This is a genomic window from Izhakiella australiensis, from assembly GCF_002006995.1.
Lineage (GTDB): Bacteria > Pseudomonadota > Gammaproteobacteria > Enterobacterales > Enterobacteriaceae > Izhakiella > Izhakiella australiensis.
In genome coordinates, this window is record NZ_MRUL01000019.1 from 1 (window position 1) to 57,671 (window position 57,671).

Below are 57,671 nucleotides of genomic sequence, written 5' to 3' on the forward strand. Positions count from 1 at the left end.
GGGAAACCGTGTTATAAGAACTGATTGTATTTTAATCTAATTTGCACGAATTTCTGCACTCACCATCACCATACCCGCGAGTGCAGAAATTCATCCAAATCAGTGCAGAAAATTTTTCGCCGCTACATCCAGTCGCGCGTTTTGAGATCCAGCAGCCCCGTTGTTCCGGCATTGGAAGGATCCACCGCCAGCTCGCCGCTGAGCATATAGGCCATCCAGTCACTGATCATGGTGACCGTCGAGGCACGACGATAGATATCTGAACGATGGTGAGCCAGCCAGAGCAGACGTGGAATGGCGCTCAACGCCAGCGTCTGACCGGTGCTACGATAGACTTCGCTTTCGAAGGTGTAATCGTGGATCTCTTTAAGTTCGCTGACTTCCCGTGCAGCTCTGGCGTCCACGTTTGCGCAGGCCCAGACAGGCGTCCCCTCTGCATCATAGACAACAATACCTTCACGCATCGAACACGCTGAAACGGCTGCAATCGCTTCAGGTGCAATCCCGGCGTTATGCAGCGCCTGACGGATGCAATCACAGGCCAGTTGCCAATTTTTCCCCAGATCAAACTCCATTGAGCCAGGAACATCCGGTACGGCAAGATGTCGCCATTCCGCTTGTCCCACCGCAATTTGTTTGCCTTCCAGGTCGAAAATAACAGCGCGGACGCTTCCGGTTCCGGCGTCCAGAGCCATCAAATAATGTGCTGATTCAGAGGGGGTACAGAGTCGGGCCATCGTATTAGTCCTCGGCTTATTATATCTGTCAGTGCGTCAATGCGTTCTCCACGGTACAAACGGAAATTCTGTTACCCTTTGCTGCGCGCCTGCGCGGCAGATAGGCATTACTGCCCGCTGACGATGGCGGCGGCAGTGTCCTGGTCAGTAACCAGTGCGTTGATATAACCCCCTTTCATTGCCGCCGCGATGGCTTCCGCTTTATTCACGCCGCCGGCGACGCCAATCACTGTCGGGATGGTTTTCAGGGTATTGAGGTTTAATCCGATCAGTTCATCGTGGATCTTCATATCCGGAATCACCTGCCCTTCGCCATCGAAGAAATAGCCCAAAATGTCGCCCACGGCCCCTTTGCGGCCAATTATCAACTGTTCACCCTTAGTGATATAGCCTGATCGAATAATGGTGGCCTCATCTTTCTGGTTGATTGCGCCGATGCCAACGATTGCCGCATCGGCAGCCTGGGCGGCCAGCAGCACATCCTGAACGCTGTTTTCATTTTTTAATGTCCGGGCAATCTCCGCTGAAGAGGCGCGAAGCGGAGCTGGGATAATGCTGACCGGACAGGCCGCGTTGAGTTGCCCAATCCCGGTCATATAAGGTCCTACGCCACCCGACAGCGTCACCAGGCGAATTTGCTGAGCAGAAATAAACCCGCTGAGCCGTTTTAAGGTATTCATGGTCGCCTCGCCGAAGCCCGCAGCCAGAATCTGCTGCGGCTGGAGTGACTCCATCAGCATATGCGCAGCGCCGATGCCCAGGCGAACACACGCATCGGCTCCAGGGTATCCCGGAATGACCCGCACATTGTTCAGATCAAAGCGGCGACGTAATTCAGTTTCATATTCCAGACAGCCTTCAAAGCGAGAATTAATCTGTACGCGAATAATCCCGGACTGATGCCCTTTCTCCAGCAGCCGCGATACCTTAAGCCGCGTCAGCCCCAGCCTGTTGCTGATGTCGCTTTGCGTCATACCGTCGTGGTAATAGAACCACGCAATGCGTGCCACCAGCTCTTCTTCACACATCCCTTGATCGGAAACCATCGGGTCGTTAGTCGTCATCATTCTGTCTTCACTTTGAACATATCGAATTTCTGAACGCAATTGTTCATTCATCGGTGGTTAATAACTGTGATTAAATCCACATTTCAGTGGCTTTTATTTGAACACATTTTATTACTGCAATCATTTTATCATGAAACGTGATCTGTTCGTCGGTTTTATGGCTAGTTAGGTCATAAGGTTATGAACAATTCGAATCGCACAATACATTTGTTCAACCTGATTTTACCCAGGCCGAACGGAGGTGGCACGTAAATGAGTCGCGAAAACATCGCCCCCCTACTTAGCGCACAATCTGTCTGTAAGCAGTACTCTGGCGTCAACGTACTGAAAGGCATTGACTTTGTCTTGCGCAAAGGCGAAGTCCATGCGCTGCTGGGAGGGAATGGTGCCGGGAAATCCACGCTGATGAAAATCATCGCCGGTATTACCCCGGCGGATAGTGGAAGCATTGAGATTGAGGGTTCCCGCTGTACAAAACTGACGCCGATCCTGGCGCATCAGTTGGGGATCTACCTGGTACCGCAGGAGCCGCTACTCTTCCCCAGCCTGACGGTAAAAGAGAATGTCCTGTTTGGTCTGCCCAAACACCAGAGCTCGACGCAAAAAATGAGTGCGATGCTGGGCGTTCTGGGCTGTCAGTTTGATATTAACAGTCCGGCAAGTTCTCTGGATGTCGCCGATCGACAAATGGTCGAAATTATGCGCGGGCTGATGCGCGATTCGCGAATTTTGATTCTTGATGAACCCACGGCCTCACTCACACCGGCGGAAACCGATCGCTTGTTCAGTCGTCTGCGTGAGTTGTTGAGCACCGGCGTGGGGATCGTCTTTATCTCCCACAAGCTGCCAGAAATACGCCAGATTGCGGATTACATTAGCGTGATGCGGGACGGAACTATTGCGCTCTCCGGTAAAACAGCGGACCTGAGCACAGACGAGATTATCCAGGCTATCACGCCGGCTTCACGCACAAATGCGCTCAGTGCGACGCAGAAACTGTGGCTGGAACTGCCCGGCAACCGTCCGCAGCGCGATGCGGGCGCCCCGGTGTTGAGCCTCGAGAATGTGACCGGAGAAGGATTCATGAACGTCAGTTTCGAGGTGCGTGCCGGGGAAATTTTAGGTCTGGCCGGTCTGGTCGGCGCCGGGCGAACCGAACTTGCCGAAACGCTTTACGGGCTAAGACCTCTGCGGGCCGGGCGCGTGGTACTCGGCGGCAAGGATATCTCCGCGCTTTCCACACGCGAGCGTCTGCAACATGGTCTGGTGTATTTGCCGGAGGATCGGCAATCATCAGGACTGAATCTGGATGCCTCGCTGGCATGGAATGTTTGCGCATTGACCCATAACCACAGCGGTTTCTGGGTCAATCCGGCAAAAGATAGCGCCACGCTCGAACGCTACCGTCGCGCACTCAATATCAAGCTGAACGATCCCGAACAGCCAGCCCGCACGCTCTCCGGCGGTAATCAGCAAAAAATTCTGATCGCCAAATGCCTCGAAGCCTCGCCGCAGGTGCTGATTGTCGATGAGCCGACGCGCGGTGTGGACGTTTCTGCCCGTAACGATATCTATCAGCTGCTTCGCAGTATTACATCCCAGAATGTCGCGGTACTTTTCATCTCTTCCGACCTGGAGGAAATCGAACAGATGGCCGATCGCGTTTACGTCATGCACCAGGGTGAAATGGGCAGCGATGCCCTGCTGGGCGATGAGATTAATGTCGACACCATCATGCACGTCGCGTTCGGCGATCGCACGTCAGGGACTACACCACATTCCGGGGAAGCGCCATGCTGAAATTTATCCAGAATAACCGCGAAGCAACCGCACTGCTGGCCGTACTGCTGCTGTTCGTGCTGCCCGGGATGCTCGACAGCCAGTATCTCAACCTTCAAACGCTGGCGATGATCTTCAGCAGCGCTCAAATCCTCATGCTGCTGGCGCTCGGTGCGACGCTGGTCATGCTGACCCGCAACATCGACGTGTCGGTCGGTTCGATCACCGGGATGTGTGCCGTGCTTCTGGGGCTGCTGCTGAACGCGGGATACTCCTTGCCGATGGCCTGCGTGGCGACGCTGCTACTTGGACTACTGGCGGGATTTTTCAATGGCGTGCTGGTCGCCTGGCTGAAAATCCCGGCGATTGTCGCCACTCTGGGTACGCTTGGCCTGTATCGCGGCGTCATGCTGCTCTGGACGGGCGGTAAATGGATTGAGGGATTGCCGGCGCAGCTTAAGCAACTCTCTGCCCCCGTGTTCCTCGGGATCTCCGCCATCGGCTGGCTGACTCTGCTGCTGGTGCTGCTGATGGCCTGGCTGCTGGCAAAAACCGCCTTTGGCCGCTGTTTCTATGCCACCGGGGATAATTTGCAGGGCGCGCGCCAACTTGGCGTACGTACCGAAGCCATCCGCATTCTGGCCTTCTCGCTCAATGGCTGCATGGCGGCTCTGGCCGGGATCGTCTTTGCCTCGCAGATTGGCTTTATCCCTAATCAGACGGGAACCGGGCTGGAAATGAAAGCCATTGCCGCCTGCGTACTGGGTGGAATCAGCCTGCTGGGCGGGTCTGGGACAATCATTGGCGCCGTGCTCGGCGCCTATTTCCTGACTCAAATCGACAGCGTACTGGTCCTGCTGCGCATTCCGGCGTGGTGGAATGACTTTATTGCCGGTCTTGTCCTGCTGGCGGTGCTGGTTTTTGACGGCCGACTGCGCCGGGCGCTGGAACGCAATATCCGCCGGCAAAAATATGCCCGCTTCACTCCGCCGCCCCAGCCGCGTCCGTCGGCAAAAAGAGCAGCAGATACTGTGCGTACCGCCAAAAAAAATGAGGTTGCCTGATGACTCGTTTACATCGTTACGGCTGGGAACTGGCGCTCGCCGCGCTACTGGTGATTGAGATTCTGGGATTCGGCGCCCTCAATCCGCGCCTGCTGAATCTGAGCGTACTGCTGTTCAGCACCAGCGACTTTATCTGTATTGGCATTGTCGCCCTGCCTTTAACCATGGTGATCGTCAGCGGCGGGATCGATATCTCCTTCGGTTCCACGATGGGGCTGTGCGCCATCGCGCTGGGGGTGATGTTCCAGGGCGGCGTCCCGCTTGCGCTGGCCATTATCCTGACGCTCGCGCTGGGCGCGCTGTGCGGGCTGATCAACGCCGGACTGATTATCTACACGGGCGTGAACCCGCTGGTCATCACCCTGGGAACCTTATACCTGTTTGGCGGCAGCGCACTGCTGCTGTCGGGGATAGCGGGAGCGACCGGTTACGAAGGTATCGGCGGTTTCCCACAGGGTTTCATCGATTTTGCCAACCTTGATGTGCTGGGCCTGCCCGTACCACTGATCTTCTTTCTCGTCAGCGTGCTGTTTTTCTGGTTGCTGATGCATCGAACCCACGCCGGACGAAATGTCCTCCTGATTGGGCAAAGCCCCCGCGTGGCGCTGTATAGCGCTATCCCGGTGAACAGGACGCTGTACGCACTGTACGCGATGACCGGCTTTGCCTCGGCGGTCTCAGCTGTGCTGCTGGTCTCTTACTTTGGCTCTGCGCGTTCTGATCTGGGGGTCTCCTTCCTGATGCCGGCCATTACGGCCGTTGTTCTGGGCGGCGCCAATATCTACGGAGGTTCCGGGTCAATTCTCGGCACCGCTATTGCTGCGCTGTTAGTGGGCTATCTGCAGCAAGGGTTGCAGATGGCTGGCGTGCCTAATCAGGTATCCAGCGCCCTCTCCGGCGCATTACTTATTGTTGTTGTTGTCGGTCGTTCCCTCAGCCTGCATCGTCAGCAGATTAAAGACTGGATGGCGCGTCGTCGCGCCATCCGGCAGGCCTGAAGCCCATTGCCCTAAAGGAAAAGTACATGACTATTCAGAGCATTAAAAAAATTGCCGTAATCAGTACCCTTAGCCTTGCGATGTTTACCCTCAACGCTTATGCCGCAGAGCGAATTGCGTTTATCCCGAAACTGGTTGGCGTGGGATTCTTTACCAGTGGCGGTAACGGCGCCCTGGAGGCCGGCAAAGAGCTTGGCGTCGATGTCACCTATGACGGTCCAACAGAGCCCAGCGTGTCTGGTCAGGTTCAGCTCATCAATAACTTCGTTAACCAGGGATATAACGCCATTGTGGTTTCCGCCGTTTCCCCTGATGGCTTATGTCCGGCGTTAAAGCGTGCCATGCAACGCGGTGTGAAAATCCTGACCTGGGATTCTGACACCAAACCGGAATGTCGCTCGTACTATATCGACCAGGGCACGCCGGCCCAGTTAGGCGGCATGCTGGTCGATATGGCCGCCAATCAGGTCAAAAAAGAGAAAGCCAAAGTGGCCTTCTTCTATTCCAGTCCGACCGTGACCGATCAGAACCAGTGGGTGAAAAAGGCAAAAGAAAAAATCACCAAAGATCATCCGGGCTGGGAAGTCGTCACGACCCAATTTGGCTATAACGACGCCACCAAATCGCTGCAAACCGCAGAAGGCATCATTAAAGCTTATCCCGATCTCGACGCCATCATCGCGCCCGATGCCAATGCCCTTCCCGCCGCCGCTCAGGCTGCTGAAAACCTGAAAAACACCCGCGTGGCCATTGTCGGATTCAGTACGCCAAACGTAATGCGCCCTTATGTTCAACGCGGCACGGTGAAAGAGTTCGGCCTCTGGGACGTGGTCCAGCAGGGCAAAATATCGGTGTACGTCGCTGACGCGTTGCTGAAAAAAGGCGATATGAATAGCGGTGACAAGCTGGACATTCCCGGCGTGGGCAAGGTCGAGGTCTCACCGAACAGCGTACAGGGCTACAGCTACGAGGCGAAGGGCAATGGCATTGTGCTTCTGCCTGAACGCGTGGTGTTTACCAAAGAGAATATCGATAAATACAATTTCTGAGTTTTCTTCCGTCACTGTGGAGTAAAAAATGGCTGATTTAGATGACCTAAAAGATGGTAAGGATTTCCATACCGATACGCCGCAACGCAATACCCAGTACACGCTTAAAGGGTGCGGCGCACTTGACTGGGGGATGCAGTCCCGCCTGTCGCGCATTTTTAATCCCGAGACGGGAAGAACGGTCATGCTTGCGTTTGACCATGGCTATTTTCAGGGGCCGACGACGGGGCTGGAGCGTATCGATATCAATATCGCCCCCCTATTCCCGCTCGCCGATGTGCTGATGTGTACACGCGGCATCCTGCGCAGCGTGGTCCCCCCCGCCACCAACAAGCCGGTGGTCCTGCGCGCTTCTGGCGCTAATTCTATTCTCACCGAGTTAAGCAATGAGGCGGTCGCGCTCTCCATGGATGATGCCGTGCGTCTCAACAGCTGCGCGGTAGCGGCACAGGTGTATATCGGCAGCGAGTACGAACACCAGTCGATCAAAAATATCATTCAGTTGATCGATGCCGGCATCAAAGTCGGCATGCCGACAATGGCGGTGACCGGCGTGGGGAAAGATATGGTGCGCGACCAGCGCTACTTCTCACTCGCTACCCGGATCGCCGCAGAGATGGGGGCGCAGATCATCAAGACCTACTATGTTGATAAAGGTTTTGAGCGCATCGCCGCAGGTTGCCCGGTGCCGATTGTTATCGCGGGAGGCAAAAAATTACCGGAACGCGAAGCGCTTGAGATGTGCTGGCAAGCCATCGATCAGGGGGCATCCGGTGTCGATATGGGACGCAACATCTTCCAGTCCGACCATCCTGTCGCCATGATGAAGGCCGTCCATGCGGTGGTACACGCGAATGAAACCGCTGACCGCGCGTATGAACGCTATCTGAGCGAGAAAAACTAACAAGGTCATGGGCGTGCCTGGCGGGCCCATGCGTTTCAAGGAGAGCAATATGCATGTCACTCTGGTGGAAATTAACGTCCACGAAGATAAAGTCGCCGAATTTATCGAAGTATTTCGCCTCAATCACCTGGGGTCTGTGCGTGAAGAGGGGAATCTGCGTTTTGATGTATTGCAGGATCCTGAGGTTAAGAGCCGCTTTTATATTTATGAAGCCTATAAAGATGAAGCCGCCGTTGCGTTTCATAAAACAACACCCCACTACCTTGCCTGTGTTGAGAAACTGGAATCGCTGATGAGCGGCCCACGAAAAAAACGCGTCTTTAATGGATTGATGCCATAAGGATCTAAAAATGAACCGCCACTTTTCCGGATTGAATCGCGCGGAGTGCGTATCGCTGATGAAACGCTACCCGTTAAGCATCGGCATTCTTGCCGGTCAGTGGCTCAAACTCGGGGAGTACCAGCAAAATCTTCACGCGCTTGAACAACCCGTTGTTCATCTGGATCTGATGGACGGGCATTTTTGCCCTCAGTTCACCGTCGGCCCCTGGGCTATCGCGCAATTGCCACAGCAGATGATTAAGGATGTCCATCTTATGGTGGATAATCCCTGGCCCGTGGTGCAGGCCAGCGTAAAGGCAGGAGCACACTGCGTCACGCTGCAGGTGGAAAACACGCCGCATATGCACCATATGCTCCATTGGCTGGGTGAGCAAAGCGCTGAAGTCTCCGGCGGTACGATGCCGGTGTTGCGAGGGATTAGCCTGTGCCCCGCAACGCCACTGGAACACATTTTGCCGGTCATTGAATACGTTGAAATCGTACAAATTCTGGCAGTAAACCCTGGCTACGGTAGCAAGCTCAGCACGCCAGCCTTACTCCGGCGCATCGCCCAGGTTGTCGCATTACTCAATGCAGCCGGTAAGCGAAACGCCATTCTGCTGGCGGTTGACGGTTCGCTAAAGCTGGAAGAACTTCCCGGGATAATCGCCAGCGGCGTTGATCGTGTGGTATCCGGCAGCGCGCTCTTCAGCAACGATGCGCTGGCGGATAATATCTCTCGCTGGCTGGCTACAATTCATGCAGCGAAATAAGAGCAGGTCTGTTTTCTTATTTCGCTGCATGCCCATTCTTTTGAACATATCCAGAGAGTACCCTCAAAAATTCCATTGAAAAAACCGTGCTTCCCGTTGCTAACCGCTGCCAGAAAATGCCAGACACAAAAACAAAAAAGCCCGCGGCGCGGGCTTAGAGGTGTCTTACTGCTTATACGTGCAGGCTATTGCCAGACGCGAAATCATTCCCACTCAATAGTGGCAGGCGGTTTACCGCTAATATCATAAACCACACGGGAAATACCGTTGACTTCATTGATAATGCGGTTAGATACGCGCCCAAGGAACTCATAGGGCAGATGTGCCCAGTGGGCGGTCATAAAGTCAATGGTTTCCACCGCACGCAGCGACACCACCCAGTCGTATTTGCGGCCATCGCCCATCACGCCCACCGAGCGCACCGGCAGAAAGACGGTAAAGGCCTGGCTGACCTTGTTGTAGAGATCGGCTTTGCGCAGCTCTTCGATGAAAATAGCATCGGCGCGGCGCAGCAGGTCGCAGTACTCTTTTTTCACTTCGCCCAGCACGCGTACGCCGAGACCCGGACCGGGGAACGGATGACGGTAGAGCATGTCATAGGGCAAGCCCAGCTCAAGACCAATTTTGCGCACTTCATCTTTAAACAGCTCTTTCAACGGCTCAACCAGTCCAAGCTTCATCTCTTTGGGCAGACCGCCGACGTTATGGTGTGATTTAATCACGTGCGCTTTGCCCGTCGCCGAAGCGGCGGACTCGATAACGTCAGGATAAATAGTCCCCTGCGCCAGCCATTTCACATCCTTAAGCTTACCGGCTTCTTCATCGAATACTTCAACAAATACCCGACCAATGGTTTTCCGCTTAGCTTCGGGATCGTCAATACCCGCCAGCGCGCTCAGAAAGCGTGCTTCCGCCGGAACGTGGACGATGTTGAGGCCGAAGTGATCGCCAAACATTTCCAGTACCTGCTCAGCTTCGTTCAGGCGCAGCAGGCCATTATCGACAAACACGCAGGTCAGTCGCTCGCCGATGGCGCGATGCAGCAGCATCGCGGTGACGGAGGAGTCTACGCCGCCGGACAGGCCGAGGATCACCCGGTCGTCACCTATCTGCTGGCGCAGGCGCTCGACGGCGTCTTCGATAATTTTAGCGGGCGTCCACAGCGCCTCGCACTGGCAGATATCGCGCACAAAGCGCTCAAGAATGCGCTGGCCCTGGCGAGTATGGGTAACTTCCGGATGAAACTGTACGCCGTAGAAGCGTTTTTCTTCGTTGGCCATAATGGCGAACGGACAGGTTTCCGTGCTGGCAACGGTGACGAAGTCGGCGGGGATCGCGGTAACTTTGTCGCCATGGCTCATCCAGACGTCCAGCAGCGGCTTGCCGGCATCGCTGATAGCATCTTCAATATCGCGCACCAGCGCGCTTTCAGTCTGCACTTCCACCTGAGCATAGCCGAACTCACGCTCGGTTGAGCCCTCAACGTGGCCCCCCAGCTGCATGGCCATCGTCTGCATACCATAGCAAACGCCCAGCAGCGGTACACCAGCACGGAAGACATATTCCGGCGCTCGCGGGCTGTTATGTTCGGTGGTACTTTCCGGGCCGCCGGAAAGGATAATGCCATTAGGATTGAACTGGCGGATCTGCTCTTCGGTGACGTCCCAGGCCCACAGCTCGCAGTATACGCCGAGCTCACGCACGCGACGCGCCACCAGTTGGGAGTACTGAGAGCCGAAATCGAGGATGAGAATACGATGCTTATGAATATTTTCCATTGTCATTAAGGCAATTCCAGGGCATAGACAAAACTGCGCAAGAACGCCCGGCTGAGCCGGGCGTGATAATTAACGGGATCAGGATCCCATGCGGTAGTTCGGCGACTCTTTGGTGATGGTCACGTCATGAACGTGGCTTTCAGAGATGCCGGCGCCGCTGATGCGGACAAACTCCGCTTTGGTGCGCAGCTCGTCGATAGACCCGCAGCCGGTCAGCCCCATGCAGGAGCGCAGGCCGCCCATCTGCTGATGAACAATCTCCTTCAGGCGGCCTTTATAAGCAACCCGCCCTTCGATGCCTTCCGGCACCAGCTTGTCGGCGGCGTTATCGCTCTGAAAGTAGCGGTCGGAAGATCCTTTCGACATCGCCCCCAGCGATCCCATGCCGCGATAGGATTTAAACGAACGTCCTTGATAGAGTTCGATTTCGCCGGGAGACTCTTCGGTCCCCGCCAGCATTGAGCCGACCATCACCGCCGATGCGCCAGCCGCGATGGCTTTAGCGATATCACCGGAAAAGCGAATGCCGCCGTCGGCGATGACCGCAATGCCAGTGCCTTCCAGGGCAGCAACCGCGTCGGACACCGCGGTAATTTGCGGCACGCCCACGCCGGTAACGATACGGGTGGTACAGATGGAGCCAGGACCGATGCCAACTTTAACCGCACTGACGCCTGCCTCGACCAGCGCCAGCGCACCGGCGCCGGTGGCGACGTTGCCACCAATAATTTCCAGCTCAGGATACTTAGCGCGGGTTTCACGAATGCGCTGCAGCACGCCCTCGGAGTGGCCGTGCGAAGAGTCAATCAGCAGAACATCGACCCCGGCGGCCACCAGCGCATCAACGCGCTCTTCATTGCCGGCGCCAGCGCCAACCGCAGCGCCGACGCGCAGGCGTCCCTGCGCATCCTTACAGGCGTTAGGCTTACGTTCTGCTTTCTGAAAATCTTTTACCGTGATCATGCCAAGCAGGTGGAAACTGTTATCAACCACCAGCGCTTTTTCAACGCGCTTTTCGTGCATTTTCTGCAATACGACTTCGCGCGACTCACCTTCTTTTACCGTCACCAACCGCTCTTTCGGCGTCATTACCGCAGAGACTGGCTTGCTCAGGTCGGTAACGAAGCGAACGTCACGTCCGGTAATAATCCCGACCAGCTCGTTATCGGCGTTAACGACCGGATAGCCTGCGAAGCCGTTACGCTCGGTTAAGGCTTTTACATCGCTCAGAGGCGTTGTTGGCAGCACCGTTTGCGGTTCGGTGACGATACCGCTTTCATGCTTTTTCACCTTGCGGACTTCTTCCGCCTGGCGTTCAATCGACATATTTTTATGGATAAAGCCAAGGCCGCCTTCCTGCGCCAGCGCGATAGCCAGATTGGCTTCCGTCACGGTATCCATTGCAGCGGATAACATGGGAATATTAAGACGGATGTTTTTCGTCAGCTGGGTGCTGAGATCGGCAGTGCTGGGCAAAACAGTGGAATGGGCGGGAAGGAGCAGGACGTCGTCAAATGTAAGTGCTTCTTTAGCGATTCGTAGCATGGCAATATCTCAACCTGGGGGTAAATGAGAACAGATAAAATATTGCCGCTGAATTATACAGGCCGTAACCGATTGCCTCCAGCTTTTTTTATAAAAAGTCTTGATCCCCGCCAGCAGCCATGTAGTATCGATTAATTAACCCTCTGATTAACTATTTGATCTCTATCACATGTCGCAACCTCCATCAGGCACCATTTTTACCGTTAGTCGGCTGAATACCACCGTCCGCCAGCTGCTGGAACAAGAAATGGGTCAGGTGTGGCTAAGCGCCGAGATCTCAAACTTTTCCCAGCCCTCCTCCGGGCACTGGTACTTTACGCTGAAAGATGATGGCGCCCAGGTTCGCTGCGCGATGTTTCGTAACAGTAACCGCCGCGTGACCTTCCGGCCCCAGCACGGTCAGCAGGTATTGGTGCGTGCCACCATCACGCTGTATGAACCTCGCGGCGACTATCAGTTGATCATCGAAAACATGCAGCCTGCCGGCGAGGGCTTACTGCAGCAGCAGTTTGAGCAGCTCAAGCAGCGGCTCGGCGCGGAGGGGCTTTTTGAGGCCGCACATAAGAAGCCGTTGCCGGAACCTGCTCGCCGTGTGGGAGTCATCACCTCGTCGACAGGCGCCGCGCTGCACGATATTTTACGCATTCTCCACCGCCGGGATCCTTCTCTGCCCGTGGTCATTTACCCCACTCCCGTTCAGGGCGCTGAGGCGCCGGCCGCCATTGTTCGCGCCATTGAACTGGCTAATCTTCGTGGCGAGTGCGATGTGCTGATCGTGGGTCGCGGCGGCGGTTCGCTGGAAGACCTGTGGAGCTTTAACGACGAGCGGGTAGCAAGGGCCATTTTCGCCAGCCAGCTGCCCGTGGTCAGCGCGGTGGGCCACGAAACCGATATTACCATTGCTGATTTTGTCGCCGACCTGCGCGCACCAACCCCTTCAGCCGCCGCTGAGCTGGTGAGCCGTAATCAGATTGAACTGCTGCGTCAGCTGCAGTCGCAGCAGCAACGGTTAGAGATGGCGATGGATTATTATCTGGCACGCCAGAATCAGCGCTATGCCCGGCTGACGCACCGTTTACAGCAGCAGCACCCTCAGCTGCGGCTGGCGCGCCAGCAAAGCGCCCTGCTACAGCTGCAGCGTCGCCTGGCCGACGCCGTGCAACGCCGCCTGAAACGCGCCGGTCAACAGCATGAGCGCACCCTGCAGCGGCTTAACTATCAGCAGCCGCTGACACGTATTTCCCAGCTGCAACAGCGCCTGCAACAGCAGCGCTATCAGCTTAGTCAGGCCATCGGACAGCAGCTGAATAGCCGACGTCAGCGTTTCGCAAGCCTTGCAGGTCAGCTGGAGGGCGTCAGCCCGCTGGCAACCCTGGCGCGCGGCTTCAGCGTCACCACCACGGCAGACAATAAAGTGGTGAAGAAAGTGCGACAGTTAAAAACGGGCGAAACGCTGAAAACCCGCCTCGATGACGGCTGGGTTGAAAGCCAGATCACCGGGCTACATCGCGCCGGCAGCAGAAAAAAATCAGCGGGCTGAACGCGCAGCTATACTTAAAGCACACTAATGTTTATTCAAGGAAGTGTGCTATGATCCGCACGGTCGTTCCCCCCTATATTCTCAATAAAATCATCAGCAACGGCGCCAGCCATCAACAGAACTGCGCCCGTCAGACGCTGACTCATATACAAAGCCTGATGGCGGCCCCGCAAAGCAAACCTCGCGCCAGCCAGAGCGCTAAAGCCGGCAGCGCAGTGCGTGAAATTTATGACGCTTATCACAGCCAGAATTTACCCGGTGAGTTGGTGCGTAGCGATACGCAACAAGGCAGCGATGATGTCGCAGTCAAAGAGGCCTGGGAATACCTGGGCGTTACTTATGATTTCTACTGGCAGGCCTATCAGCGAAACTCGCTGGACAACCGGGGGCTATCGCTGCTGGGCAGCGTGCACTACGGCCAGGACTATCAGAATGCCTTCTGGAACGGCCAGCAGATGGTGTTTGGCGATGGCGATGGCGAAATCTTTAATCGCTTTACCATCGCCATTGACGTAGTAGCGCACGAACTGACCCACGGCGTAACCGAGTCGGAAGCCGGACTTACCTATAGCGGTCAGTCCGGCGCGCTGAATGAATCGGTTTCCGACGTTTTTGGTTCTCTGGTAAAGCAGTTTCATCTGCAGCAAACTGCCGACCAGGCGGACTGGCTAATCGGCGAGCACCTGCTGGCGAAGGGCATTAAAGGTAAAGGGTTGCGGTCAATGTCTCATCCCGGCAGCGCATATGACGATCCGCTCCTCGGCAAAGATCCTCAGCCGGACGCTATGACCGGCTATATTGAGACCCGCGATGACAATGGCGGTGTACACCTTAATTCCGGCATTGCTAACCGGGCATTTTACCTCGCCGCCAGCGCTATCGGTGGATTTGCCTGGGAAAAAGCGGGCTATGCCTGGTATGACACGATTTGCGACAGCGCGCTGCCCCAGGACGCCGACTTTAAAACCTTCGCCCGGCTCACGGTTAATCACGCTAAAAAACGCTTTGATGATAAAACGGCCAGCGCCATTGAAGCGGCGTGGCAAGAGGTAGGAGTGCTGTAATGAACGGTATGCCAGAGCTGAGCGATGACGCGGTAATCGAGCTGGCACGCGAAGGCGGCGTGGCTTTTATTCCCAAATTTGCCGAACCAAGACGCATAACCCTGGCGCAGCTTTCTGCCGATAAGCGCGCTGCGGTGTGTCAAACGCTGCAGGCGGCGCTGGCGCTAGCTAAACCCGCCTCAGAAGCCAGTGATATGGGCAGCGGCGATCGGCGCTACTTTCGCATTGAAATCAGCTGGACTACGCGCCCGCAGGGTACAAGCGTTGTCGTGCTGATCGCGGAGCAGGACGCCCCGGCAACGCTGCAATCGCTGTGGCGCGACGCGGTGCAGTAAGTGCTGACTGGCATGCCGTCCAGATTAAACCCAGCGCGCGATAAGCGATAGCTTGCTGCCAGCCCTAACCAGGCAGACTCAGGAAACGATTGCCCGCGATCGGGAAACCATGCCGTGAGTTTTACAAAAGTAATCAACCGCACCGCAGGCTTTGAGCACCTTGAGCGCTTCGCCACATTCCGGGCATAAAGGCTGGCTGCCGAAATGACGGCCGCAGGCCGGGCAGTCAAAGCCGCTGGCCGATTCGTCCAGCAGCTGCTTATCATGAGGGCATAAAGGCATCAGGATATCTCCAACGTGGATATGAATTACCCTGATTGTAGAAAAAAAACAGGGCCGGTAACCCGGCCCTGGTCAAAGTAATTAGCGCTTATTCTTCTTCAGATGCGACATCAGGCGCTTGCGCTTGCGCTGCTGGGTCGGCGTCAGAAGATTGCGCTTGCCGGCGTAGGGATTCTCCCCTTCCTTAAACTGAATTCGGATAGGCGTTCCCATAACGTTTAGCGACTTGCGGAAATAGTTCATCAGGTAGCGTTTATAGGAATCCGGCAGATCTTTCACCTGAGTGCCGTGAATAACCACGATCGGCGGGTTGTAACCACCGGCGTGGGCGTACTTTAATTTCACCCGGCGACCGCGTACCAGCGGCGGCTGATGGCCGTCCGTCGCCATATGCATAATGCGCGTCAGCAGTGAAGTACTTACGCGACGGGTTGAACAATCGTAAGCTTCGGTGACCGATTCAAACAGGTTGCCCACCCCGCTGCCGTGCAGCGCTGAGATAAAATGCACGCGAGCGAAGTCGATAAAACCAAGGCGATAATCCAGGGTCTCTTTCACTTCATCCTTCACTTCCTGCGACAGTCCGTCCCACTTGTTGACCACGATCACCAGCGAGCGCCCGGCATTGAGGATAAAGCCAAGCAGTGACAAATCCTGATCGGAGATACCGGCGCGCGCGTCAATAACCAGCATTACCACGTTGGCATCTTCGATGGCCTGCAAGGTTTTAATTACCGAGAACTTTTCCACCGTTTCGGTCACTTTGCCGCGCTTGCGCACGCCTGCGGTATCGATCAGGATATATTCGCGCTCGTCGCGCTCCATCGGAATATAAATGCTGTCGCGCGTGGTACCGGGCATATCAAATACCACCACGCGGTCTTCGCCGAGGATACGGTTAGTGAGCGTTGATTTACCCACGTTAGGACGCCCGACGATTGCCAGCTTAATCGGCAGATCCTGCGGATTAAAAGTGTCTTCCTCCTCCTCGGCTGCATCCGCGTTCTCCAACGCTTCCTGCTCCGCCCAGTAGGCCTCATTCTCTTGCTCTTCGGTCAGCGGCTGCGCCTCGACCTCTTCGCCACTCATCCAGGGCAGCAGCACCGTCTCCAGCAGGCTGGTGACCCCGCGACCGTGGGAGGCCGCAATAGGATAAATCTCGCCCAGACCCAGCGCATAAAATTCGACAACCGCCGAATCGGTGTCCACGCCGTCCGTTTTATTCGCTACCAGGAAAGTCGGCTTGTCGCGCATACGCAGATGTTTAGCGATACCTTCATCCGCCGGCATTAATCCCGCGCGGGCATCAACCATAAAGAGCACCACGTCGGCTTCTTCAATCGCCAGCAGCGACTGCGCCGCCATACGGGTTTCCACGCCCTCTTCACTGCCATCAATACCGCCGGTATCAATGCAAATAAACTCACGCCCTTCCACTTCCGCGCGGCCATATTTACGGTCGCGCGTCAGACCAGGAAAATCTGCAACCAGCGCATCACGCGTTCGCGTCAGGCGGTTAAACAGGGTGGATTTGCCGACGTTGGGACGCCCAACCAGCGCAACCACAGGTATCATAACTAAAACCTCATATAAAAATTGCCTGGCCATCCCACAAAGTCGTTCTCAGCGGACGTCTCATAGTTGACGGGGCGAACCAGCGAATGGCGACAAGAATACCACGCTGTAAGTAAAACGAAACGGCCCCTGATAAACTCAGGAGCCGTTTAAGGATAACAGCCGCTCAGGGTTTAACGTTTAAAGACGTAAACCTTGCCATCTTTTGACTGAATAACCAGCTTATCACCAGCCACCACCGGCTCGGTCTGGAAACCTGAGCTGTCGACGTTCTGCTGCGCGACGAAGCGACCGTCTTCGGTGTTCATCCAGTGCAGATAGCCTTCTGCATCGCCGACCACCAGATAACCGTCAAACAACACGGGTGAAGTCAGGTTGCGGTGCAGCAACTCACTCTGGCGCCACAGGGACACGCCACCGTCAGTGCTGAGCGCGTCAACGCGATCGTTTTGGTCAACCAGGTAAATACGATTGCCTTCAACGATAATATCGTGGATGCCGCCGATTTCACGTTTCCACATAATCTGACCTGAGCGCAGATCCAGCGCCGTCAGGTTGCCGTTGTAGGCCAGCGCATAAACCACGCCGTTAACGATCACGGGCGTCATATCGATGTCAGCAAGACGGTCAATTTCAGTGGCGCCGCTCGGCTGCGAAATACGTTGCTGCCAGATAATCTGGCCCTGGTTGAGCATCACCGCGCTGACGCGTCCGTTATCGCCGCCGACGATAGCCGCGCCAAACGCCGTTGCCGGAGCAGACTCACCGCGCAGAGAAAGCGGCGGCTCATCCAGGTTTACCGTCCATTTGATGGTGCCATTGCTGGTATCCAGTCCCTGCAGCAGGCCGTTACTGGTATGAATCAGCACAAGGCCATCGCTGACAACCGGGCGGGAAAGCACTTCGCCCCCGGCCTGGGTTTTCCAGGCTACGCTGCCATCACTGGAGTTAAGGGCGTAAACCACCCCGCGCTCGCTGCCGATATACAGAAACGATCCGGCAGCCGTAACGCCACCAGACAGCATGGCCGAATGGTTTTTCGAGAAGAAACCGGTTTTCTCGGAAAGATCAACTCGCCACTGCTCTTTGCCATCAGCGGCGCTTAATGCTTTAACCACACCGAAACGATCGGCGGCATAGATAAAATTATCCTGCCATGCCGGATGCAGATTAGAGTAGAAATCACCAATGCCGTCACCGACGGATTCACTCCACAGCTTTTCCGGGGTGAACTGATTTTCTACCTTTGGCAGCGGCGACATTTTCACCACGTCCTCTTCACCGCTGAACCATGAACATCCGCTGAGTAAGGTAACTGAAATCAGTCCCGGCAGAAGTATCTTACGCAATTCCATGAAGTCCCTCGTGTGCCCGTTAAGGCCAATTTTATACCAATCCCGCCAGGCCTTAACTCGGCAGATTATTCATTTTCATTTGCAGCATTTCTTTCAGCGCCGAGGCGCCGTTGGCTTCAGTACCTTTCAGCCAGGCTTCGCGCGCGCCCTTAACGTCGCCTTTTTCCAGCAAGACTTCGCCACGAACGTCAGCAACAATTGCAGCCCAGGCGTCGCCTTTAATCTGTTCAAGGGTTTTCAGGGCTTCGTCAGGCTGTTTCTGCTGCAGCTGAATGCGCGCCAGGCGTAGATTAAGCACTGACTGCAGTTCCGCATCGCTGGTGTCTTTAAGACCGGTTTTTAACTGCGCGGCGGCTTTATCCAGCTGGTTAAGATCGACATAGCGCTTGGCCAGCTCCAGCGAAGCCAGCGCACCATACGTATTGCTGTTATCGCCGGCGAACTTCGCAGCGGCTTCCAGCGTTTGCGGTTTGCTGTTGTCCATCGCCGAAATCACCTGCTGCCAGGCGGCTGACGTTTCGCGGGAGGTACTGCTTTCGTGGCTGTTCCAGTAGTGCCATCCAGCCAGTGCGCCAACCCCAAGAATGACGCCCACCACCAGCGCCTTTCCATTCTGGGAAAAGAACCGACGCAGCGCATCAGCCTGTTCGTTCTCGTTGCTATAAATTTCCACGCAACCCTCTCCTTTCGCTTTCGCTCAGCCAGTGCGGCATTATGCTTCTAACAATGTTTCGATGGCCGCAGCGGCCTCATCCTGTGCCAGGGTTTGCTGCTCCCCGGTACGCAAATCTTTAATGACCACCTGACGCGCAGCGACTTCATCTTCACCCAGCACCAGCGCAATGCGTGCGCCGTACTTGTCTGCGCGGGCAAACTGCTTCTTAAAGTTACCGCCGCCGAAGTTAGTCATAAGCTTTAGCGTAGGGCTGGCGTCGCGCAACTGCTCGGCAAAAGCCATTGCTGCCGACTGCACGCCCTGCCCCGAAGCGATAACATAGACATCAACAATGCGTGTCGGTTCAAAATCCGGGTTCACCGCCTGAACTAAAAGTACCAGACGCTCAAGTCCCATGGCAAAACCAACCCCAGGAGTAGCGCGACCACCCAGCTGTTCAACCAGACCGTCATAGCGACCGCCGCCGCAGACGGTGCCCTGCGAACCAAGGCTGTTGGTCACCCATTCAAACACGGTACGGTTGTAGTAGTCGAGCCCGCGCACCAGACGCTGGTTGATCCGGTAGCGGATGCCGGCCGCCTCAAGCAAAGCGCAAAGGCCGCTGAAATGCTCCCGCGACGCTTCGTCAAGATAGTCATGCAGCGCTGGCGCGCTGTTCAACAGTTCCTGAACTACATCGTTTTTGCTATCCAGCACCCGCAGCGGGTTGCTATACATACGCCGCTTGCAGTCTTCATCCAGCTTATCTTTATGCTGCTCAAGAAAGGCCACCAGCGCATCACGATAATCAGCGCGCGCCTGCAGCGAACCGATAGAGTTCAGCTCAAGCGAAACATGGTCGGCGATGCCCAGCGCTTTCCACCAGCGGGCGGTCATGATAATCATTTCAGCATCAATATCCGGCCCCTGCAGGCCAAATACCTCAGCGCCGATCTGATGAAACTGGCGATAGCGTCCTTTTTGCGGACGTTCGTAGCGGAACATCGGTCCGATGTACCATAACCGCTGTTCCTGATTGTACAGCAGGCCATGCTCGATGCCGGCGCGCACGCAGCCCGCAGTGCCCTCCGGACGCAGGGTCAGGCTCTCACCATTGCGGTCATCAAAGGTATACATTTCCTTTTCAACCACGTCGGTCACTTCACCGATAGCGCGCTTAAAAAGCGGCGTCTGCTCAACAATCGGGACGCGGATTTCACTGTAGCCATAACTACCCAGCACCTGTTTCAGAGTGCTTTCAATCCGTTGCCATAGGGCGGTGTCCGCCGGGAGGTAGTCGTTCATGCCACGAATGGCCTGAATATTCTTTGCCACTGAGTTCTTCTCACCTGTTAATAACACAGGCCGAATCACTTCGGCCCGCAGCTGATATTACCTCACGCCAGAACGCGCATACGCTGTGGCGCTAACTTACTTTTCCAGCAGATGGATATTAATACGCTGGTTCTCATCAAGCATTGACGCTTTCGCGCGGATGCGCGCTTCAAGCTGGTCGATCATATCCTGATTATCAAGACGATCGCGCTGACGTACGCCATCCTCATAAAATCCGCTTTTCTTATTGCCGCCGGTCACGCCAAGCGTTGAAACCAGCGCCTCACCGGGGCCATTCACCACACAGCCGATGATGGAAATGTCCATTGGCGTGATGATATCTTCCAGCCTTTGCTCAAGCGCGTTCACCGTGCCAATAACGTCAAACTCCTGGCGGGAGCAGGTCGGGCAGGCAATAAAGTTGATACCGCGTGAGCGAATGCGCAGCGATTTAAGAATATCAAAGCCAACTTTCACTTCTTCAACCGGATCTGCCGCCAGCGAAATACGTAGCGTATCGCCAATCCCTTCGGACAGCAGCAGACCAAGACCAATGGCCGACTTTACCGATCCAGCCCTGGCGCCGCCCGCCTCGGTGATCCCAAGATGCAATGGCTGCTCAATCTGTTTTGCTAACAGGCGATAAGATTCAACCGCCAGAAATACGTCAGAAGCCTTAACGCTGACTTTAAACTGGTTAAAGTTAAGCCGGTCAAGGTGGTCAACATGACGCATGGCGGACTCAAGCAGCGCCTGTGGCGTCGGCTCACCGTACTTTTCCTGTAGATCTTTTTCCAGCGAACCGGCGTTTACACCAATACGGATAGGGATACTTTTATCGCGCGCGCAGTCCACTACCTGACGAATACGCTCGTTATTGCCGATGTTGCCCGGATTAATGCGCAGGCAGTCCACGCCATACTCAGCCACTTTCAGCGCAATGCGATAATCGAAATGAATATCAGCGACCAGCGGCACGTCGACCCGCTGCTTGATAAGCTTGAACGCTTCGGCAGCGTCCATGGTTGGAACCGACACGCGGACGATGTCTACACCAACGCGTTCGAGGGATTTAATCTGGTTTACCGTCGCGTCCACATCCGTGGTGCGGGTATTGGTCATCGACTGAACGGCGATGGGGGCGCCATCGCCAACCGGCACCTTGCCGACGTAAATGCGCGTTGATTTACGCCGAATAATGGGCGCTTCATTATGCATAGAAGTTCTCCACAATCACTCGTAAAAACCGGGAACTCAATGAGCTCCCAGCGTCAGACGAGCAACCTGGTTGCTACGAATAAAACGACTTAGATCCACCGGTTTACCTTCAAACTGGATCTTTACCGCAGCCGGGGCACCAATTTTAAGACGATAAGGTGGCGTGCCAGCGAGGCTGAGTTTACCACCATTACGCTGCATACCGCTGAACAGTTTCTTGCCTGCCGCATCGGTTACTTCCAGCCAGCAATCGCTGGTGAAATCCATGACAACGGCGTTGGGATCGTTGGGCATCGCCGCATCACTCGCGTTCGCTGGCGGGTTTTGCGGCGCGTTTGAGGCAGCAGCGCCGTTATCAATCGCCGCCTGACTCGGCGGTACGACGGCAGGCGCGGCGCTGTTAGCGCTGGCGTCTGCAGGCGTCTGTGACTGATTCGCTGCGGGTTGCGCCTGGTTGGCCGACGGCTGACCGGCAACCGTTGGCGGCATTGGCGCAGGATTCGCATTGCCCGCTGCGCTATCCGTCGCGCTATTCTGTGTCGACGCGGGCGCAGAGGCGCTACCGCTGGCGTTGCTGTCGGATAACGAGATCGACTGATTGTTATCGCTGCTGCCGCTGTCACTCTGCTGGCCAAGCGAGATCAGGTCCTGCTGAGCGGCCTTGTGGTTCTGCCACCACCAGGCACCCGTCAGGCCGATGACCACAAACAGCACCAGCCAGGTAAAAATCATCAGCCAGCCGTCGCGTTTCTTGCGCCGTTTGCCCAATGAAAAACTTTGCATCGGTTCAACTTTGGCCGCTCTGACCGGAGCCTGCTTTGCCAGCATGGGTAGCAGCTCCTCCTCCGGCACGTGCACCAGACGAGCGTAGGAACGGATATAGCCGCGCACAAAAGTCGATGCCAGATCGGCAGGCGAATTATCTTCTTCAATGTCGCGAATCGTCGAAAGTTTGAGACACAGACGCTCAGCAACATTTTGCTGGGTAAGCCCCATACTTTCACGGGCGGTGCGCAGGCGTTCGCCTGTGGATTGTGCTGCTGAGTTATCTTGAGTGGCTTCAGTATTCATTAGCTAAAAATTGCTGGTACTGTGACGATTGTGGAAAACCTTGCGCCAGCTGTGCAGCGTAACGTTGAACATCACGGCTGCGTCCTGCTGACGCGGCGAAACGAATCTGTAGCCATAAACTCTCAGCCGTAGCCGGAGCCTGGCGCTGATAAATATCCAGTAAAAGGCGGCTCTGTTCGACGTCTCCCTGACTAAACCGCTGACTGGCTTCGGCCAGCATCAGAGACCCCTTACTCCTGTCCGCTTTTACTGCTTTAGCAAATGCCTGGCGGGCAAGCGCTATTTGTCGGGCTTTCAGATAACAATACCCTGCATTATCGTAGCTGTCTGCTCTGGCGCCCGGCTGCGGGCTTTGCAAAGCAGCGCTAAATTGCTGTTGTGCCGCCTCATACTGCCCTAATCCGCAGAGAAACGCACCGTAATTATTAAGCACATAGCCGTTGCCTGCTGCAATTTTCAGCAGCTTGCGATAGCGCATCCCCGCAAGACGGGAATTCCCTCGCAGCTGCTGATAACGCGCCTGGGCCAGCTGGATCCGATAATCGTCCGGCGACAAGCGCTCAGCCTCATCAAGATTGAGCGCGGCCGCAGACAGCGAATGGCGCGCCATGAGTGCCAGTCCCAGCTGCAACCGCGTTTCCGCCAGTGCCTGTCGCTGTTCGCGCTGCTGGCAACCCGCCAGCAGCGCGCAGAACATCATCAGCCCGGTAATTCCTTTACACATTGCGCCTCCAGCATTGCATTGCCGCAATAAATGCTACTGCAAAGCGCCATCAGGTTAAACGCTGTTTGCTGGAAGGCAGGCTAATCGTTGCGCAGTTTCAGAGCGCTTTCACAGAAATGGCTTCACCGGCCAGCTTTTTGCGTATCGTACGCTTAGTACGGTCGATCACTTCCCCCGCCAGCTGACCGCAGGCCGCATCGATATCATCGCCGCGCGTCTTACGCACAATAGTGGTAAATCCATATTCCATCAATACTTTAGAAAAACGATCCACCCGACTGTTGGAACTACGGCCATAGGGCGCGCCCGGGAAGGGGTTCCAGGGAATCAGATTGATTTTACAAGGCGTATCTTTCAACAGCGCCGCCAGCTCATGAGCCTGCTCGGTGCTGTCGTTAACGTGATCCAGCATAACGTACTCAACCGTTACCCGGCCCTGATTGGCGTTGGATTTTTCCAGATAACGCCGCACGCCTGAAAGGAATGTCTCAATATTGTACTTCTTATTAATCGGGACAATTTCATCGCGAATAAGATCATTAGGCGCGTGCAGGGAGATGGCCAGCGCGACGTCGATCATATCACCCAGCTTATCCAACGCCGGCACTACGCCGGAGGTAGAGAGCGTTACCCGCCGCTTGGAAAGGCCAAACCCAAAATCGTCCAGCATAATTTCCATTGCCGGCACCACGTTGGTCAGATTCAACAATGGCTCGCCCATGCCCATCATCACTACGTTGGTGATCGGACGCTGGCCGGTGATACGCGCTGCACCAATGATTTTAGCGGCGCGCCAGACCTGACCAATAATTTCCGCCACGCGCAGATTGCGGTTAAACCCCTGCTGCGCAGTTGAGCAGAATTTGCATTCCAGCGCACAACCTACCTGTGAAGAAACGCAAAGCGTCGCACGGTCATCTTCCGGAATGTAAACCGTTTCTACCTGCTGGTCGCCAACCTGCAGCGCCCATTTGATCGTGCCGTCAGAGGAGCGTTGCTCCATCGCAACTTCCGGCGCCCGGATCTCCGCAAGATCCTTCAACTTGCCGCGCAGCACCTTATTGATGTCGGTCATTTCATCAAAATCGTCGCAGCAGTAGTGGTAAATCCATTTCATTACCTGATCGGCACGAAACGGCTTCTCGCCAAGCGCGGTGAAAAACTCACGCATCTGCGGGCGACTAAGGTCTAACAGGTTGATTTTACTTTTTGTTTCGGGAAGGACGGATGCGGTGGACGCAGGCGTTACAATCAGTTCTGACATAATATTCTCTGGCCTCGTTATTACACGTTATGGCTCTGGTAATGGCGTGAAAAGAAACGCCCTCGATGAGCACGCCGGGCTCATCGAGGGCGCATTATTGTACAAGCGTAGAGCGCTGGGTGAAAGACGCCGGCGTGAATAAATTGTAAAGATGACGAATCTTTAGCCGTAAGACGCCTTCGTCTTCACCAGAACCTTAGCGGGTACGCGGGCAGATTTCGCCTTCGCCAAAAAAGTAGGCGATTTCACGGGCGGCGGAATCGGTTGAATCCGAACCGTGAGTGGCATTTTCGGTAAAGCTGTCGGCATAGTCGGCGCGCAGCGTACCGGCCAGGGCGTTGTCCGGATTAGTCGCGCCCATCAGATCGCGATGGCGCTGAACGGCATTTTCCCCTTCCAGCACCGAGACCACTACCGGACCGGAAGTCATAAACTCGACCAGACCATCAAAGAACGGGCGTCCTTTATGCTCAGCATAAAAACCTTCGGCCTGCTCTTTGCTCAGATGCAGCATTTTAGTGGCGATAATTTTGAAGCCCGCCGCTTCAAAACGATTGAAAATGGAACCAATTACGTTTTTTGCCACCGCATTCGGTTTAACGATGGAAAAGGTACGTTCGATTGTCATATTGACCTCTGTCTTAACTGCAAAATTATGCCGGTTCCACCGGCCTGAGAATCGGCGCAAATTATAGGGGGCGATAGCACGGGCTGCCTATCGGAATTTCAACCATTTAATGAAAAAGCATGATCGCTATCGCAACATACCAGGCAAAAATTTATCTTACGCTAGCCACGACTGAAATTAACCGAGGCTAGCTGCCCCGCTTCGTCCATCACCACCAGCTGATACTGACCCGGTTTGTCCAGGGTCAGGGTCAGCGTGTGATTCAGATTATCCTCAGCCAGAGGCTGGCCGTTAAGAAACCACCAGCGTTCTCTCCCCTGACCGCCCTGCGCGCTGACCGGAAAAGTTAACGTCGTTTTCCCCGGCAGCGGCTGAACCACCTGCCGATCGATAACGCCGGTAATAATCAGCGGCGCGACATCCCCTTGCGTCAGCGGCGGACAGCTGGCATCGCTTTCAGGAAGACGCTGCGCGCGCCGCTCTCCCGGCATCAACCAGGGTTCCAGCGGCAGCGGCCAGACCAACCGCACCCGAGCCTGCGCACCGGGGCAGTCAGCCGCGACGCGTAAACCAGCGCCGTTTTGCCAGTAGTGTAAATGCAATCCTGACAGCCGCTCCTGACCCGGCGCCAGCAGCGTGGGCGGCAGCGTATGATCCAGAACCCAGCTGGTACGACGCTGGCGGCAGTTTTCATCACCGGCAGGCAGCGGCTGACCGCCGGGCCAGCAAATGCTGGCTACGCTAACGGAAGCCGGACGCGGGTCGGTCGGCGCGCCAGTGACCGGCAAACGCCCCATCAACAGGCCATTGATCTGATTGAGCACCGGCACCGCCGAAACCTGACCATACTGACCGGCAACCGGCGTGGCATCCGGGCGGCCAATCCAGACCCCGATAATATATTGCGGATTAATGCCGATAGCCCAGGCATCACGGTAGCCATAGCTGGTGCCGGTCTTCACTGCAAGCGGGACCACCGCGGGTACCTGCCCCGCCGCGTCCGGCTGCGCCTCGCCGGCCAGGATGCGTCGAATGATCCAGGCGGCGCCGGCTGAAAGTAACGGACGCTGATGAAGCGGCTGTCCGCTCAGCCAGCGCAAACCGCCGGCGTTACCCTGACGCGCAAATGCACTGTATGCCGCAACGATTTCATCAAGCCGTGACCCGGTGCCGCCTAAAACTAGCGACAAATTCGGCTCCGCCGCCGGCGGGAAGCGTAAATTCAGGCCAACATTGCGCAGGCGCGCAGCAACGCTTTTCGGCCCCAGCGCTTCAAGCAGCTGCACCGCAGGAAGATTTAGCGAGCGCACCAGCGCTTCACTGGCGCTAACCGGCCCGTGAAAGCCGGTATCAAAATTACCGGGCCGGTAGTCGCCAAACCGGCGCGGCACGTCCTGTAATAGCGACTCGGCATGAATGAGGCCATCATCCAGCGCCATGCCGTACACAAAGGGTTTCAGTACCGATCCCGGAGAACGAACGCTGCTTATCATATCAACCTGACCAAAGCGGCTATCGTCATCAAAATCAACCGAACCGACGTAACCACGGACTTTCATGCTAGTGTGATCCACGACGATCATCGCCAGAGAATTACGCGCTGGCAGCTGATTTTTCAGGTTCTCTGCCACGCTTTCCAGCTCGCGCTGCAACGCAGGATCGATAGTCGAGACAATGCGACTGGCGCGGCTTTGCGTCAGTAAACGTCGGGCCAGCAGCGGCGCCATTTGCGGCACCTGTTTTGGCGGAAACCACACGGGTTCCTGACGGATATCCGCAATTTCACTGGCGGGCCAGACGTGCATAATCGCCAGACGCTGCAAAACTTTATCGCGCGCGGCCTGCGCGCGCTTCGGCCAGCGGTCCGGGCGTAAACGACTGGGAGCCTGCGGCATTACCGCCAGCATCGCCGCCTCGCCTTTGGTCAGCTGTGAAGGTGGCTTACCAAGCCAGCTCCAGCTGGCTGCGCCAATTCCCTCCACCGTACCGCCGAAAGGCGCCCGATTCAGATACAGCGTCAGAATGTCGCGTTTTGACAGATGCCACTCCAGCTGCAGCGCGCGCCAGGCCTGTACTAACTTGCCTTGCAGAGAGCGCGGCTGCGGATCGATTAGGCGTGCCACTTGCATGGTCAGAGTGCTGCCGCCAGAAACCACGCTGCTATGGGTAATATCCTGCCAGGCGGCGCGCGCGACGGCGAAAGGATTGATGCCAGGGTGATACCAGAACCAGCGGTCCTCATAGGCCAGCAGCGCCTGAATATAGGCTGGCGCCACCTCCTCCGGCGTCACAGCATAGCGCCAGACGCCATTACCGTCGGCAAAGCGCCACAGCGGAGTGCCATCTTCCGTGACCACTATCCGCGCGGGTTTTGCCTGCTGTAACGGCAAAGGGAACAGGCGATCCAATCCCCAAAGCAGCAGCGGTGCAATAACAAAAGGCAGTAGCCAGCGCCAGTGCCGGACAAGTCTGTGACCTTTCACCCGCCAGACACCCACTCAGCGGACATGCAATTCAGCCGGCGTACTGCCTGTAGCCCGCCACGCCGGGACATACATCGACTCGACCTGCGGCGGCGGCATATGGTAATCACCCGACGTCACCGCACGCACCAGATAAAGCAAAGTGGCTGGCCGGTAGGTGTCGACTGCCAGCGCGGCAACAAAGCGGTCGTCGCGGAATTCAAGGTGTTTAATTTCCACCTGCTGCATGTCCATCACGCTTTCTTTAAGCTTGTCCGCCCCCAGTTCCAGGCTGGCGCTGCTCTCGCCGAGATTCTGATTCTCCAGCTCAAAGCCAGCAGGCAGCAGATCGACGACCAGCGCATCGCTGACGCGTTTGCTGGCAGATACTGACAGTTTAACCAGCAGCAGCTCACCGCTTTTAATCTTACTCAGGTCCGCCGTCTCACCTTTCAGAGTGAAATACTCCCGCTTTATTTTCAGCACCTGGCTCTGCGGTTTGGGCGCGGAAACCGGGTAGCCAACCACATCCAGCCTGGCGTACAGCGGCGCCTGACTTTCACTGTTCATGGTAACGCCCTGCTGCAGCTGTTTGCTGTCCAGTGCCTTGTTCAGCTGCTGCGTGCTGCTTAGCGGCGTGTCGCTGCCCGCAAGGCGCGCCTGCCAGCGCTCTCCCTGATGGTTTTGCAACGTCCGGGCGGCCAAAAACAGCGCATTATCTTCCTGAGTAGAGAACCAGCGTTTGCTATGCACCTCCTGCGACAGAGAAATAAGCAGCTGATTTTGCTGCTCAGGCAGCAGGCTATGCGCCGAAAGCAGCGCGATTATCATCGCCTTGTCGCGCACCTGACTGCCATAATCGCCCAGCCAGAGATCGTCGGAGCGAGTGAGGGTAACGCCCTGCATGAGTGCGTTCAGGGCGCGTTGTTCATCGCCCATCAGCTTCAGTGCTACGCCCAGCTGCGCCAGCGCCAGGCCCGACTTCGCCTGACTGCGCTTATCATAAAGCGCGCGCAGTGCACCTAGCGGCGCCTGCTGCTGACGCGCCAGCACCAGACCGGCGTAGGCCTGAACGCTAAAGCGCAGAGCCGCTTCGTCGTTGCTCCAGCCCCGCTGAATTTCACCGGGATCTTGCAGGTAGCGCAGCAAACGCCGGTCGGCCTGGGTTATCACGCCATCAGGAATGGCGTACCCCGCCTCGGAGGCGCTAAGCAGGAAATCAGTGACGTAGGGCGTCAGCCAGAATTCTTCCTCACTCTGCTTGCCCCATAAGCCAAAGCTACCATTATGACGCTGCATACCAGCAAGGCGGGCTATGCCGGTGTCGATCGCCTCACGGCGGGCTTCGTCACTGCTGCTTTTGATTCCCATCGCTTTCAGCTGCGCGTGGTTGGTAAACAGAGAAGGCCACAGGCCGCTGGCGGTCTGTTCCAGGCAGCCGTATGGATAGGCATAAAGCGCGCTGATATAGCGGGCAATATTAAGCGGCGGACGGTTGCTTAGCGAAAGTTTGCCGCTGAGCGTCTCTTTCTCAAGCCCCTGAAATGCGGCGGCCGGGATCTGCCAGGCCTGACTCCCTTTAATCACCGCATCAAAGCCCAGCGTTTGTGCCGGATAAGGTGGGCGTACGCCAATCTGCCACGTCTGATGGCTACCGCTGATCGACTCGCCAGGCAGATTAAGGCCGGAAACCGTTGCCGATACCTTGCCGTCACCGAAGCCTTTCAACGCCTTAACCGCAACCTTCAGCGTGGCGCGCGCGCCTTTCTCAAGGGTCACATTTTGGCTGGCAGCGCCGTCCAGCGCGACCATGCCGCTGGCGGCAAAATCCACTTTCAGCTGCTGCGGCAGCTCGGTAAGATTGGTCAGTTCAAAAGAAAGTTTGCTTTGGTCGCCGCCGGCAAGAAAACGCGGCGTCGCCAGCTCGGTCACCAGCGGCGCGGCCACCACCATTTTATCTTCAGCGGCGCCGAAGGCGTCATCACTCCAGCCCTGAGCCATCAACCTCAGCTCGCCGTTAAAAGCGGGCAGTGGCAGGTTTATGGTTCCCTCACCGTTTTCATCGAGCGTGACGGGATGTAGCTGCTGCGCAACAATATTGACGTGGGTGACCGGCTTCAGGCCGCCGCGCGCCAGCGGGTCCTGGTCACCGCCGCCGCCAAAGCGTAGCGTTGCCAGCCGTCCACCGCCTTCAATGAGCTGACCATATACATCATATTGATCGGCATTGTAGCGTTTACGACCAAAGAACGCCTGCCACGGATCGGGCGTCTGATAATCGGTAATACTCCGCACCCCGCTATCGACTGCGGACAGCAGGACCTGAATGTGCTGCGGCAGCGGACCGCCTTCACGACGAACCTTTACCCTGACCTTAACAGTCTGTTCGGGCCTGACTTTCTCCGGCGCCTGCAAGCTCAGAGAGAGACGACGGGCTTCGCTGCTCATCGGCAGATGCAGTAATCCCACCGCGCGCTTCGGCGTTTCACCGCTTTTGCGCTCCCCTTCCCGGATCACGATAGCGCTGAGATAAAGATCATGACGCTGCCAGTCTGCGCTGACCGGAATGTCAAGGGTGGTGCCGCCGGCGGGAACCGTCAGCGGCTGCCACCATAAAGGCCCGCTGCTGGATTCCAGCAGCAGGTAACCTTTACCCGCGGCGGGGGCCTCAACCCGTACTTTCGCCGTATCGCCCGGCCGATAGCTGGCTTTATCCAGCTTCAGCTTCACCTGATCCGGGCGCAACGCACCGGTACCATTGGTATTGTCCTGCCAGCTGTAGCCAGCCTGAAAGCGCAGGCTGCTGACAATTTTCTCGCCGGCTTTCACCTCCAGCCGGTAGGAGCCCCACTCCACCGGAAAGCTGACTTTCTCACTGTGACCGGCGGCAATATCCAGCGATCTCTCGTCCTCGATCAAGTCCTTCTGATCAAAGCGCGACTGCCAGCCTTCGCTGTCAGAAAAACTCCAGTAATAATCACGGCGCTCGCGAATCAGGCGCACGCTGAGTCCGTGCGCCGCCAGCTTGTCACCTTTACTGTTGGCATAAACGATATCGAAATCAGCGATGCTGTTTTCTTCCACAGAGGGTTCATCATGATAGCTATCACTGCGCCAGTCATAGACCGCCTTACTGGCAAACAACGGGCGAATGCCCGGCAGCACCGCAGCGGGCCAGATAGACTGCGTTGCGCGACGAACCACCGGCCGGCCTCCAGCCTCCAGCAGGCTGGCCTGCAAAATCAAATTAAGCGGCGAGTGAATGTCTGACCACTGGCTTTCTACCGCCAGCCGGGCTTTCCCCTGCGCATCGAGCTTTACATCCACGTCATCAAGCGTACGTTTCTGCCCTTCTTCGTTGATGTCGCCAAACTGATAGCCCGGTAAGGCGGCAACCGCATCCCGCGCCGGGCGCAGATAGAGCTGGCCTTTCAGTGCATTGCCGGCAGCCGGAGCGCCATATAAATAGCGCCCTTCGATATTAAAGATGCCCTCGGCGTCCGGCTTACCCGGCTGTTGACTGGTTTGCAGGCTCAGCGCCATCCGCTCCGGGATAAAGTCTTCAACGTGGAAGCGCCAGCTGCGTAGCTGGTTATCGCCAGTATTCAGGCGCAGCGTCCAGTCACCGCTCATCGCGCCAGCAGGCAAGGCAAAGCGCTGCTGATAAAGGCCGTCCTGAGGTTGCCAGACAAAGGTGCGCGTTACTTCGCCATCGGGTTGCACCACCTCAGCTTTCAGCGGCTGGGTCGGCAGCGGTTTGCCGTCGGCATCACGCAGCAGCGCGTTTACAATCACCGTTTCTCCGGGCCGGTAAAGATCTCGCGGGCCAAACACAAACAGCTGCTTGTCGAATCCCTGCGGTCCGGCAACCGGAAATTCGGCCAGATCCAGCGCCGGACGGTTAAGATCCAGCAGTGAGGTTTGTTCGCCACTGGTCGCCAGCAGTAGTTTCCCCGCCTTTGACGCCTTCAGGCTCAGATGGCCTTTATCATCGCTAACACCATTTTCCAGCACCCCACCCTTTTCATCCAGCAATTGTAAACGCACAGAGGAAAGCGGCTCACCGCTGGCGAGGCTTTGGGTAAAAATATCCAGTCGCTCAGGAAAACGGTGTAGTGACAGGCCGATATCACTTCGGGTAAACAGCGTGGCCGGTTGGGAATAGTTGTACGTTCCGGCCTGCTTCATCACCGCAAAATACACGCCAGGCTGTTTTAGCGCGTCTGTACCATCGAGCGGCAGCTGGAGCTTTTCACGGGTATTGCGCGCCGGGTTAAGATCAAACCGGCCGCTGTAGACCAGATCGGCTTTATTAAGCAGTTCGCGCGAATCCCAATAGGAAAGATTGTTGCCATAGTTCCACTGGGCAAGAAAGGCCGCCAGCGCCGGACCTCTGACGCGGAAAAAATCCACATCCACCCGCGCCACGTTCAGAGCCAGCACCGGCAGCCCCTGAGTAATTTGCGTGGGCAGCAAAGAACCGCGGCTGGCAAATCCAACCATCGGCTGAATCTCCCGGGTGGTCAATGACTGGTTAAAGCGTTCGCTCAGCACGGCACCATTTGCCGCTTTCAGACCGCTATCTACGCTGACTGTCAGCTTTCTCGACGGCTCAGGATGACGGAAGCGCAGCGTTTTACCATTGTTTGCCAGCTCCCAGCTGCCATCTACCTTGCCGCTTTTGTCATCGATCAGATGCACAAACTGATTAACGTTCTGCTTTTCGTCCAGCGAGCTATTAAATGTCAACACCAGCGCTGCCGCGCCGTCTAACTGTAATTCGGAGAGATCGATAATACTTAGCGGCTTAAGCGTCGCAGCGGCAGCCTGAGATGCGGTGTCAGACGCAGCAACGGCAGGGAATATCGCCGGACCCGATAGCATACAGCTCAGCAGTAATCCCCGTAGCATAAACCAATAATAGCGATGCATCGTTTCTCCCTGGCCAGCAAGCCACTAATGTCAAAATGTAAGAATGTATAGCTATAGTTTATCTCACAACAATATTGTTTACATAGTGACGCTTTCGGTAAGTCAGGGTTATCTTATTAAACCGACGTTCAGAAGTTACCTACTGTGGGCAGCAAGTCAGATGTCATCACTGGTGCTTTACTTTGCTCCTTACATACGAAAGTAAGCATAATTATGCATAACCTAATGAGTAATATAGATATTTAAAGCTAAAAATCTTAAATTAGCTTTATACCATATTGGTATTATCTATAACTCAAAGAAATAAAAATAATATTTTTTAGAATTAGAAGGCATGATGATGCTTATGAAAAATTTCAGTAAAAATCGTTTTAAATCCGAGTTATATCAGCTATAAGATAGTGGCAAGTGAGCATTCATAAAAAATATTAACGATTGAAGTCAGAGACAGGGTATTTATAGTGATAAAATCGATTCATTACTTACGCGGCCTCGCCGTGCTTTTTATTGTTTACCAACACTGTTTGGTGAATATCGGGGGAAACAATCTGTATGGTAGTTATTCATTTTTAACCGCTAATGCTATCACCGGGAACTTCACAACAATATTTATACTTATTGCCGGATATTTATTCCAGCACCTGGCTAGCAAGACCAGCGTGAAAGAATATTACTGTAGAAAAATAAAAAATATAATCCTGCCATACATATTCATTTCAATAGTTATCTTTCTCGTATTCCCTACGTTACTTAATGTAAGAGAAAATAGCTTCATTAATATCCTCATGGAAGCATTACATTACATGATTAGCGGAGAACATTTACCAACATTATGGTTTATGCCGTTAATCTCAGTTATTTATTTTCTTTGTCCTTTTTTTCTGTGGCTATCAAAAAAAGATCTAAAAGCACCTGCATTCCTGAGCTGTATATGGATCGTAATCTACGCAAGACCTGGACTATTTGAACTATCGTCCAATTTACTGCATTTCATTCCCGTGTATATTATTGGAATGGCAATCAGACAGTACCACAAAGAGGTACTAAAAATCATCGGCGACAATCTGTTATTATTCTTATTTTTTGAAGGTGCTACGTTAATTATTTCCTCATACATTAACGTAACAACAATTTCCAGCCATTACTCAGGTGCTTTTGTTTTTTCCATCCAGAAAGTCATTCTTTTTCTAATTTTATTTTATCTTTTTGAAACGATAAAATTGCCGACACTGCTGGCAAGCACTTTGAGTAAATTAGCGGACATCAGCTACCCGATGTATTTCATCCATTACATCTTATTAGAAAAATTCACCGAAACTGCAATGACTGATGGTTTTGCTCACTTTCTGATACTGGTTAAAAATGGCCCGATAGCAATTTTTTATTCATTAATCCTCTTCGCGTTAATACTTATTTGCTGCGTAATACCAATTAACATTATAAAACTAATCACAAAAAACAACTCTCGTTATATCATTGGCGCTTAATTCAGGCTAAAACAATCTTTTATATATAACTCTCTTCACAGAGAGTTATATTATTTCTGAGCTAAAAACCATTAAGTCAAACATCAGGCCGAACATTGATGTTCCTTACCTTGCTCAAAGAGCAGCTCTGCCCACTCAGTTATCGGGACAGCGCCGCATTTCATGATTTTGCAAAATAGTATATGGTTTTTTCTCATCATCATAAAAGTTAACTGATGGCATTGAAGAGGAATCATTCCGATGTCGGAGCGCAACCAGTTCGAACAAACATTATCATCAACAGACCCTCTTTTTGTATCCATTGACTGGCTACAGGAGCATTATCATCAGCCCGCGCTGCAGGTGATTGATGCGCGCATGCTACCGGTCGGACAAGAGAACGTTCGCGATGTAGAAGAGGAGTATCGAGCAGGCCATCTGCCGCAGGCGGTCTTTTTTAATATTGAATCGCTGTCGGACCACAGCTCACCTTATCCGCATATGATGCTGCGACCAGAAGCTTTTGCCGTCGCTATGCGCGAGCTCGGCGTACATGGCGACAAGCATCTGATCATCTACGATGAAGGTAATTTATTCTCCGCGCCGCGCGCCTGGTGGATGCTGCGTTATTTCGGTGCTGAGAAGGTTTCTATTCTGGCCGGCGGTCTGGCGGCGTGGAAAGCGGCGGGGTTAACCATCGATCAAGGTACCTTTGCGCCTGAACAAAGTGATTTTGAGGCCAACGTCAGCGATAAAGCGGCCATCAAAAGCCTGAATGACGTGCTGTTGATAAGCCATGAAGGCGGCGCGCAAATTACCGATGCCCGCAGCGCTGAACGCTATCGCGGTGAAGTGGATGAGCCGCGGGCAGGCCTCTATCGCGGGCATATTCCCGGTGCGCTGAACGTTCCCTGGAACGAACTGGTGGAAGATGGCAGGCTGAAGGCGGATGCGGCGCTTAGTCGCATTTTCCGGGAACATGGCGTGAACCTCGATCGACCGGTTATCAGCAGCTGCGGTTCAGGCGTAACAGCAGCGGTGGTTTTACTGGCATTGACTCAGCTCGGAGTAGAAAACCTGAGTTTGTATGATGGTTCATGGGGTGAATGGGGCACCCGTAGCGACCTGCCAGGCGTTGACGTCCAACACCAATCCTGATGCTGTGACCAAAGAATCGCGCGCCTAAAGGCTGGCTGGCGCTGCGCCAGCCGGGCAATCTGCACATGCCGGTCAGCGCGCTGTCCGGCTTGCACCGTGGTCTTAACCACGCAGGAGCGCATTAATCAGGCTTAAACCATCTTCACCTTGATATCTCGCAGAAAGCTGCCCCAGCGGCGTTCATAAAACGGCGTGATGTGGGCGGTAAAGAAATGGCTGATGCCATTCTCGCCCTCCTTCACTTCACACAGGTCGATCAGTTCGTCATCGTTAAGGGTATCCGAGGCGACCTGACCGGCGGCATTAATCACCGCTTCAATCCCGTGGTCGGCTTCAATACCAATCAGTAAATTTGCCGGTCCCTCGCGACTTTCTTTAATCGAGGCGACGAAAGCGCGGCGAACCTGCTTATATTTAGCAAACAGCTGCGTCAGCGAATCCACCATCTGCGCCGGCGGTTCGGCCACTTCAGACAGCAGCAGGCTGTTGTTACCTTCCAGCACGCTAAGCTGCGTCAGCGCGCTGCCCTCCTCGCCCAGCAGATTGGCGATTTCACGGGCGGAAAACTCTTTGCCGGCGGGCAGCTCCGGGTTGAGAAACAGCGTTTCGCCCTGAGTTAATTCAAACAGCGTACGCACCGGCATAATCAGATAAGGCTGTTCTTCACTGACCGCCTGCGCCATTGCGGCTTCTGAGGTAAAAAACGGAATGACGCTTTCACCACTTTCTTTTTTCCAGTGCTGCAGATCGACCGCCGAATCGGCGTCGATAAACGCCTGCTGGCTTTCACCTGGCACCAGTACGCTTGATTCCATCAGCAGCTGGAAAAATTCGGGACGGTGCGCGGGCTCAGTCGCAGCCAGCTTAAGCACTTCCTCCAGACGATCGTTTGTCAATGTCATGGGTTATCACTCAGCAAAGGCGCAGCGCTTAGCGCCGCGCCGGAATAAGCTATTTCAGCAGCAGATTAGCCAGGGTGCGTACGCCGAGACCGGTTGCTCCTGCGGACCACTGATCCACCGCCGATTTACGGTAGGTCGCAGAGCAGTCAATATGCAGCCAGCCTTTTTGGTAGCGGGTAACGAAGTGAGACAGAAACGCGGCCGCGGTGCTGGCACCCGCCGTGTGTGCGCCGCTGGCAATATTATTCAGGTCAGCAAAGCTTGAAGGCGTATGGCTACGATGGAACTCAGCCAGCGGCAAACGCCAGAAAAGTTCATTCTCGCTGGCGGCCGATTCCAGCAGGCGCCCGACTAATTCGTCATCGAAGCTGAACAGCGCATGATAGTCATTGCCAAGCGCGGTTTTGGCCGCACCGGTCAGCGTTGCGGCGTCAACCAGCAGCGTCGGCTGCTGCTCGCTGGCGTCGATCAGGCCATCGGCCAGCACCAGGCGCCCTTCCGCGTCGGTATTCATCACCTCAACGGTTTTACCATTACGATAGCGAATAATATCGCCGAGACGGAAAGCGTTACCGCTGACCATATTATCAGCGCAGCAGAGATACAGCTTGACGCGTTTTTGCAGACCGCGGCTGATCGCCAGCGCCAACGCGCCACTCAGGGTTGCCGCGCCGCCCATATCCGATTTCATAGAATCCATTGAGCTGCTGGGTTTCAGGCTATAGCCGCCGGTATCAAAGGTGATGCCTTTACCGACCAGGCAGGCATACACCGGCGCGTTTTCATCACCGCTGGGGTTGTAATCCAACGCCAGCAGCGCGGGCACGCGGGTTGAGGCGCGACCAACGGTGTGAATCCCCATGTAGCCTTGTTCGCGCAGATCCTCGCCCTTGGTAATGCGATAGCTTATCGCGTCGCCGCCCAGTTCGCTGAGCAGATCGACGGCGCGGCTGGCCAACTGCTCAGGGGCAAGATCTTCTGCGGGCGCGTTGATGATGTCGCGTACCCAGTCGATAATCTGCAGGCGGTTATCCAGCTCGCGGCGCTGCTGCTCAACCAGCGTCGGCCATGCAACGTGGCGTGCGCCTTTCGGACCGCGATAGCCCTGCCAGAAGGCCCAGCAGCGTTCGAGGTCCCAGCCTTCGCCGCTTAACGTCACCCGCTTGAGTCCCTGACCATCAATTTTGCGCGCCGCGCGCTGGATAACCGCCAGCGCTTCTCCGGCAGCAAGATGAATAGTCACGCCTTGGTCGCCAATGCTCAGCACGGCCTTTTCACCCCAGCGCTCATCAGCCGCCAGGTCAGAGAGTTGAACGTTCATCGTTTGACTGGTCATCACCGTATCCTTATTTGTTATGCGCAGTGCGTCGATGAGATTAACCGGGTTAAAGCTCCGGTAAGCCATCGACGCCTGACGTCTGTGCATAAAAAAGGGCCGATTTATCCGGCCCGTGATAAATTTTTGCGTTTAGTGTTCACGCGCGTGATTGATGGTATAGCGAGGAATCTCGACCACCAAATCCTCATCAGTTACCCGAGCCTGACAGCCAAGACGGCTTTCCGGCTCCAGACCCCATGCTTTATCCAGCATATCATCTTCATCTTCGCTACTTTCCGCCAGCGAGTCAAAACCCTCGCGCACCACACAGTGACAGGTGGTACAGGCACAGGACTTTTCACAGGCATGTTCTAATTCAATGCCGTTACGCAGCGCAACGTCGAGGATCGTTTCGCCACTGCCGGCGTCAAACACGCCGCCTTCCGGCAGCAGCTCCTGATGGGGTAAAAAAACAATCTTGGGCATGACTTAGACCTCATCCACGGATTGCCCGGCCAGCGCGCGACGAATTGAATCGTCCATGCGACGCGCGGCAAAATCCTGGGTTACTTTATCGAGTTGTTGTATGGCCGCATCAATATCCGCGGCAGAAGAACCATCGAGCTTTACGCGTAAATCCTGCTGTGCCTGGCGGATTAAATCCCGCTCAGCCGGGGTTAACAATCCTTCATCCTCAGCAAGCGCGCCATCAAGGCTCTCCAGAATGCGCAGGCCATCTACCTTTTGTTCGGCCAGCTTGCGCGCCTGCATATCATCACGCGCGTGGGTCATTGATTCGCTAATCATGCCGGCGATTTCACCGTCCGTCAGACCGTAAGAGGGTTTGACCTGCACAGCGGCGGCAACGCCGGTAGTTTTTTCCGTCGCGGTGACGCTCAGTAAGCCATCGGCATCAACCTGGAAGATAACGCGAATATGGGCGCCGCCAGCCGGCATCGCCGGAATACCGCGCAGCGTGAAGCGAGCCAGTGAGCGACAGTCGGCGACCATTTCACGTTCGCCCTGCACCACATGGATGCTCATCGCCGTCTGCCCATCTTTGAAGGTAGTAAATTCCTGCGCCCGGGCGGTAGGGATGGTGGTATTGCGTTGCACCACTTTTTCCACCAGCCCGCCCATGGTTTCAAGGCCCAGCGAAAGCGGAATAACGTCCAGCAGCAGCATTTCGCTGTCAGGCTTATTCCCCACCAGGATGTCGGCCTGGATAGCCGCGCCGATAGCGACCACGCGATCGGGATCGATGGCAGTTAAAGGCGTGCGGCCAAAAAAAGCAGCGACTTTGTCACGCACCTGCGGCACGCGCGTTGAACCACCCACCATCACCACTTCCTGCACTTCATCCGCGCTAACGTCGGCATCTTTCAGCGCCCGACGACAAGCGAGCAGCGTACGCTTAATCAGCCCGTCGATCAGCGCATTAAATTCGCTGCGGGTTATCTCCCCTTGCCATCCGCCAACCTCAACCAGCGTATGGTCGGCGTCACTCAAGGCAATTTTAGCCGCCGTTGCCGCATCGAGCAGCTGGCGCTGCAAACGGTGATCCTGACGATCGTGCAGGCCGGCTTTCTCCCGCAGGTGATCCGCCAGCAGCTGGTCAAAGTCATCGCCGCCCAGCGCCGAATCTCCGCCGGTTGCCAACACTTCGAATACGCCACGGCTCAGGCGTAATACGGAAATATCAAAGGTGCCGCCGCCCAAATCGTAAACCGCGATCACCCCTTCTTTGCCGGAGTCCAGGCCATAGGCGATAGCGGCAGCGGTGGGTTCATTGAGCAGACGCAGCACCTCAAGCCCGGCGAGCTGCGCCGCATCTTTGGTTCCCTGCCGCTGAGCATCATCAAAGTAGGCTGGCACGGTAATGACCACGCCATCCAGCTCACCGCCCAGCGAACTGCGCGCACGTTCAGCCAGCGCATTCAGTATTGCGGCGGAAACGCTGACCGGATTGACGCTGCCCGCGGCGGTAATCAGCATCGGCAGCCCATTTTCACTGGGCTGCAGCTGATAAGGCAGGTGCGGATAGCGCTGCTGAATATCACTCAGGGTGCGGCCCAGCAAACGCTTAACCGAGCTGATGGTATTGACCGGATCCAGCGCCGCCTGATTACGTGCTTCCCAGCCAACGCGGCGGTTATCATGCTGATAATGAACAACTGAAGGCAGCAAATGCCGTCCTTCAGCGTCAGGCAGCGTTTCTGCCTGGCCGCTACGGAGCGTCGCTACCAGCGAATTGGTCGTGCCTAAATCAATGCCAACCGCCAGACGACGTTGATGTGGTTCTGCCGTCAGTCCCGGTTCGCTAATCTGTAATAACGCCATTTATGCTTCCCGTTATAAATCAAGCAGTCGCTCTTCAAGCGCTTCTGCCTGGGTGCGCAGTTTAGCGATAAAACGTAGCTTACGCACGCTATCGGCAGCCTGAGTCCAGTCTTGCTGCATCAGCTGGTCGCGCATTTGGTTATGGCGGGGCGCCGACATACCGTCAAGCCGCTGCATAAAATCGTACAGCGCCGCTTCATCCTGCTGCTGTTCAATGGTTTCCAGCTCTTCACGCATCGTCAGCTGCTCGACTAAGAAGTCGGTATCACGCAGCGTATGCTGTTCATTATCGATATCGATGCCGTTCAGGCTGAGTAGATATTCAGCGCGCGGCAGCGGCTTCTTCAGCGCCTGATAGGCTTGATTAATGGTCGCTGCCTGCTGTACCGCCTGCAAGCGCTCTTTTTCCGGGCGACTGGCAAAGCGATCGGGATGGAACTGGCGCTGCAGCTCCTGAAAACGGGTAGTCAGCTGACCACTGTCGATTTCGAACGACAGCGGCAAGCCAAATAATGAGAAGTAATCCATAGCAGGCTCAAAAACGCAGTTTCAGCATCAGATAAATCGCTCCGGATAACCGGAACGATAGAGAACGACGGGTTTCGTCAGACGTTAAAGCTCTCACCGCAGCCACATTCGTCTTTCATGTTGGGATTATTGAATTTGAAGCCTTCATTTAATCCCTCTTTAACGAAATCAAGCTCGGTGCCATCAAGATAAACCAGACTTTTACCGTCGATGATTACCTTGACGCCTTTATCTTCGAAAACTTTATCTTCAGGCCGCACTTCATCAACGAATTCCAACACGTAAGCCATGCCGGAACAGCCGGATGTGCGCACGCCGAGACGCAGACCAACACCTTTGCCACGGTTTAGCAGAAACGCGTTCACGCGGGTCGCTGCCGTGTCGCTTAATGTAATCGACATCTGTCAGCCTCCTGATTAGCCAGCGTTCTTTTTACTCTTGTAATCCGCCACCGCCGCTTTAATGGCATCTTCTGCCAGAATAGAGCAATGAATTTTTACCGGCGGCAGCTCAAGCTCTTCGGCAATTGCCATATTAGTTATGCTTTGCGCCTCATCCAGCGACTTCCCTTTTACCCACTCGGTAATCAGCGAGCTGGAGGCGATAGCGGAACCGCAGCCGTACGTTTTAAAACGCGCGTCTTCGATGATACCCGCCGCATTAACCTTAATTTGCAGCTTCATCACGTCACCACAGGCGGGCGCACCGACCATGCCGCTGCCGATAGAGGGATCGCTGTTGTCAAAAGAACCTACGTTGCGCGGATTCTCGTAATGATCGATAACTTTTTCGCTGTAAGCCATTGTCCTGTCTCCTGATGCCTGAAATTAATGATGTGCCCATTCGATAGCGTTGAGATCGACGCCGGCTTTAAACATCTCCCACAGCGGGGAAAGGTCGCGCAGACGACCGATAGACTTGTGTACCAGGTCAATGGCGTAGTCGATCTCTTCTTCGGTGGTAAAACGCCCGAGGGAGAAGCGGATAGAGCTGTGTGCCAGCTCATCGTTCATGCCCAGGGCGCGCAGCACATAGGAAGGTTCCAGGCTGGCTGAAGTACAGGCTGAGCCGGAGGAAACGGCCAGGTCTTTCAGCGCCATGATCAGGGACTCACCTTCAACATAATTGAAGCTGACATTAAGGATGTTCGGCGCGCCTTTTTCCAGGTCGCCGTTCAGATAAACCTCTTCGATATCTTTCAGGCCATGCCACAGGCGGTCGCGCAAGGTACGCAGCCGGGCGACTTCGCTGGTCATCTCTTCTTTCGCGATACGATAGGCTTCACCCATACCGACGATCTGGTGGACCGGCAGCGTGCCTGAGCGCATACCACGTTCATGACCGCCGCCGTGGATTTGAGCCTCCAGACGAATGCGCGGCTTACGGCGCACATAAAGGCCGCCGATACCTTTCGGCCCGTAAATTTTATGGCCGGAGAAAGACATCAGATCCACCGGCAATTCCGCCAGATTAATCGGCAGCTTACCGACGCTCTGCGTGGCATCCACGTGAAAAATAATACCGCGCGCGCGGCACAGCTCGCCAATCGCGTTGATGTCCTGCACCACGCCGATTTCGTTATTCACGTGCATAATGGAAACCAGCACGGTATCGTCGCGCACCGCGGCTTCTAAAGCCCGCAGATCGACAATACCGTTGCTTTGCGGCGCAAGATAGGTCACTTCAAACCCTTCGCGCTCCAGCTGACGGCAGGTATCCAGCACCGCTTTATGTTCGGTTTTGCAGGTGATGATGTGCTTGCCTTTCTTTTGATAGAAAGTGGCTGCACCTTTGATAGCCAGATTGTCCGACTCGGTGGCGCCTGAGGTAAATACGATTTCACGCGGGTCGGCGCCGATCAGCTCAGCAATCTGATTACGTGCGATATCGACCGCCTCTTCCGCCTGCCAGCCAAAGCGGTGGGAACGGGAAGCGGGATTACCAAAGGTGCCATCAAGGGTGAGAAATTGCATCATCTTCTCGGCCACGCGCACATCCACCGGCGTCGTTGCGGAGTAGTCCAGATAAATCGGTAATTTCATTGCTCTTAAACTCCGTACATCACTTCAAAACGTATCAATATTTATTATTTCGCCCGGCATCTGGGCCGGGCTGATGTAATCAGTAACTTCAGGCGCGCAGATTATTAACAGTAATGGTTTCCTGCAGGCGTCCTTTCGGAGCAATACGGCGGGTTTCATTGTTCTGGCGATCGGCAACGTCGAGAATTTCCTGATTATTAACCAGTTCGGCCAGGGTGATGTTATTGAGAAAATCGCTGATGCGTTCGCTCAAATCACGCCATAGTACGTGGGTCAGGCAGCGCTCGCCGCCCTGGCAGCCCTCTTTGCCCTGGCATTTAGTCGCGTCAACGGACTCATCGACGGCGGTAATAACCGCGCCAACAGCGATTTCACCGGCGCCGCGACCAAGCAGATAGCCGCCACCGGGACCACGCACGCTGGCTACCAGGCCATTTTTGCGTAGGCGCGAGAACAGTTGCTCAAGATAAGAGAGTGAAATGCCCTGGCGTTCAGAGATGTCGGCCAGCGGCACCGGACCTTCATGGGAATGCAGCGCAACGTCAAGCATTGCGGTAACGGCATAGCGTCCTTTGGAAGTCAGTCTCATAATATTTTCGCAACCTCGGTGATGTCCCGGATGGGCGTGATTAATGGACGACAGTCTGACATTCCTGAGTGTTTTGGTCAACTATTTAACCGAGTAAAACACTCAACTATTTAACCTGGTGAAATAGTCAACTATTCGCGGTCTTTTTTGGCAAACGAAGCCAGCATACCGCGCAGAATATTCAGCTCGTCACGCTCCGGTCGTGCGCGGGTAAAGAGCCGTCGCAGCTTGCTCATCACCTGCCCTGGATTAGCGGCGCGGATGAAACCGCTTTGCAACATCATCTGCTCCAGGTGCTGATAAAAGCGCTCCAGATCGTCAACCAGCGGATAAGGCGACTCTTCCCAGGCTGGCTGCGCCTGCTGCTGCGCCGCGAGCCAGGCCATACGTACCTCATAGCTGATAACCTGCACCGCCATGGCGAGATTCAGCGAGCTGTATTCGGGATTGGCATGAATGGATACGTGGTAGTGACACTTTTGCAGCTCATCGTTGGTTAAGCCAACGCGCTCACGGCCAAACACCAACGCCACCGGCGCCTGCTGCGCTTCCTGCACGCTTTTAATGCCACACTCGCGAGAATCAAGCATCGGCCACGGCAGCGAGCGCGATCGGGCGCTGGTACCTACCACCAGGCTGCAACCGGCAATTGCATCATCAAGATTATCAACGATCTTTGCCGCGCCAATCACGTCGCTGGCCCCGGCAGCCAGAGAAATTGCCTGAGAGTCAGGTTTCACCAGCGGATTAACCAGATAAAGATTGGTTAAGCCCATGGTCTTCATTGCGCGCGCAACAGAGCCCATATTGCCAGTGTGAGAGGTTTCCACCAGCACGATACGAATGTTTTCCAGCATAGTCTTCAGCAGATATGAGAAATAATCGGCGCATCGTAACATAAAACAGGACATGTTCCGAACGCGCTGCTATACTTTGCCGCGGTAAATTTCGCCGATTGCGCAGCCGGACGGTTTTAATACCGGGCATACGCAACTAAGCTGGCTGAATCAACAGACACACAGACTCCCTGATTTTCGCGTAACGCGCATATGACAAATCCTGTCGTCGGATTCTGTGCAGCCAGCACCGCTTCGGTGTGAAAGATACAACCCGTTTATTTTTGCGGACAGATTGCGCCCCGTAGCAAGGCGGCAAGAAAAATCAGCCGTAGGAGCATACACCAGTATGTGACTACGGGGATATTACGCAGCCAACACCGCTACGGCGTGAAAGATGTCAGCAAAAACGTTCTTTAACATTCAGCGAGTGAGAGACTCCCACCATGCATCCAATGCTCAACATTGCCGTGCGCGCTGCGCGCAAAGCCGGAAACGTCATTGCCAGAAGTTATGAAACGCCTGACGCCGTTGAAACCAGCCAGAAAGGCAGTAATGACTTTGTTACTAATGTTGACCATGAAGCGGAACGCCAGATTATTGAGGTGATCCGCAAATCTTATCCCCAGCACACCATCATCACCGAAGAAAGCGGTGAACTGGCAGCACAGGATCAGGATATACAGTGGGTAATCGATCCGCTGGATGGCACAACCAACTTCATTAAACGTCTGCCCCACTTCTCCGTTTCTATCGCCGTGCGCGTCAAAGGCCGCACTGAAGTAGGCGTGGTTTACGATCCCATGCGTAACGAGCTGTTCAGCGCCGTTCGCGGCCAGGGCGCTCAGCTGAATGGGTATCGCCTGCGCGGCAGCAGCGCGCGCGATCTGGATGGCACTATTCTGGCTACCGGCTTCCCGTTCAAAGTGCGTCAGCATACCCAAAGCTATATGAATGTTGTCAGTAAGCTCTTCACCCAGTGCGCAGATTTTCGCCGCACCGGTTCAGCGGCGCTGGATCTGGCTTATGTCGCCGCCGGACGCGTTGACGGCTTCTTTGAAATCGGCCTGAAGCCCTGGGATTTTGCTGCCGGTGAACTGCTGGTGCGCGAAGCTGGCGGTCTGGTCACCGATTTTACCGGCGGTCATAATTTCATCACCTCCGGCAACCTGGTGGCGGGCAATCCGCGCGTAGTGAAATCGCTACTGGCAAATATGCGTGATGAGTTAAGCGACGCGCTGAAACGCTAATTTTTTACTTATCTCTTTATCCCCCCACAGGGCAACCTGCGGGGGGATTTTTTTTATTTAAAACATCGGCCGGATACCGTTAGAGGCCATCGGCTGCGCCGAGAGCCAGAGAACGCTGGCGGCAATGATCAGCAGCGCGCCCCCCAGCAAGCCCAGACAGGCGACGAAAACCGGTTGAGGCGATGCCGCTTTTTTGCTGAGCCTTATCGCCAGCGCCCGCGAACTTTGCACCAGCAGCGCCAAAGAAGACACGGTAAGCGCCGTACCAACGGCCATCACTAACGCGGAAATGACGCCCCACCAGTAGACATTCACCACTTTGGCAAACAGCAGCATCATAATGGCGCCGGAACAGGGACGCAGCCCCATCGACAGCACCACCAGCACTTTGGTTTTCAGGGTGACAGCCTGCGCCAGCTGCGCTGAATCTGGTACGTGCTGGTGGCCGCAACCGCAATCGGCATGGTGTATATGACCGGATTGGTGGCTTGCAATACGCTGAAATCGCACCGGGCGTAGCGCCCGCTGCAGACGCTTCAGTGCCTTAAAGCACAGAAGCACGCCCAGCAGGCCGACCAGTAAATAGCTGCCTTTCTCCAGCCAGAAGCTGCTGATATGCAGCTGGCGCGAAGAGAGCTGTAAAATGCCCAGCATCAGCGTGACCAGAAATATTGCCACGCAGCCCTGAACCAACGCGGCGGCAAACGTCAGCTGCAGGCTGCTTTTCAGGCGGGTAGGATGCGTGGCGAGAAACGCGCCAATCACCACTTTGCCATGGCCGGGTCCAAGCGCGTGCAGAACGCCATATACCAGGCTAAAACCCACCAACGCCATGCCGGCCTGTCGCCGGTGAGCAGCAAGCTGCTGCAATAACACGGCCATTTGCTGATTCAGGCCGCGCTGCCATTGCATACTTTGCAGCAATATTTGTGGCCAGAAATACCATAGCGCTGCTATCAACAGCGCCAGGATAGCTGCCGTCAGCAGCAGAGGCCAGCGCCTGACGGCGGGCACTTGAGGTTTTGCATTCAGGATCACTGACATGTCAGCGTCACCGTCTGGGCGAACTGTCGGCCAAGATCCATATCCGCTGGCGGCGCATCGGCTTTATCCAGCGAAAGGGCATAGTTTTTCAACGCTGTATTGGCCTCCGGGGTGTGCAAATCAAAACGGCAGCGATTTTTCAGCGCGTCAGGTAATGTCAGGTCATCGGGCTTATCGTAATACATATCAACAAAGTAGGTCGGGTCGAAAGTCAAAAACTTGTATTGCTGTCCGGCCAGCGGCTGCGGCTTCGCCAGCGGCAAAATAAAGGCCAGTACCGCTTTAGCACCCTGGCGGTACAGCCGGTATTCCGGCGGAAGGTTATCAAACTTTACCGGCTTGCCCTGGTGCCAGAACTCGCTGAAGTAGTGCTGCCCCAGCACATTCGCCATCACCTCTGCCGCCAGCTTTTTCCATACAACCGAATCAGGTTTAGCGTTGCCGGCATCGTACAGCAAATCAGCAGAAGTAATCTCGTCCATAGTCCAGATCATACTTAGCCCGGTCAGCCGATCGTCTTTTACCACCGGCGTGGTTTTAATCGCGATAAAGCTGTGCGGATGCGCCTGCGCCGTCTGCGAAAATCCTGCCAGTGTTAAAAGAAGGACAAAAATAACGTTATAATATAACAAATGCAATTCCACCTTTAGCCAGTAGACTTTTTATGTGACCGGACCTGAAAGCCGGAAAAAAAGTCACGCGCGTTATATTTCATAATGCCGATACCCCGCTATTCTTAGCCTTGACATTACTTACTGGAATAACGCGATGAGTTTATCCGAGGTGGAAATCACTTCGTTTTCCAGTCCACAACGCCGCTGCCATTTGCTTTTGCTGTTTTATCTTCCCGGCTATCGCGTGACGCTGGACTCTCTCAGTCAGGTTAATCACAGCGATCAACAGGCCACACGGCAAGATATTACGGAGGTCGGCAGAGAAATCCAGCGTTACCATAAGCTTGAAGTACAAGAGGATGTCTCAGGCGTCTGGCGACTGCAAGGCGAAGAGCTGAATAAACGTTTGTGCCTGTTGCACTGGCTACGCCGCGCGCTGCGCCTGTCGCCTGATTTTGTGCGTCAACATTTTGCCGCTGGTTTACGCCAGCACCTCGCCGCTCAGCGAACAGAAAAAGCCCTGTATGATGAACATAATCTGCAGGCGCTGCTTCGTCATTGCGCGCAGCAGCTAAACCGCAGCTTTTCGCCACGCGACAGCCAGTTTCTGCAGCTATTTTTGCAGTATTGCCTGTGCGCCACCGACAATGTGACCCTTAGCGAACAGCAAACCCAATGGCTACAATCCAAACCGGAATGGCAGATTGGCCGCCAGGTGATGCACTGCTGGCATAAACGTCGCACGTCCCTTGCCGACGATGGTCCTTTTATTGCCCTGTTATTCAGCCTGATATATGCGCCGCAAATTAGTCAGGTTAATCACCAAAACGAGCGGCGACTGAACCTGGCGATTAGCGCACTGACCGCCCGCTTCCAACAGCTGTCAGGGATGCATTTTAGCGATCAAAGCGGCCTGCAGGCGCAGCTCTATACCCATCTGTCCCAGGCGCTGGACAGAGTGATATTCGATATTGGTATTGATGACAGCCTGGCGGAAGAAATCACCGCGCTTTATCCGCGGCTGCTAAGAACAACGCAGCAAGCGCTAAGCTCTTTCGAACGCGACTTCAGCATTCGCTTTTGCCATGAAGAGGTCAGTCTGGTCGCGGTAATCTTTGGCGCCTGGCTGATGCAGGAAAATACGCTACAGGAAAAGCAGGTGCTGCTGTTAACCGGCAGGGATGAGGTTCTGGAAAAGCAGGTAGAACAGCAGCTGCGCGAACTCACGCTACTGCCTTTGAATATTAAGCATCTTGACGTTCAGCTCTGGCAACGTCAGGGGGCGCCTGAAGGCATTGCGCTGGTCGTTTCACCCTACGCTACGGCGCTACCGCTCTACTCTCCGCCGTTAATCCATGCGGAACTGCCGCTGAGCGATTATCACCAGCAGCGGATCCGCGCGCTGCTGGAGGCCTGATAAATAACAACAGGGCGCCTTCGCAGGCGCCCTGTTGTTAGCGACAGGCTAACGGGTACGATCAGGCATACACCGGGAAGCGCGCGCAGATATCGAGCACTTTTTGTTTGATGCGCTCGATGCTGGCTTCATCATTGATGTTATCAAGCAGATCGCTGATCCAGCCGGCCAGCTCGCGCACTTCTGCTTCTTTAAAGCCGCGACGGGTAACCGCCGGCGTACCTATGCGCACGCCGGAAGTCACGAACGGACTTTTCGGATCGTTTGGCACGCTGTTTTTGTTTACGGTAATGTTCGCCCGGCCCAGTACGGCATCAGCCTCTTTACCGGTCAGATTTTTATCCACCAGATCCAGCAGGAACAGGTGGTTATGCGTGCCGCCGGAGACCACGTTATAACCGCGCTCAAGGAATACCTCGACCATCGCTTTGGCGTTTTTGGCAACCTGCTGCTGGTAAACTTTAAACTCCGGCTCCATCGCTTCTTTAAACGCTACGGCTTTACCGGCGATCACGTGCATCAGTGGTCCACCCTGGCCGCCAGGGAAGACCGCTGAGTTCAGTTTCTTATACAGCTCTTCATCACCGCCTTTCGCCAGAATCAGGCCACCGCGCGGACCGGCCAGCGTTTTGTGGGTAGTCGAGGTCACGATATGCGCATGCGGTACCGGGTTAGGATAGACATCGGCGGCGATCAGGCCAGCCACGTGCGCCATATCAACAAACAGCCAGGCGCCGACGCTATCGGCGATTTCACGCATTTTCGACCAATCGCATATGCCGGAATACGCGGAAAAGCCGCCGACGATCATCTTCGGCTGATGGGTCTTCGCCAGTTCAGCCAGCTCCTGATAATCAATTTTACCGCTGTCATCAATGCCGTAAGGCACGACTTTGTACAGTTTACCGGAAAGGTTAACCGGCGAGCCGTGGGTCAGGTGACCGCCGTGCGCCAGGTTCATCCCAAGGATGGTATCGCCGGGCTGCAGCAGCGCTGTATATACGGCAAAGTTCGCCTGTGAACCAGAATGTGGCTGCACGTTGGCATAGTCTGCGCCGAACAGCGCTTTAGCACGATCGATCGCCAGCTGTTCGACGATGTCAACATACTGGCAGCCGCCGTAATAACGTTTGCCCGGATAGCCTTCCGCATATTTATTGGTCAGCTGCGAGCCCTGAGCCTGCATAACCCGCGGGCTGGTATAGTTTTCTGAAGCAATCAGTTCGATGTGCTCTTCCTGGCGTACCTTCTCTTGCTCCATTGCCTGCCATAATTCAGCATCATAATCGGCAATATTCATCTCTCGCTTTAACATCCGCATCTCCTGGCTCAGCTAACTAATTAACGGCAGTGAATAACTATCCGCAAAGGAATTTGCTAACAGTTTAAACGGTTTGTCAGGGGATGAATAGGATCGTATCCAGCTTTTTACGCAAACGGTTGCCTTCAGGCGCAGCAAGGGCTTGCCTGAGATTACTCGCTGGGCATTAACCGTATTTTTATTCATTTACGCCGTGCAGTTTCTTCACGTTTAAACGCGGGTTTACAACCAGCAAAAAGAGCGCTTTTTTTACAGGGTTATTTACAACGTAGCGCCGGGAATTATAACATACATTTAAAATGCATGTTATTAACGCGGAGGAACCGCCATGTTAGACGCTCAGACAATTAAAACCATCAAAGCCACGCTTCCGGTGATCCAGCAAACCGGCCCGGATCTCACTGCCTATTTCTATAACCGCATGTTCCATCATAACCCGGAGCTGAAAGATATTTTCAATATGAGCAATCAGCGTAATGGTAACCAGCGTGAAGCGCTGTTCAACGCTATTTGTGCCTACGCCGCTAATATTGATAATCTCGCTGTACTGCTGCCAGCGGTAGAAAAAATCGCGCAAAAACATACCAGCTTCGCTATTCGCCCCGATCAGTATCAAATTGTTGGCACCCATCTGCTGGCAACTATCGAGGAAATGCTCAACCCGGGCGATGAAGTGCTTGCGGCCTGGGGCAAAGCATACCAGGTGCTGGCCGGCGTATTTATCCAGCGCGAAGAAGAAATATACCAGCATGGTGAACATCAGCCTGGCGGCTGGCGCGGCACACGGGCCTTCCGCATCGCACAAATTCAACCACAAAGCAGCGTAATTAAAAGCGTTGAACTGCAACCCGTTGATGGCCTGCCCGTTAGCGCTTATCAGCCGGGTCAGTATATCGCCGTCTGGTTGAAGGAGGCGGGTTTCAGCAACCAGGAAATTCGCCAGTACTCCCTGACCCGCGCCGCAGACGGTAGAAGCTACCGCATCGCAGTGAAACATGAATCGCAGGGCACCGTTTCCAACTGGCTGCATCAGCATGCCCGGGCCGGCGATACCGTGCATCTGGCGCCGCCGGCCGGTGATTTTTTTATGCAGGCGCTGCCTGATACGCCGATCGCGTTGATTTCCGCCGGGATTGGCCAGACGCCAATGCTGGCAATGTTGCATAGCCTGGCTAATGAAAAGCATGGCGCGCCGGTTGTCTGGTTACATGCCGCGAAAAACGGTGCGTCGGATGCCTTTTCTGATGAAGTTTCTGAGGCCGGTGGCCGGTTGACGCGTTTTGAGAAAGCCATCTGGTACAGTCAGCCGGCGGCCGACGATCGCGGCCGCTATCAGCATCAGGGACATATGCGCCTGCTGGAAGTAGAGGGATTAATTAGCGGCCCGGCAATGCAATTTTACTTCTGTGGGCCATTAGGCTTTATGCAATCTATCGCGCAGCAGCTGAGCGAACTGGGTATCGATGCCTCGCACATGCATTATGAAGTGTTCGGCCCGCATAAGGTTCTGTAATCGCGCGCTAACATCGCGCTCATCCCGCAATATCCGGTAATACAGACAGCAAAAAGGCGCGAAAATCGCGCCTTTTTCACATCAGATGCACCAGGGCGCTCTATCAGATAGCCGCTTCGTCCTCTTCGCCGGTACGGATACGCACCACGCGAGCAACGTCAAAGACAAAGATTTTACCGTCGCCAATTTTACCGGTCTGAGCGGTTTGCATAATGGTCTCAACGCAGGTTTCGGCGATATCATCCGCCACTACCAACTCAATTTTTACCTTGGGTAGAAAATCAACCATATACTCCGCACCGCGATAAAGTTCGGTGTGCCCTTTCTGGCGGCCAAAGCCTTTCACTTCGGTCACGGTCATACCGGTAATGCCAACTTCCGCCAGCGCTTCGCGTACATCGTCAAGTTTGAATGGCTTAATAATTGCGTCAATCTTCTTCATAACAGACCCTTTTTATTCCCGCGCCATCGTGAAGGATAGCCAAAGTATATGTACTACGGACAGGTTCCGCCGCGCGGGCTGTCTCTTTATTTTCCGGCAATTAAACTAGCATAAAAACAGAGGCGAAATAACTATTCTTTGAATTCCGCCGCGTCCAGCTCGTGGCGCGCCAGCAGCTTATAAAACTCCGTGCGATTACGCCCGGCCAGCCGTGCAGCGTGGGTAACATTGCCTTTGGTCATCTGCAGCAGCTTGCGCAGATAGTTAAGCTCAAACTGATTACGTGCCTCGACAAAGGTCGGCAGCACGGTATTTTCACCCTCCAGCGCCTGCTCTACCAGTCCTTCGCCAATAACCGGCGCCGAGCTGAGCGCAACGCATTGCTCAATCACATTGACCAACTGACGCACGTTGCCCGGCCAGCTGGCCGCCATCAGACGTCTCATCGCATCGGTGGAAAAGCTGCGGACTAACGGCTTATGGCGTTCGGCGGCCTGCTTTAGCAAATGCGCCGCCAGCAGCGGAATATCTTCGGCTCGCTCGCGCAATGTCGGCAGCCGCAGGCTGACAACGTTCAGGCGATAATAGAGATCCTCGCGAAACTCCTTTTTTTCCATCGCCCGCGCCAGGTTGCGATGCGTCGCGGAAAGAATACGCACATTGATATCGAGGTCGTGATTGCTGCCGAGCGGTCGAACCTTACGCTCCTGGAGTACGCGCAGCAGCTTAACCTGCAGCGCCTGCGGCATGTCGCCAATTTCATCCAGAAACAGCGTTCCACCTTCGGCGGCCTGAAACAGCCCTTCACGCTGGCTGACCGCGCCGGTGAACGCCCCTTTGGCATGGCCGAAAAGCTCAGATTCGAGCAGCTGCTCCGGCAGCGCGCCGCAGTTAATCGCAATGAAGCGGCGGCTGGCGCGTGGGCTTGCCGCGTGGATCGCCTGAGCCAGCACTTCTTTACCCGTTCCGCTTTGGCCGTTAATCAATACGCTGACATCCGACTGCGCCACCATGCGCGCCTGCTCCAGCAGGCGCAACATTAGCGGGCTGCGCGTAACGATAGATTCACGCCAGGCATCGTCACTGGCCGGGGCGGAATGCTCAAGCGCTTCATCAATCGCCTTGTACAGCGCGTCGCGATCCAACGGCTTGGTGAGAAAGCTAAACACGCCTTTCTGAGTCGCCGCCACGGCGTCAGGGATCGAGCCGTGAGCGGTAAGGATGATCACCGGCAAGCCCGGATGCAGCTTCTGAATTTCAGCAAACAGCGCCAGACCATCCATTTCGTCCATGCGCAGATCGCTGACCACCAGATCGATTTTTTCACGCTGCAGCAGCCTCAGCGCTTCAATGCCATTTATGGCGGTGGCAATGTGAAAACCTTCGCTGCCAAGACGCATCCCCAGTAGCTTCAGCAGGCCGGGATCATCATCAACCAATAGCAGACGCGCGGACTTTTTTATCATGGTTGCGCTTTGCCTCCGGTGGCGTTATCAGAAGTGGCGCCATCGGACCTGTTCCTGCTATGGCTGTTATCAGAGCTGTCGGTGGCGCGGCGCACGGATAGCTGACGTTCAATATCCGCCAGCGAATTTAACTTGCGCTGCGTCTGCGCCAGTTCCTGTTTCAAAACAATTTGCTGATGGCGTAACCCATCAAGCTGGCTATCGCTTTTCTGCTGTAGCTGGGCGTAGCGCATGCGCTCTTCGGCAAGCTGCAATTCAGCCGCCTGGCGGTCGTGCCACAACTGGATAAGCGGTCGCACGGCCGACGGATAATCAAACAGATATTCATCAAGATGTTTGACATAGGCCCGGCGCTCCAGCGGCGTCACGTTGCCGTTATCCAATAAAATGCCCTGCTTAAAAGCACTCTGCCAGTTGGACTGCGGCCAGTTATGCGCCTCGGCGCGGGCATCGGCAGGCGCCATTCGTGCGGCGCAATCCAGCGCACGCAGCCAGTAAAGCGGCCCGTTTAGCGCATGATTGTCACTCACAGCCCAGACGGCATGGCAGGGGACATTATTAAAGTTGGTGACGTTGATTTCCGACGCCATCGGCGCCTGAATCAATGCAACGTGCTCGCCCTGCGGCTGGGTTGAACAAGCGCTCAGACTCAGCAGCGAGAATATGATGCCCACCAGTCGGAGAGGCCGGATGGCAATCTTACGGTATATCATGGCGCATCATCCCCGGCTGTTGATAGTTCAATCTGGAAACAAACGTCGGCATCTTTTCTGTCAACCAGGCGCAGCTCACCCTGCAGGCGACGCATACAATCCTGAGCAATACTCAATCCTAACCCGCTGCCCTTCACGGCTCCTTTGCGGTGGGCGCTGCCCTGCCAGAATGGCTCGAAAATCATCTCCTGCTCCCCGGCAGGAATGCGGCGCCCGGTATTCGCCACTTCGATAAACAGCCGCTGGTTTTTTTCATAGCTGCGGATCCAGATGGTAGCGGATTGCTTACCGTAATGCACTGCGTTGGAGTACAGGTTATCCAGTACGCGGGCTAACAGCGTTGGCTCCGCCAGGCAGTGAACTGCCGCCAGATCAATGTGCGTCTGAATCAGTTTTGCCCGCGCCGGCAGGCTGTGGGACGACACCACCATCTCCACCAGCTCAGGCAGATTTACCTGACTGAGACTGACCGGCCCGTCTGCCAGCTTTCTGTTGTAATCCAGTAGCTGTTCAATCAGCTGCTGCAAATGCCGGCTGCTGTTATTAAGAATTGCCACGACTTCGCGCTGATCGGCAGTCAGAGGGCCGGCAACTTCATCTGCCAGCAGTTCCGTACCTTCGCGCATACTGGCCAGCGGCGTTTTTAACTCATGGGAAATATGACGCAGAAATTCATGGCGCTGTGATTCCAGCCAGCTAAGCCGCTCGCTCAACCAGATAATGCGTTGTGCCAACGACTGAATTTCGCGCGGTCCCCTGAAGGCAATGCTCTGGCCGGGAGCACGTCCTTCGCCAAGACGGTTGATCATCCGCTCAACGCCTTTTACCGGACCGATAATCATACGGGTAAACAGCAACACCAGCCCGAGCGTAACGGCAAACAGGATCAGCGCCTGCCAGCCAAAGAACTGGCCGCGCTCGGCGATAGTACGCTGTAACTCAAGGCCGCGAGAAAAAACCACTTCGCGGGTCGTCTTGACCTGATCGGCATTCGCTTGCGAAAACATTTCCAGCGTTTGTGACATCTGACTAACCGGCGCATTATTGGCGCACTGCAATTCGTTAAGCTGCAACAGCAGCTGACGTAGCTTTTCGGTCTGGTTTGCGTCCGGCAGCGAGGCGGCATGCTCATCCAGCATGTTGGTATAGCGGGTATATTGCGTCTGATAAAGTTGCGCCAGCAGCGTATCACCCAGCACGCAGTACTGACGATAGCTGCGCTCCAGCTCCAGCGCGGTGCGCGCCATCACCTCACTGCGACGAATATCGCTTAAGGTGTTGCGGTTGGTATCGGCAGCCTGCTGACTGAGAACAGAAAGGCTTTCCCACGCCTGCCAGGCCAGAATAAGTAAAGGGAGCAGCACCAGAAGAAAGGCCATCAGCACCAGCTGACGCAGTGATCGGGGAAAAATTCGCCATTGCCTGAACACAGTCGGCCCTCCAAAGTTAACGTTATGATGCTACTGGAGTGGCGTGCCGTAGTGAAGCTGCAATAAAAAAGAAAACGGCAGAACCTTTAGGTTCTGCCGCTGCATTTACGCCGCCGCAGACGACGTAGAGAAATTAGGTGGTGCCTAACTCAACGTTGCGTCCAATGCTTGATAACGGCCCGGAGGCTCGCTTATCGGTCTGGAGGACGACAGGCACCGTTTTGTGCGTCATTCAATTTTTATGAGCGCTTGACCGCCGGAGCAGGGCATCATAAACAGGCGAATGAGCAACATCGCTATATTAGCAATATCCATGCCAAAATCAAAAAAACTTTATAACCTGTTCATTGAAAAGCAAAAAATATAGCCATCGCTCATTATCTGCACTGAGCGCGCCGCACCATTGACCCGCGAACGTCACCAATTAACGACAAAACTCAGACGACTTAGCTATATGATTTAAAATCAATAAATTAAATGTCGCCCAATGGCGACATCCGCTAATGCAGGTTGTCGCTATGCGACAACATCCCACCAGCTTATTTATTGAGACAATTAACCCGCCGCCGGTATCTGCCGGCGGCGGGCTTGAATCGCGCTTCCCGCGCCCGCTAAGCAGGCGCCTTTCGGTTAACCCAGTTGCCTGCGCCCATTGCGGAACAGGCGCATCCATGGGCCGTCTTCGCCCCACTCTGCCGGATGCCAGGAGTTGCTGACGCTGCGGAAAACCCGTTCCGGGTGCGGCATCATAATAGTGACGCGCCCACTTTCGTTAGTCAGCGCCGTAATGCCGTTCGGCGAACCATTAGGGTTCGCTGGATAGCGTTCAGTGACCTTGCCAAAATTATCCACATAGCGCAGCGCCACCAATCCTTTGGCCTCCAGCGCAGCCAGATGCGCGCCATCACGCATTTCCGCATAGCCTTCACCGTGCGAGACGACAATCGGTATACGCGAACCTGCCATGCCTTCCAGCAGCAGCGACGGGCCGGAAGCAACCTCCACCAGGCTAAAGCGGGCCTCAAAACGCTCGGACTGATTACGGACAAAGCGCGGCCACAGCTCGCTGCCGGGGATCAGGTCACGCAGATTAGACATCATCTGACAACCGTTACACACGCCAAGGGCCAGCGTCTGCGGGCGATGGAAGAAGTTTTCAAACTCATCGCGCACGCGGGCATTGAACAGAATCGATTTTGCCCATCCTTCGCCCGCACCCAGCACGTCGCCGTAGGAAAAGCCGCCGCAGGCAACCAGCGCCTGCATATCCTTCAGGTCGCGCTGCCCTGACAGCAGATCGCTCATGTGAACGTCGATCGCCTCAAAACCGGCACGATGGAATGCTGCCGCCATCTCGACCTGGGAGTTAACCCCCTGCTCGCGCAGCACAGCCACTTTCGGCCGCACACCTTTAGCAATATAAGGCGCCGCAACATCCTCATTTATAGCGAAACTGAGCGCGATATTCAGGCCCGGATCGCGGTCATCCTTTTTCGCCTCGTGTTCCTGGTCGGCACACTGCGGATTATCACGCAGGCGCTGCATCTGCCAGGTGGTTTCCGCCCACCAGGTGCGCAACGTGGTGCGACTTTCGCTGTACACCGCAGAGCTGCCCGCCGTGATAACGAAGCGGTCACCGGCCTGAGCCTGCCCCAGATAATGCACGCAATCAGCAAGGCCGTTGGCGGCCAGGATTTGTTCCACCGCAGAGCGCTCTGACGCACGAACCTGAATCACGGCGCCCAGCTCTTCATTAAACAGCGCGGCCAGACGATCGGCCCCTTGTGACGCAATATCGACCTCAAGACCGCAGTGGCCGGTAAAGGCCATTTCCGCCAGGGTAACCAGCAGACCGCCATCGGAGCGGTCGTGGTAGGCAAGCAGCTTTTGTTCGCTGACCAGCGTCTGCATAGCGTTAAAGAAACCGGCCAGCTGCGCGACGTCACGTACGTCGGCCGGCTTGTCGCCCAGCTGACGATAAACCTGCGCCAGCGCTGTGGCGCCAAGGGCGTTATGTCCCTTACCAAGATCGATCAGCAGCAGCGCATTCTCTTCGTCGGCAACCAGCTGTGGCGTAACGGTGCGTCGCACATCTTCCACGCGGGCAAAGGCGGTTATCACCAATGATAAAGGCGCCGTCATTTCACGCGTCTGGCTGCCTTCCTGCCAGCGGGTTTTCATCGACATAGAGTCTTTGCCGACCGGGATAGTGATCCCCAGCGCCGGGCAGAGTTCTTCACCAATGGCCTTTACCGCCGCGTACAAGCCCGCATCTTCGCCGGGATGGCCGGCTGCGGCCATCCAGTTAGCTGAGAGTTTAATACGGCGCATGGCGCCGATAGCGGTGGCAGCGATATTGGTAATCGCTTCCCCCACCGCCAGGCGAGCGGAAGCGGCAAAATCAAGCAGTGCCACCGGCGCACGTTCGCCCATCGACATCGCTTCGCCGTAGTAGCTATCGAGGCTGGCGCTGGTAACGGCGCAGTTAGCTACCGGAATTTGCCACGGGCCAACCATCTGATCGCGCGCCACCATGCCGGTAACGCTGCGGTCGCCAATGGTCACCAGAAAGGTTTTTTCCGCCACCGCAGGCAGGTGCAGAACGCGTTTTACCGCCGCTTCCAGGGTAATGTCATCCTGCCGCAGCGCTGCGCCTTTGGCGGTCAGGCTTACCACGTCGCGGGTCATTTTCGGCGTTTTGCCAAGCAAAACATCGAGCGGCATGTCGATAGGCTTATTAGCGAAGTGGCTGTCAGACAACGACAGGTGCAGCTCCTCGGTTGCTTCACCAATCACCGCATAGGGCGCACGCTCGCGCTGGCACAGC

At 55.2% G+C, this 57,671-nt stretch carries 48 protein-coding genes and 1 pseudogene (1 of these 49 running past the window's edge); 15 read left to right on the forward strand and 34 right to left on the reverse strand.

What is annotated here, in order from left to right; genetic code table 11:
* Positions 1-128: 128 nt before the first annotated feature.
* Positions 129-737, reverse strand: a pseudogene (locus BTJ39_RS19635) (FGGY family carbohydrate kinase); the annotation flags it as partial.
* Between the two features lie 107 nt (positions 738-844).
* Positions 845-1,801 (reverse strand): transcriptional regulator LsrR, encoded by a 957-nt coding sequence (gene lsrR / locus BTJ39_RS19640; RefSeq protein ID WP_078004480.1) that lies wholly within the window; start codon positions 1,799-1,801, stop codon positions 845-847.
* A gap of 255 nt (positions 1,802-2,056) precedes the next feature.
* On the opposite strand from lsrR, the gene lsrA reads away from it, so the two are divergent.
* The 7 genes from lsrA to BTJ39_RS19675 are packed head-to-tail and all read left to right on the forward strand — an operon-like array spanning position 2,057 to position 8,692.
* The gene (lsrA, locus tag BTJ39_RS19645; RefSeq protein ID WP_078004416.1) at positions 2,057-3,604 is read left to right on the forward strand and encodes an autoinducer 2 ABC transporter ATP-binding protein LsrA; all 1,548 of its coding nucleotides are present in this window, start codon (positions 2,057-2,059) and stop codon (positions 3,602-3,604) included.
* A complete protein-coding gene (gene lsrC, locus BTJ39_RS19650) occupies positions 3,598-4,647 on the forward strand; it encodes an autoinducer 2 ABC transporter permease LsrC (RefSeq protein ID WP_078004417.1) in 1,050 nt (349 codons plus the stop codon). The genes lsrA and lsrC overlap by 7 nt, the downstream gene beginning before the upstream one ends.
* Entirely contained in the window at positions 4,647-5,645 is a 999-nt protein-coding gene (gene lsrD, locus BTJ39_RS19655) for an autoinducer 2 ABC transporter permease LsrD (RefSeq protein ID WP_078004418.1), read from the forward strand. The genes lsrC and lsrD overlap by 1 nt, the downstream gene beginning before the upstream one ends.
* Before the next feature lie 26 nt (positions 5,646-5,671).
* Positions 5,672-6,694 (forward strand): autoinducer 2 ABC transporter substrate-binding protein LsrB, encoded by a 1,023-nt coding sequence (lsrB, locus tag BTJ39_RS19660; protein ID WP_078004419.1) that lies wholly within the window; start codon positions 5,672-5,674, stop codon positions 6,692-6,694.
* A 28-nt stretch (positions 6,695-6,722) separates the two neighbouring features.
* The gene (lsrF, locus tag BTJ39_RS19665; RefSeq protein ID WP_078004420.1) at positions 6,723-7,598 is read left to right on the forward strand and encodes a 3-hydroxy-5-phosphonooxypentane-2,4-dione thiolase; all 876 of its coding nucleotides are present in this window, start codon (positions 6,723-6,725) and stop codon (positions 7,596-7,598) included.
* Positions 7,599-7,647: 49 nt separating this feature from the next.
* Complete coding sequence (gene lsrG, locus BTJ39_RS19670; protein WP_078004421.1) at positions 7,648-7,938, forward strand: (4S)-4-hydroxy-5-phosphonooxypentane-2,3-dione isomerase; 291 nt, start codon at positions 7,648-7,650, stop codon at positions 7,936-7,938.
* Positions 7,939-7,948: 10 nt separating this feature from the next.
* Complete coding sequence (locus BTJ39_RS19675; RefSeq protein ID WP_078004422.1) at positions 7,949-8,692, forward strand: beta/alpha barrel domain-containing protein; 744 nt, start codon at positions 7,949-7,951, stop codon at positions 8,690-8,692.
* A gap of 203 nt (positions 8,693-8,895) precedes the next feature.
* On the opposite strand, the gene guaA is transcribed toward BTJ39_RS19675, so the two are convergent.
* Both guaA and guaB read right to left on the reverse strand, forming a co-directional pair.
* Positions 8,896-10,476 carry a glutamine-hydrolyzing GMP synthase gene (gene guaA, locus BTJ39_RS19680; RefSeq protein ID WP_078004423.1) on the reverse strand — a complete coding sequence of 527 codons (1,581 nt, stop codon included), beginning with the start codon at positions 10,474-10,476 and terminating at the stop codon, positions 8,896-8,898.
* Positions 10,477-10,548: 72 nt separating this feature from the next.
* A complete protein-coding gene (gene guaB, locus BTJ39_RS19685; RefSeq protein WP_078004424.1) occupies positions 10,549-12,015 on the reverse strand; it encodes an IMP dehydrogenase in 1,467 nt (488 codons plus the stop codon).
* A 169-nt stretch (positions 12,016-12,184) separates the two neighbouring features.
* Between guaB and xseA the strand changes: the two genes are divergently transcribed.
* From xseA to BTJ39_RS19700, 3 genes are read left to right on the forward strand one after another with little or no spacing between them, the layout of a single operon-like run.
* Positions 12,185-13,555, forward strand: coding sequence for an exodeoxyribonuclease VII large subunit (gene xseA, locus BTJ39_RS19690; protein ID WP_078004425.1), 1,371 nt, complete (start codon positions 12,185-12,187; stop codon positions 13,553-13,555).
* Positions 13,556-13,605: 50 nt separating this feature from the next.
* Positions 13,606-14,619: a M4 family metallopeptidase gene (locus BTJ39_RS19695; protein ID WP_078004426.1), complete on the forward strand. Its 1,014-nt coding sequence runs from the start codon at positions 13,606-13,608 to the stop codon at positions 14,617-14,619.
* On the forward strand, positions 14,619-14,954 hold the full coding sequence (locus BTJ39_RS19700; RefSeq protein ID WP_078004427.1) for a protealysin inhibitor emfourin: 336 nt from the start codon (positions 14,619-14,621) through the stop codon (positions 14,952-14,954). The genes BTJ39_RS19695 and BTJ39_RS19700 overlap by 1 nt, the downstream gene beginning before the upstream one ends.
* Before the next feature lie 78 nt (positions 14,955-15,032).
* On the opposite strand, the gene BTJ39_RS19705 is transcribed toward BTJ39_RS19700, so the two are convergent.
* The 12 genes from BTJ39_RS19705 to BTJ39_RS19760 form a co-directional block, all read right to left on the reverse strand.
* On the reverse strand, positions 15,033-15,236 hold the full coding sequence (locus tag BTJ39_RS19705) for a YfgJ family double zinc ribbon protein (protein ID WP_078004428.1): 204 nt from the start codon (positions 15,234-15,236) through the stop codon (positions 15,033-15,035).
* An 81-nt stretch (positions 15,237-15,317) separates the two neighbouring features.
* Positions 15,318-16,811 carry a ribosome biogenesis GTPase Der gene (gene der / locus BTJ39_RS19710; protein WP_078004429.1) on the reverse strand — a complete coding sequence of 498 codons (1,494 nt, stop codon included), beginning with the start codon at positions 16,809-16,811 and terminating at the stop codon, positions 15,318-15,320.
* Between the two features lie 173 nt (positions 16,812-16,984).
* Positions 16,985-18,166: an outer membrane protein assembly factor BamB gene (gene bamB, locus BTJ39_RS19715; RefSeq protein ID WP_078004430.1), complete on the reverse strand. Its 1,182-nt coding sequence runs from the start codon at positions 18,164-18,166 to the stop codon at positions 16,985-16,987.
* A gap of 52 nt (positions 18,167-18,218) precedes the next feature.
* On the reverse strand, positions 18,219-18,839 hold the full coding sequence (locus BTJ39_RS19720; RefSeq protein WP_078004431.1) for a YfgM family protein: 621 nt from the start codon (positions 18,837-18,839) through the stop codon (positions 18,219-18,221).
* Positions 18,840-18,878: 39 nt separating this feature from the next.
* Complete coding sequence (hisS, locus tag BTJ39_RS19725) at positions 18,879-20,156, reverse strand: histidine--tRNA ligase (protein ID WP_078004432.1); 1,278 nt, start codon at positions 20,154-20,156, stop codon at positions 18,879-18,881.
* Positions 20,157-20,252: 96 nt separating this feature from the next.
* The gene (gene ispG, locus BTJ39_RS19730) at positions 20,253-21,374 is read right to left on the reverse strand and encodes a flavodoxin-dependent (E)-4-hydroxy-3-methylbut-2-enyl-diphosphate synthase (protein ID WP_078004433.1); all 1,122 of its coding nucleotides are present in this window, start codon (positions 21,372-21,374) and stop codon (positions 20,253-20,255) included.
* A gap of 36 nt (positions 21,375-21,410) precedes the next feature.
* Positions 21,411-22,445 carry a cytoskeleton protein RodZ gene (gene rodZ / locus BTJ39_RS19735; RefSeq protein ID WP_078004434.1) on the reverse strand — a complete coding sequence of 345 codons (1,035 nt, stop codon included), beginning with the start codon at positions 22,443-22,445 and terminating at the stop codon, positions 21,411-21,413.
* Positions 22,435-23,169, reverse strand: coding sequence for a type IV pilus biogenesis/stability protein PilW (gene pilW / locus BTJ39_RS19740; protein WP_078004435.1), 735 nt, complete (start codon positions 23,167-23,169; stop codon positions 22,435-22,437). The genes rodZ and pilW overlap by 11 nt, the downstream gene beginning before the upstream one ends.
* Before the next feature lie 97 nt (positions 23,170-23,266).
* Entirely contained in the window at positions 23,267-24,433 is a 1,167-nt protein-coding gene (gene rlmN / locus BTJ39_RS19745) for a dual-specificity RNA methyltransferase RlmN (RefSeq protein WP_078004436.1), read from the reverse strand.
* Positions 24,434-24,629: 196 nt separating this feature from the next.
* Complete coding sequence (ndk, locus tag BTJ39_RS19750; RefSeq protein ID WP_078004437.1) at positions 24,630-25,061, reverse strand: nucleoside-diphosphate kinase; 432 nt, start codon at positions 25,059-25,061, stop codon at positions 24,630-24,632.
* 161 nt (positions 25,062-25,222) lie between these two features.
* Positions 25,223-27,544, reverse strand: a complete 2,322-nt coding sequence (gene pbpC / locus BTJ39_RS19755) for a peptidoglycan glycosyltransferase PbpC (protein ID WP_078004481.1) — start codon at positions 27,542-27,544, stop codon at positions 25,223-25,225.
* Positions 27,545-27,559: 15 nt separating this feature from the next.
* Complete coding sequence (locus tag BTJ39_RS19760; RefSeq protein WP_078004438.1) at positions 27,560-32,455, reverse strand: alpha-2-macroglobulin family protein; 4,896 nt, start codon at positions 32,453-32,455, stop codon at positions 27,560-27,562.
* A gap of 461 nt (positions 32,456-32,916) precedes the next feature.
* Here BTJ39_RS19760 and BTJ39_RS19765 point away from each other — a divergent pair, with 461 nt between their 5' ends.
* Both BTJ39_RS19765 and sseA read left to right on the forward strand, forming a co-directional pair.
* Complete coding sequence (locus BTJ39_RS19765) at positions 32,917-33,942, forward strand: acyltransferase family protein (protein ID WP_176110384.1); 1,026 nt, start codon at positions 32,917-32,919, stop codon at positions 33,940-33,942.
* Between the two features lie 240 nt (positions 33,943-34,182).
* Positions 34,183-35,079, forward strand: coding sequence for a 3-mercaptopyruvate sulfurtransferase (gene sseA, locus BTJ39_RS19770; RefSeq protein ID WP_078004440.1), 897 nt, complete (start codon positions 34,183-34,185; stop codon positions 35,077-35,079).
* A 131-nt stretch (positions 35,080-35,210) separates the two neighbouring features.
* Here the strand turns inward: sseA and sseB are convergent, their stop codons facing one another.
* The 10 genes from sseB to trmJ all read right to left on the reverse strand — a co-directional run bounded on the left by sseB (position 35,211) and on the right by trmJ (position 43,655).
* Positions 35,211-35,981: an enhanced serine sensitivity protein SseB gene (gene sseB, locus BTJ39_RS19775; protein ID WP_078004441.1), complete on the reverse strand. Its 771-nt coding sequence runs from the start codon at positions 35,979-35,981 to the stop codon at positions 35,211-35,213.
* A gap of 49 nt (positions 35,982-36,030) precedes the next feature.
* Entirely contained in the window at positions 36,031-37,317 is a 1,287-nt protein-coding gene (gene pepB / locus BTJ39_RS19780; protein ID WP_078004482.1) for an aminopeptidase PepB, read from the reverse strand.
* A gap of 132 nt (positions 37,318-37,449) precedes the next feature.
* Entirely contained in the window at positions 37,450-37,785 is a 336-nt protein-coding gene (gene fdx, locus BTJ39_RS19785; protein WP_078004442.1) for an ISC system 2Fe-2S type ferredoxin, read from the reverse strand.
* A gap of 3 nt (positions 37,786-37,788) precedes the next feature.
* Entirely contained in the window at positions 37,789-39,639 is a 1,851-nt protein-coding gene (gene hscA, locus BTJ39_RS19790; RefSeq protein WP_078004443.1) for a Fe-S protein assembly chaperone HscA, read from the reverse strand.
* 12 nt (positions 39,640-39,651) lie between these two features.
* Entirely contained in the window at positions 39,652-40,167 is a 516-nt protein-coding gene (hscB, locus tag BTJ39_RS19795) for a co-chaperone HscB (RefSeq protein ID WP_078004444.1), read from the reverse strand.
* A 77-nt stretch (positions 40,168-40,244) separates the two neighbouring features.
* Positions 40,245-40,568 carry an iron-sulfur cluster assembly protein IscA gene (gene iscA / locus BTJ39_RS19800; RefSeq protein ID WP_078004445.1) on the reverse strand — a complete coding sequence of 108 codons (324 nt, stop codon included), beginning with the start codon at positions 40,566-40,568 and terminating at the stop codon, positions 40,245-40,247.
* 15 nt (positions 40,569-40,583) lie between these two features.
* Entirely contained in the window at positions 40,584-40,970 is a 387-nt protein-coding gene (gene iscU, locus BTJ39_RS19805) for a Fe-S cluster assembly scaffold IscU (protein ID WP_078004446.1), read from the reverse strand.
* 24 nt (positions 40,971-40,994) lie between these two features.
* Positions 40,995-42,209 carry an IscS subfamily cysteine desulfurase gene (locus tag BTJ39_RS19810; RefSeq protein WP_078004447.1) on the reverse strand — a complete coding sequence of 405 codons (1,215 nt, stop codon included), beginning with the start codon at positions 42,207-42,209 and terminating at the stop codon, positions 40,995-40,997.
* 88 nt (positions 42,210-42,297) lie between these two features.
* The gene (gene iscR / locus BTJ39_RS19815; protein WP_078004448.1) at positions 42,298-42,798 is read right to left on the reverse strand and encodes a Fe-S cluster assembly transcriptional regulator IscR; all 501 of its coding nucleotides are present in this window, start codon (positions 42,796-42,798) and stop codon (positions 42,298-42,300) included.
* A 131-nt stretch (positions 42,799-42,929) separates the two neighbouring features.
* Entirely contained in the window at positions 42,930-43,655 is a 726-nt protein-coding gene (gene trmJ, locus BTJ39_RS19820) for a tRNA (cytosine(32)/uridine(32)-2'-O)-methyltransferase TrmJ (RefSeq protein ID WP_078004483.1), read from the reverse strand.
* A 425-nt stretch (positions 43,656-44,080) separates the two neighbouring features.
* Here trmJ and suhB point away from each other — a divergent pair, with 425 nt between their 5' ends.
* Positions 44,081-44,884, forward strand: coding sequence for an inositol-1-monophosphatase (gene suhB, locus BTJ39_RS19825; protein WP_078004449.1), 804 nt, complete (start codon positions 44,081-44,083; stop codon positions 44,882-44,884).
* A gap of 57 nt (positions 44,885-44,941) precedes the next feature.
* On the opposite strand, the gene BTJ39_RS19830 is transcribed toward suhB, so the two are convergent.
* Entirely contained in the window at positions 44,942-45,928 is a 987-nt protein-coding gene (locus BTJ39_RS19830) for a nickel/cobalt transporter (RefSeq protein ID WP_096777766.1), read from the reverse strand.
* Positions 45,919-46,560: a DUF1007 family protein gene (locus BTJ39_RS19835; protein ID WP_078004450.1), complete on the reverse strand. Its 642-nt coding sequence runs from the start codon at positions 46,558-46,560 to the stop codon at positions 45,919-45,921. The genes BTJ39_RS19830 and BTJ39_RS19835 overlap by 10 nt, the downstream gene beginning before the upstream one ends.
* Positions 46,561-46,696: 136 nt before the next feature.
* Between BTJ39_RS19835 and csiE the strand changes: the two genes are divergently transcribed.
* On the forward strand, positions 46,697-47,959 hold the full coding sequence (gene csiE / locus BTJ39_RS19840; protein WP_078004451.1) for a stationary phase inducible protein CsiE: 1,263 nt from the start codon (positions 46,697-46,699) through the stop codon (positions 47,957-47,959).
* Positions 47,960-48,020: 61 nt separating this feature from the next.
* On the opposite strand, the gene glyA is transcribed toward csiE, so the two are convergent.
* The gene (glyA, locus tag BTJ39_RS19845; protein WP_078004452.1) at positions 48,021-49,274 is read right to left on the reverse strand and encodes a serine hydroxymethyltransferase; all 1,254 of its coding nucleotides are present in this window, start codon (positions 49,272-49,274) and stop codon (positions 48,021-48,023) included.
* Positions 49,275-49,608: 334 nt separating this feature from the next.
* On the opposite strand from glyA, the gene hmpA reads away from it, so the two are divergent.
* The gene (gene hmpA / locus BTJ39_RS19850; protein WP_078004453.1) at positions 49,609-50,793 is read left to right on the forward strand and encodes an NO-inducible flavohemoprotein; all 1,185 of its coding nucleotides are present in this window, start codon (positions 49,609-49,611) and stop codon (positions 50,791-50,793) included.
* A gap of 103 nt (positions 50,794-50,896) precedes the next feature.
* Here hmpA and glnB read toward each other — a convergent pair whose 3' ends face one another.
* The 5 genes from glnB to purL all read right to left on the reverse strand — a co-directional run.
* A complete protein-coding gene (gene glnB / locus BTJ39_RS19855; RefSeq protein WP_078004454.1) occupies positions 50,897-51,235 on the reverse strand; it encodes a nitrogen regulatory protein P-II in 339 nt (112 codons plus the stop codon).
* A gap of 131 nt (positions 51,236-51,366) precedes the next feature.
* Positions 51,367-52,701, reverse strand: coding sequence for a two-component system response regulator GlrR (glrR, locus tag BTJ39_RS19860; protein WP_078004455.1), 1,335 nt, complete (start codon positions 52,699-52,701; stop codon positions 51,367-51,369).
* Positions 52,698-53,414 carry a two-component system QseEF-associated lipoprotein QseG gene (qseG, locus tag BTJ39_RS19865; RefSeq protein ID WP_078004456.1) on the reverse strand — a complete coding sequence of 239 codons (717 nt, stop codon included), beginning with the start codon at positions 53,412-53,414 and terminating at the stop codon, positions 52,698-52,700. The genes glrR and qseG overlap by 4 nt, the downstream gene beginning before the upstream one ends.
* Positions 53,411-54,793: a sensor histidine kinase gene (locus BTJ39_RS19870; RefSeq protein ID WP_078004457.1), complete on the reverse strand. Its 1,383-nt coding sequence runs from the start codon at positions 54,791-54,793 to the stop codon at positions 53,411-53,413. Before BTJ39_RS19870 ends, qseG begins: the two co-directional genes overlap by 4 nt.
* 681 nt (positions 54,794-55,474) lie before the next feature.
* On the reverse strand, positions 55,475-57,671 hold the 3' portion of the coding sequence (purL, locus tag BTJ39_RS19875) for a phosphoribosylformylglycinamidine synthase (RefSeq protein ID WP_078004458.1). The gene runs 1,694 nt beyond the window's last position; the window shows 2,197 of its 3,891 coding nt (coding positions 1,695-3,891); its start codon lies beyond the right edge, outside the window; it ends in the stop codon at positions 55,475-55,477.

What these genes read in the sequence shown, in the direction of transcription:
- lsrR (WP_078004480.1), bottom strand. Translation starts at nt 1,801, where the DNA reads ATGACGACTAACGACCCGATGGTTTCCGATCAAGGGATGTGTGAAGAA.
- lsrA (WP_078004416.1), top strand. Translation starts at nt 2,057, where the DNA reads ATGAGTCGCGAAAACATCGCCCCCCTACTTAGCGCACAATCTGTCTGT.
- lsrC (WP_078004417.1), top strand. Translation starts at nt 3,598, where the DNA reads ATGCTGAAATTTATCCAGAATAACCGCGAAGCAACCGCACTGCTGGCC.
- lsrD (WP_078004418.1), top strand. Translation starts at nt 4,647, where the DNA reads ATGACTCGTTTACATCGTTACGGCTGGGAACTGGCGCTCGCCGCGCTA.
- lsrB (WP_078004419.1), top strand. Translation starts at nt 5,672, where the DNA reads ATGACTATTCAGAGCATTAAAAAAATTGCCGTAATCAGTACCCTTAGC.
- lsrF (WP_078004420.1), top strand. Translation starts at nt 6,723, where the DNA reads ATGGCTGATTTAGATGACCTAAAAGATGGTAAGGATTTCCATACCGAT.
- lsrG (WP_078004421.1), top strand. Translation starts at nt 7,648, where the DNA reads ATGCATGTCACTCTGGTGGAAATTAACGTCCACGAAGATAAAGTCGCC.
- BTJ39_RS19675 (WP_078004422.1), top strand. Translation starts at nt 7,949, where the DNA reads ATGAACCGCCACTTTTCCGGATTGAATCGCGCGGAGTGCGTATCGCTG.
- guaA (WP_078004423.1), bottom strand. Translation starts at nt 10,476, where the DNA reads ATGACAATGGAAAATATTCATAAGCATCGTATTCTCATCCTCGATTTC.
- guaB (WP_078004424.1), bottom strand. Translation starts at nt 12,015, where the DNA reads ATGCTACGAATCGCTAAAGAAGCACTTACATTTGACGACGTCCTGCTC.
- xseA (WP_078004425.1), top strand. Translation starts at nt 12,185, where the DNA reads ATGTCGCAACCTCCATCAGGCACCATTTTTACCGTTAGTCGGCTGAAT.
- BTJ39_RS19695 (WP_078004426.1), top strand. Translation starts at nt 13,606, where the DNA reads ATGATCCGCACGGTCGTTCCCCCCTATATTCTCAATAAAATCATCAGC.
- BTJ39_RS19700 (WP_078004427.1), top strand. Translation starts at nt 14,619, where the DNA reads ATGAACGGTATGCCAGAGCTGAGCGATGACGCGGTAATCGAGCTGGCA.
- BTJ39_RS19705 (WP_078004428.1), bottom strand. Translation starts at nt 15,236, where the DNA reads ATGCCTTTATGCCCTCATGATAAGCAGCTGCTGGACGAATCGGCCAGC.
- der (WP_078004429.1), bottom strand. Translation starts at nt 16,811, where the DNA reads ATGATACCTGTGGTTGCGCTGGTTGGGCGTCCCAACGTCGGCAAATCC.
- bamB (WP_078004430.1), bottom strand. Translation starts at nt 18,166, where the DNA reads ATGGAATTGCGTAAGATACTTCTGCCGGGACTGATTTCAGTTACCTTA.
- ispG (WP_078004433.1), bottom strand. Translation starts at nt 21,374, where the DNA reads ATGCATAATGAAGCGCCCATTATTCGGCGTAAATCAACGCGCATTTAC.
- rodZ (WP_078004434.1), bottom strand. Translation starts at nt 22,445, where the DNA reads ATGAATACTGAAGCCACTCAAGATAACTCAGCAGCACAATCCACAGGC.
- pilW (WP_078004435.1), bottom strand. Translation starts at nt 23,169, where the DNA reads ATGTGTAAAGGAATTACCGGGCTGATGATGTTCTGCGCGCTGCTGGCG.
- rlmN (WP_078004436.1), bottom strand. Translation starts at nt 24,433, where the DNA reads ATGTCAGAACTGATTGTAACGCCTGCGTCCACCGCATCCGTCCTTCCC.
- ndk (WP_078004437.1), bottom strand. Translation starts at nt 25,061, where the DNA reads ATGACAATCGAACGTACCTTTTCCATCGTTAAACCGAATGCGGTGGCA.
- BTJ39_RS19760 (WP_078004438.1), bottom strand. Translation starts at nt 32,455, where the DNA reads ATGCATCGCTATTATTGGTTTATGCTACGGGGATTACTGCTGAGCTGT.
- sseA (WP_078004440.1), top strand. Translation starts at nt 34,183, where the DNA reads ATGTCGGAGCGCAACCAGTTCGAACAAACATTATCATCAACAGACCCT.
- sseB (WP_078004441.1), bottom strand. Translation starts at nt 35,981, where the DNA reads ATGACATTGACAAACGATCGTCTGGAGGAAGTGCTTAAGCTGGCTGCG.
- pepB (WP_078004482.1), bottom strand. Translation starts at nt 37,317, where the DNA reads ATGACCAGTCAAACGATGAACGTTCAACTCTCTGACCTGGCGGCTGAT.
- fdx (WP_078004442.1), bottom strand. Translation starts at nt 37,785, where the DNA reads ATGCCCAAGATTGTTTTTTTACCCCATCAGGAGCTGCTGCCGGAAGGC.
- hscA (WP_078004443.1), bottom strand. Translation starts at nt 39,639, where the DNA reads ATGGCGTTATTACAGATTAGCGAACCGGGACTGACGGCAGAACCACAT.
- hscB (WP_078004444.1), bottom strand. Translation starts at nt 40,167, where the DNA reads ATGGATTACTTCTCATTATTTGGCTTGCCGCTGTCGTTCGAAATCGAC.
- iscA (WP_078004445.1), bottom strand. Translation starts at nt 40,568, where the DNA reads ATGTCGATTACATTAAGCGACACGGCAGCGACCCGCGTGAACGCGTTT.
- iscU (WP_078004446.1), bottom strand. Translation starts at nt 40,970, where the DNA reads ATGGCTTACAGCGAAAAAGTTATCGATCATTACGAGAATCCGCGCAAC.
- BTJ39_RS19810 (WP_078004447.1), bottom strand. Translation starts at nt 42,209, where the DNA reads ATGAAATTACCGATTTATCTGGACTACTCCGCAACGACGCCGGTGGAT.
- iscR (WP_078004448.1), bottom strand. Translation starts at nt 42,798, where the DNA reads ATGAGACTGACTTCCAAAGGACGCTATGCCGTTACCGCAATGCTTGAC.
- trmJ (WP_078004483.1), bottom strand. Translation starts at nt 43,655, where the DNA reads ATGCTGGAAAACATTCGTATCGTGCTGGTGGAAACCTCTCACACTGGC.
- suhB (WP_078004449.1), top strand. Translation starts at nt 44,081, where the DNA reads ATGCATCCAATGCTCAACATTGCCGTGCGCGCTGCGCGCAAAGCCGGA.
- BTJ39_RS19830 (WP_096777766.1), bottom strand. Translation starts at nt 45,928, where the DNA reads ATGTCAGTGATCCTGAATGCAAAACCTCAAGTGCCCGCCGTCAGGCGC.
- csiE (WP_078004451.1), top strand. Translation starts at nt 46,697, where the DNA reads ATGAGTTTATCCGAGGTGGAAATCACTTCGTTTTCCAGTCCACAACGC.
- glyA (WP_078004452.1), bottom strand. Translation starts at nt 49,274, where the DNA reads ATGTTAAAGCGAGAGATGAATATTGCCGATTATGATGCTGAATTATGG.
- hmpA (WP_078004453.1), top strand. Translation starts at nt 49,609, where the DNA reads ATGTTAGACGCTCAGACAATTAAAACCATCAAAGCCACGCTTCCGGTG.
- glnB (WP_078004454.1), bottom strand. Translation starts at nt 51,235, where the DNA reads ATGAAGAAGATTGACGCAATTATTAAGCCATTCAAACTTGACGATGTA.
- glrR (WP_078004455.1), bottom strand. Translation starts at nt 52,701, where the DNA reads ATGATAAAAAAGTCCGCGCGTCTGCTATTGGTTGATGATGATCCCGGC.
- qseG (WP_078004456.1), bottom strand. Translation starts at nt 53,414, where the DNA reads ATGATATACCGTAAGATTGCCATCCGGCCTCTCCGACTGGTGGGCATC.
- BTJ39_RS19870 (WP_078004457.1), bottom strand. Translation starts at nt 54,793, where the DNA reads ATGGCCTTTCTTCTGGTGCTGCTCCCTTTACTTATTCTGGCCTGGCAG.